The following is a 52,170-nucleotide window of genomic DNA, read 5'->3' as shown; positions in this document are numbered from 1 at the left end:
CCGATCTAGGGCGGACCAGGTGCGGCCGGTCATCGGGTCGTGGACGACGCCCACCACCGGGGCGTCGTCCACGCACAGGGCGATGCCGACGACGTAGACGGGCAGGCCGATGACCACGTTGTTGCTGCCGTCGAGCGGGTCGACCAGCCAGGTGCGGCCGCCGTCACCGTCGCCGTCGAGCGCACCGGACTCCTCGGCGAGGATCCGGTCGTGCGGGAAACGGTGGCGGATACGGCCGACCACGAGCTCTTCGGCCATGACGTCCAGGTCGGTGACGACGTCGCCGAGCCGGCCCTTGGGGCGGGCGGCGAAGCCGTCGGGGAAGCGGGACCGCAGGAACGTCCCGGCCTCCTCGGCGGCGGCGACCGCCGTACGGTGCTCGGAGGCGAAGCCGGGCTGATGGGCCGGGGGGTCAGCGTTCGGGCTCATGGATCCTCCTGAGGGCGGCCCGAGCGATCCGGGCGGTCTCGGTCGCGTCGCAGGTCCGGCGGACCATGCGGTGGCCCGGGGCCGACAAGGGGCCCAGGGACAGGTCCACCCGGCCGGGCAGGGTCCGGCCCAGTACCAGGGTGGCGGTGGGGCGCCCGTCCGGCACTCTGGTGGTGTGGAATTCACCCGCCGGAAGGGCGTAGAGCTGACCTCGGGAGCTGGTCTGTTCCGCGCCGGGCAGGCAGCGCACGAGCCGCTCGGTGGGCCGGATCCGGTCGACGCCGGAGGGGTCGCTGAGCACCTCGAACACACGGTGGGTGGCGTCCCCGGTCGTGCCGTCGCCGACGTCCATCAGCCGGTTTCCCAGTCGTCCGTACAGAACGGTGCTGGTCAAGTCCCAGCTGTGGCAGTGCACTTGGGGCACCGGATCGGTGGGCTCGGCCTCGAAGGCACCGAAGACGTGGACGCAGACCCCGTCGTCGCCGTCGCGCAGGATCGGCAGGCAGGCGAACCCCAGAGGATGGCGTACCGCGCGCAGGGCGTGGCGGCCCGAGACGATCCGGTCCAGTTCGGATGCGGCGTGCCGCATCAGCTCGGCGGTGGCTTGCCGCCGGGCGGCCCGTGCCAGGGCCGGGTAGTCCATCGTGTCCCCCTTGGCCGGAACACGGCGCTCACCTGCGGTAGGGGTTCTCCGCGCGCAGCGCCTTGTCGATGATGTCGCCGACGTCACGGTCGGTGAAGCTCGGCGCCAGGGGCAGGCCGAGCCGGTCGAGCAGACGCCGCACCTCGTCGACGGTCGGCTCGTCGCTCAGCGGGACGGCCTCCCGCAGGTCGAGCTTGACCGCCTGCTCCCTGTTCAGGTGCAGCTCGGTGACGTAGTAGTCGTACAGCGGCCGGTCCCGCTCCACGTACAGGCTGACCCGGCGCGGATCGTCCTGGGTGATGATCAGGCAGGTGTCGGAGAGGTCGAAGCGCAACGCCGGTGCCACCGAGGACAGATGGACGTCGATCTCCAGGGTGTCCAGGCGCTGGCGGTGCCAGACGGCGGCGACCACGGTGGCGTACGACTCCTTGCGGGTGCGCTCGGTGGTCCACTCGGCGAAGTCGCCCCCGTGGTCCTGGCCGAAGGTGCGCCGGAAACGCGCGTAGGCGGCGCACACCTGGTCATCGGCCGGGTTGACGATGTCGATCTTCATGCTGAGCGAACGGCGCTGCCGTTGCGCCTCCAGGACGCACTCCGGCAGGGTGACGGCGCGCAGATAGGTGCCGGTGCCGCCCCTGAACACCCAGCGGGTGGTGTTGCGCCGGGCCCGTTCGTGCGCCACTGCTACCTCCGCCCCGGCCAGGGTCCGCACCATCGCGAGGTCCTCGATGGCCCGGCTGGTCCCCTCGGTCGCCCGGTGGATGTCGGTGACCCTGCGTCTGCGCTCGGTCAGCGAGCCGAAGACCAGCGCGGCGAGGACCAGCAGGGTGGCCCCGGAGACGATGTTGGGGTCCATGTTCTGGTTGAGGACGTCCATGATGCCCACGACCAGGGCGACCACGATGGCGACGACGCCGTCCGCGTTCCTGACCGCCCAGGCGATCGTGTCCTCCAGCCGGTGCCCGGCCCCCTGCGGTGTCCTGCGCGTCACGTCCACCCTCCCCCGACGGTGGCTTCCATCGTAGGAGGAAGGACGCTCCGTCAGCCATGGTGCAATCGGCCTTCGGCGGACCGGGCGCCATGGGCCTCGGCGTCAGACGCCAGGAGCTTGCGCCGACGCGCCCGGCCCGGAGGGACGGGACGTGCCGGAGGGACGGGACGTGCCGGACCGCGTGAGGATGCGCCTCAGCCAGCGGGCACGGGCGTCCCGGGCGTCCCGGCTGAGAGCCGCTTGTGGCGCGAAGGTGTCGAAGCCGTGGAACGCCCCCGGCCACACGTGCAGTTCCGCCTGGCCACCGGCCTGCCAGACCGCCTGGGCGTAGGTCACGCCCTCGTCCCTGAGCGTCTCGGCCGACCCGACCTCGACGTAGGCCGGGGGCAGCCCGGACAGATCCGTGGCACGGGCCGGAGCCGCGTACGGCGACAGGTCCGCGGCGCCGCACCGGTCGCCCAGCAGCGCCTGCCACCCGGTCGCGTTGGAGGTCCGGTCCCAGGTGTCGAGTCCGGCCATCTGGTGTCCGGAGACGGTGTTGTTGCGGTCGTCGAGCATCGGGCACAGGAGCAGTTGTCCGATCGGGGTGGGCCCGCCCCGGTCACGGGTGAGCAGGGCGAGGGCCGCGGCGAGTCCACCGCCGGCGCTCTTGCCCCCGACGACGATCCGGTCCGCGTCGATCCCCAGCGCGGCCGCGTGCCCGGCCGCCCAGACGAATCCGGCGTAGCAGTCCTCCACCGGTCCGGGGTGGCGCGCCTGCGGTGCCAGCCGGTACTCGACCGAGACGACGGCCAGCTCCAGCGGGAGCGCCCATTCCCGCAGCAGCCGCGGAAGGACGGACCACGCGTTGCCCGTGATCATCCCGCCGCCGTGCATGTAGTAGAGCAGCGGCAGCGGCCCGGCGATCCGGGCGGGCCGTGCGCTCACGAGCGTGACGTCCGGAGCGCCCGGTGGTCCCGGCACGCGCAGCTCGGTCACCTCGAAACGGCCGCCGTCCGCAAGATCCCGGACCGTCGGCCTGGGCCGGGCGGCAGCATCCCGCTCCTGCCGGGCCGCAAGGTCCTCCGGGGTGAACGGCTCCCTCGCCGCGTCCCCCAAGTCCGCCAGCGCCGCGCCCAGTTCGGGGTCGAAGGGGGGCGCATCCCATTCTGTCCGCGCGAGATCCATACGGCGCAGTCAACCACCTGCCGACCTGGCCGACCCTGACGACCTGACGACTGCTCGCCGTCGGCGCACTGGCCTCGGTGGGCGCGGGGAACATGGGCGGCAGGGCACGTGGGCCGGGGCACGGGACGCGTGGTCGCCGAGAGCCTGGGCACGGGGCGCCTGTGCACATCGGCGGTTCGGGGCGAGAAGAATCCCGGCGCGGTGAGGGGCGGTGGCAGGCTGCGGAAAGGTGGCGGCATTTACCCGGCCACCCCGTGGGGTAGATGCCTCGTGTGAGTGAACAGCAGCGGGGGACTGCGGGGTTGGAGATAACCCGCGTGGCAGAGGTGATCGTGAGTGGCCCCGAGGGCACCCCGCGCCGGGGCTCCGGCTACCGCGTCGGCGAGCGGTTCGTCCTGACCGCCGCACACGTGGTGGAGCCACCCCTGACCACGCTTCGCGTCCGTTTCGAGGCCGACCGGCCCGGCGAGTGGACCAGCGGCGCCCGTGTGGTCCTTCGCTCCGCCCGCGCCGACCTCGCCCTGCTGGAGATGGCCGACCGCCCCTCCGCGGCCCCGCCCGTCCACCACACACCCCGTTACGCGGTGCTCCCGGAGACGGACGTCACCCTGCCTGTCACCGCTGTCGGCTTCCCCCGCTTCAAACTGCGCGAGGACGCCGGCCCCGGTCCGGTCGCGCAGGGCGTGCTCAGCCGGTACCGCGACTCCTGCCACATCGAGGGCACGGTGGCCGTCCTCTCCAACCGGCGGGAGGGAACCCTGGAGGTGGCCGTTGCGGCCCCGGCCGACGAGGCCGGACCGGAGCACTCGCCCTGGGAGGGCATGTCCGGCGCCGCCCTCTGGTCCGGCGGCGCGATCATCGGCCTGATCAGCGCCCACCACCGCTCCGACGGCCTCGGCCGGCTCGCGGCGGTGCGGGTGCAACGCTGGTACGACGTGCTCGTCCCGGGCGAGCTGGAACTGCTCCGGTCCTGTGCGGGCCTGCCCGCGCAACCCGTACCGGTCGGTTCCGCCTGCTCCCCCGACGGCACGGCCGTGCCGTCACCGCGCTCCCCGAGCCTCGCTTCGCTGCCGCACACCCTGTCCATGCGTGAACTCAAGGACCTGGTCGATGCGCTGACGGCCTTGCCGGCCCTGCGCCGACCGAACGGCCTCGACACGGTCCTGGAAGGCGTCGACCCCCGGGTGGCCGCCCATCGCCCCCGCGACGACCGGCTGCGGTACGAGGTGTACGGGGTACTGCGCACCTGCCTGCGCTATCCCGGCACCCTTGACAGGTTCATGGAAGCGCTCCGGGACTGGGAGGAGGACTCGGAGGAACTGCGCACAGTCGACCGCGCAGCGGCCGAACTCGCGGTGCGGCACAGCTGACTTGGATGGCAACTGGCCGGTACGCAGGGTTTCGGGCCACCTCCGCCTGGGCCATCATTAGAAAGAAACGACGGCGTGAACGATCATGCAGGGGAGGGGACTTGGCAGCCGTGGAGCGGGCGACGCCGGCCTTTGATTCCGGACTCATGGACCTCTCAGGAGTGACGCTTCAGGCGCTGCGCTCTCTGGACGGCCCCGCCTTGTGCGAGTCCCTCGAGCGGTTGCTGGAGGATGTCGACGATCCCCATGCCCTCACGGTGGCCGGCGTCAATACGCCGCACGGAGTCACTGAGAAGTAGGGCAGCAACCTGGTGCGGGGAGAATGCCGGTGCGCTCGGTGAGCAGCACACCTGACGATCGATCCGCGTTTCACAGTCTCTCGGCCGTCGGCCTCCACGGACTCCTCCGGGGGGACGGCGACGGTGCTGTCATCGACGAGCTGCTCGGCGCCGAGCGCAGTCGCCGACTGCTGCTTCTGCGGGCTCTCTACGACCGAAGCATCCGTGTCGCCTCCGGTTCCGGGGACTTCCCGGTGTCCCTCCGCGATGCCTGGGAGTCCCTTGAGCGTGCGCAGGTCGAGGCACCGGGGGTGGTCGAGGAAGTCCTGATGGCTCCGGGGACCGGAACATGGGTGTCCTCCGCTCTCCGACGCCTGCGGGGCACGCTGCACAGTGACATCCCGCTCTGGGTGACGCTGGGGCACCTGGCCTCCCTGGCCGCGGCCGGGGGCGCGGGCGCCCGCATCGAATTCTCCCTGAGGGTTCCGGCGTGCAAAGGGGCAGTGTCCCTGCCGGGACTGGGATGCGCGGCCCTTCCGGCACAGGAGCACTGGACGACCGCGCGGGTCGCCGGAGACCGGTGGAGCGTGCGGATCACCTGTGGCGGCGGCGAGGTCGTCGTGGGCCCCGACTGGGAGCAGCAGGCGCCGGACTGGCGGCCCACGCGCCGCATGACGCTGGGGCTGGGCGCCGCCGGCTCCGTGGCCCTTGAGGAGCATGACCCCTATCGCACCTTCTCGGGGCCCACCACGCCACGCGTCCTCCCGGAGGCCGAGGCGCGATCCTGGCAGTCCTCACTTGCCGAGGCGTGGACCGTACTGCTGCGCGACGCGCCGGCCCATACGGACGCGATGCGGCAAGGCCTGCTGTCCATTACGCCCATGCCAAGAGGGGAAAGGTTTCGGCCGTACAGCAGCTCGTCCGCGGAGGCCTTCGGAGGAATCAACGCCTCGCTGCCCGAGGAGAGTTCCGAGCTGGCCGCGACGCTGGTGCATGAGTTCCAGCACGTCAAACTCGGAGCGCTCACGCACCTGTCGCCCCTGGTGCGACGGGTCGGCAAGTCGCACGAGCAGCCGGAGCTGTTCCATGCGCCATGGCGGGACGACCCAAGGCCTCTGGAGGGGGTTTTACAGGGGATCTACGCCTTCTTGGGGGTGGCCCGGTTCTGGCGCGTCAACCGCCGTGCCGCCGACGCGGCGCAGGCGCCGTTGGCGCACTTCGAGTTCGCCCTGTGGAGACAGGCGGTGTGGTCGACGCTGGGCAGCGTCCGGGGCCATGAGCGGCTGACGCCCTTGGGGCACCGGCTCCTGGAGTCTTTGGTGCAGAGCTGTGCCGGATGGCTCGGCGACGACGTCCCCGACGCGGAGTTGCGGCTGGCCCGTGAAGCGGCGGCCAGTCACCGCGCACGGTGGCGCGAGCACCATCTGCGGCCGTCGCCGGACCTGGTGGACGAGGCGGTACGTGCGTGGAGGCGAGGAGAGGCGTGTCCACCGTTGGCCCACGCCGCGTCGTCGTTGGTACCGGACGGCGATGCCTGCTTCCTCGACACGACGGCGGTCCTGGCCAGGCACCGCCTCACCGACCCGGACGGCTCCTGGCAGGATCCCGCAGCCGTCGGCGACCGGGTGCAAGGCGCCGGTCCGGTCGACATCCTCCTTGCCCGTGGGGAGCGGACCGCTGCCCGACGGGAGTTAGCGGATCAGCTGCTGTACGGGTATCCCGAGGTGGGCTCGTGGGCGGCGCTGGGCCGGGCCCTGGCCGACAGTCCCGAGCACCGGACCGCGTGCCGCTTTCTGATGCGGTCACCCGAATGGGCCCGCGCCGTTCGGGAGACTCTCCACGAGGAGCACGGGCAGCGGCCGGATCCGGTGACCCTGGCCGCATGGCTGGGCCTCGCCACGAGCCGGCCGGGGCCGTTCGGCTGAGGGGCTGCCCGGACTTCACCGCGCAGCCCCTTCGGCCTCCGGGTCCTTGGCTTCACAGCGGCATGGGGTCGATGTCGCAGTTCAGGCGTGTGCTGTTCAGGAAGGCCACCGTCGCCGGGTGGGGCGTGGGCTCCTGCTCGCCGACACGCTGGGTGTCCAGTACACGGCGCATGCGCTCCTCGGTGTCGAGTCGCAGCGCCGCGGCCTCGCTCTCCAGCCCCAGGGACATCAGGTCCAACGACAGGTTCCCGGCGCAGGCCAAGGTGGTCGGGTGGTCGGGGCCGAAGGTCTGCTGGCACCGGGCCAAGGTGTCGCGCCCCTTGGACTTCGCCTCCTCGTGCTCCCCGAGCGCAGCCATGTCACTGGCCAGGTTCACCGCGGCCACCAGGGTGAAGGGGTGGTCGGCTCCGAGGCTGTCGGACAGCGCGACGAGCGCCGCGTCGTCCAGACGGCGGGCCTCCTCCGGCTTGCCGAGAAGCCGTTCGGACACCGCGAGACCGACGTCGGCGGACAGGGCGTACGGGTGCAGTGAGTGGAATACCTTGCGATAACCGGCGCAGGCCTGGGACCCGCGCGCCCGTGCCGCCTCCAGGTCGCCGTTCTGGCGCAGTGCGGTGGCGAGGGGCAGAGCGGTGGCCAGGGACTGGGGGTGGGTGTCCCCGTAGCGTCGGGTGAAGGCTTCGTGCGACTGAATGGCCAGTTCCAGCGCGCGGGGGTGAAGGCCCGCCTTCCGGCACGCGATGCCCAGCTCACGCTCGGTGCTGATGGTGGCCGGATTGTCGTTCCCGAAGACGTCCCGGAAGGCCTCCAACGCGGCTTCCTGGAGCCGGAGCGCACCGACGTAGTCCCCGGCCTCACGGACGTCGATGGCGATCGAGTTCTCCGTGATGAGACTGCGCTGGTCATCGCGTCCGAACAGACGCAGCTTCAGGTTCCAGGTCTTTCTGTCGAGTTCCAGGGCCTCCCGGAAGGCCCCGGTGAGGCGAAGACTGACGCCGAGGTTGTGGGCCATGTTGAGGCTGGCCGGGTCGTCGTCACCGAAGGCCCGGTGCGCCCTCTCGTAGACAACCCTGTCCAGCTCGGCACCGTCGAGGAAGCGGCCTTGGAAGCGGCGTACGGCGGCTTCCATCTGGAATGCGTTCAGGGCCTCCTCGTTGTCCGGCGAGGAGACACGCTCGTGGACACCCCTGATGTGCTCCACCAAGGTGGAGGCATCGCTGTACCGGCCGACCATCAAGTAGACGAAGACCAGCCAGCGGCCCATGACGAGCGTCTGCACGTCTTCCTCGCCGAAGACCTCCACCCAGGCGTTCCAGGCGGTCTCCGAGAAGTCCAGGGAGACGTCGTGGTCTCCCCAGTAGTACAGGTACTTGGCGATGTTCATCACCAGCTGGCGTACCCAGGGCTGGTCGGAGTTGACGGCGCCAGAGGCGATGACGTGCGTGTACAGCTCCGCGTACCGAGGCCAGCTCTCCGGGTCGGTGGGGGTCCGCGGATCGGCGGACGCCATCAGGGCGTGGGCGCCTTCGCGCATGCGGTTCTGCTCCTCCGGGCTCATTCGGTTGATCAGGACGTGCTGGACCAACCGGTGCATCTCAATGGAGTTCGTGCGATGGTCGATACGGGCGAGGGAGTACCGGTTGATCTCCCGTATCGCGCGCGCGAGCTTCATCGGATCGTTCAGAGCCGCATCCAGCTCGGGGAACGTGGCGTTGTATCCCGGGCCGGAGAGGATTTGCCTGGAGATCGGGTCGGGGGCGAAGTATGAGCACAGCTGCAAGAGCCGCAGGGCGGCGGGGCTCCGCGTTTCGAGATGGTCGAGGGAGACGTTCCACGCCGCGGCCACCGGCAGTTGGTAGTCCGGGGGCGGGGCCGTTTCGAGGAGTTCGTTCTGCTTGCTCTCGAAGAGGCGCAGGTACTCGGAGGCGGGCATACCGGTCTCCGCCCGCCAGGCTGCCGCCTGCACCAGGGCCAGCGGCAGGTCGCCGAGCGCCTCGGCCAGCGCCTCGGCCTCCTCGTCGGCGAGTTCGGGGCCCGATCCGCGCAGCAGCTGCTTGCTCTCCTCGCGGGTGAACACGTCCACTTCGAGGGAGCCGCCGACCAGCCCCCAGCGGCGGTTGCGGGACGTGACCAGAATCGTGCCCGTGCCGCCGGTCGGGAAGTACGGGCGCACCTGTTCGGGGCTGTCGGCGTTGTCGAAAATGAGCAGCCACCTGGAGTAGGGGCGTCCCTCGCGCAGCGCCTCCCGGACGGCCGGGCCGGCGATGTTGGCCTCGGACGTGGTCACCAGCCCCAGCCGTTTGGCCAGCTCCACCAGCGACTGACCGACCTGGCCCGGTCGCTCCGAGGGGATCCACCACACGATGTCGTACTCCGACTGGTGCCGGTAGGCGTACTCGATCGCCAGCTGTGTCTTGCCGACGCCGCCCATGCCGTGGATCGCCTCGGGCAGTACCGTCGTCGTGCCCTCGCGCAGCCGCTGTTCGAGCAGTTCGAGGAGCTCATTGCGGCCCGTGAAGTTCTGGTTGCGCGGCGGCAGGTTCCCCCAGACGCGTGGCTGTACGGTGCGCTCTCCCTCCACAGTGCGCTGGGGCGTGGTGGACATCGGCGGGGCTCCTTCGGTGGCTCCTGAAGCGGTGGACGGGGCTATGGCGGCTTCGGCAGGCGGGACCTTGGCAAGCGAGACGGCATACCGCTGATCGTGCCATTTCAACGCATTCTTCAACAATCGGGCGCGCTGAAGGTGTGACCCGGACAATGCGTCCAGCGCGATCAGCTCGATGCGCAGAAACGGCGCGCTCTTGTGGGTCACGCGCGGCTGTGCCGTCTTGCCCAGCGATTCGGTGGGGGGTGGCAGCAGGGACGCGGTCGAGGGGTCCGAGGCCAGCACCTCGCGGACGTCGCGCAGCGTGCGGAGGGTGGCGCTGCGGCGGCCCAGTGCGAGCAGTTGCTCGCGGGCGTCGGGGAGGAAGTCGTAGACCATCGCCCCGGGGGCGTCGAGGTGGACGCCGGTCGGCTGGACCAGGCCGCTCATGAAGAACTCGGAGGCGTGCACCGGCCCGGCGCCGGGAGTCGACCGGATCAGCCTGCGGACGATCGGCAGACTCAGCGGCGCCGCGGCCAGGCGGGTCCCCAGCCGGAAGGCCGTGGGGGACGCAGCCGCACGGAAATCGAAAACACGGTCGGCGGCGGACAGAGGGCTGTCGGAATCGTCGGACTCGGTCGCCCACGGAAAGTTCCGGGCCGCGTCCGGCCGTCCTTTCCAGGCGCTGGCCAGGGTCGCCGGCAGGTCCAGCCCGTGCGGCTCCGCCCCGTCCAGCATGTCGGACAGGGCACGCGCGCCGTGGTGCGTGAGGGAGAGGACGGGTACGGCGACCGGGGGGACTTCGTCGTCCGTGTCCGGGACCGGCTGTGCCGAGTCGCCCTGCTCCTCCCCCGGCGCGGCAGGGACCTCTCGTTCGTGCCAGTCCCAGTCGGCGTTGGCGGCCCAGGGGCCGTGGGCCCCGACCCGCACGTGCAGCACGTCGAGGCCGGTACGGAACCAGAGGTGCGGCGGGAGCGGGTTGAGTACGGCGACCGGCTGGAACCGGCCCCAGCACCTCAAGAGGGGTTGCACCGCACCGAGATGCCAGCCGGCCGCCAGGCCGTCCGTGACCACGAGGATGACGCGGCGCGTTCCGCCCGTCGGGGTCGCCGGCTCGGGCTCGGTGCGGACGGAGGCAGGGAACATCTCGTCCGTACCGAGCAGTGCCACGTGGTGCACCGCAGTGAAATTCCGGGCCAGGGCTCGGGAGAGGCTGTCGATCGCCTCGTCCCACACGCGCATGGTGACGTGGGAGTCGATGACGAGGACGGCTTCCCGGGGTAATGCCTCGCCCTCGAAACGCCAGTCGCTCCACAGGTGCGTCAGGTCGGCTCCTGACCCTGACCGGTCACGCCGAGCGTTGTCACTGGCCATGGTCACTCTCAAGGCATCGCTGGGGTCGCGGAAACGAGGACGGGAGGCCTTCGGCACCAGCCCTGGTTCCGGCTGTGAGCACCCCGTGGGAGGGCCAGCCTACCCACAGTACGGGCGGGTGCCCGTGCTCTCCGCTCGGCGCGCTTGACATCACAGAGGCCCTCCCTTCTGTCCCCCGTCCGCGGTCAACATCTCACCTGTCACCATGGGGCTCACTGCCCGAGCCGGTGGGGCCGGGCATGCGTTCCGGATCGTCCAGCAGCAGGGCCAGATGGCGTCCCACATGGCCGTGCCACTCGTCCGGTCCCAGTGCCAGCGCCTCGCTGCGCCATCGGCGGGTGCGTTCCAGGACTCCGGCCAGGCCACGTTCCTGGACTATGTCCGCGGCCGCCTCCCGGAAGGCAGGGCCGAGGTCACCCCTGTCCCACAGGACGGCCGGGATCCCGGCCCGCATGGCCGCGACGAACTCCCGGCGTGCGGCGGGCGATTCGGTGCCCGGCGGCTCGCTCAGCACGAGGCAGACGATCTGCTGGTCGTCCTTGAGTTCCCGTTCGAGATGGAAGGCGGGCTGGTTCGGCTCGCTCCAGTGCGAGCGGCTGTCCGCAGGCCTGTCCTTGAACTGCCGCCAGCGGTTGTTCCACGGCCGGTGCCAGGCTCCCTTGCGCAGGCGTTCGAAGCTTCGTACGACGACGGTGTAGTCCATGACCAAGGGGGTGGGCACGTCCGCGTCGCTCTCCTTGTGCCACCACTCCACGGGCTCTCCCAGGAGTGCCCAGGGGAGGATGAACTCGATCACGACGGGCTGGCGCAGGTCCCACCAGCGTTCCTCGGCCTGCTCGATGAGGCGGTCCACGGCGGCCTGAAGTTCGTCCCGGTGCAGCTTGAGCGTCTCGCCGGGGATGGGGTGCCAGCCGTCGGAGTCGGACTGCCGCCAGTGGGCCACCCAGAAGTGGTCCGGGTCCACGCCGTCCGGTTCGAACTGGATCAGCAGGTACGCCGGGTGTAACGAGGCCTCGCCGGGAGAGACGAACTCACCCTGTTGCCAGACGGCCATCTCCTCGGCGAGTCCCCGGAGCTGGGCCTGCTTGCGGTTCCAGCGGCGCAGGTGCTCCGCCTCCTCGGTGCGGCCCTCCTTCACCAGGTACTCGGAGACGAGGGAGAGGAACGCCATGGACGGGGGCAGTTCGTCCGCCGCCGTGTTGTTCCCGGCCAGGTGCAGGAAGACCGCCCAGCCCGTGTCGCACCACTCCTCCAGTTCCTGGGTGCGTGAGTGGCTGGCCCGGCGGGCGAGGGTGGTGAGGAGCGAGGTGGAACGGATCTCGCGGAGGACGGGCCGCAGGGGGTGCAGATCCGTGTCCTTGAAGAAGGCCGCGGCCTCCCACTCGTCCACCAGACGCCACAGTGCGAGCACGCCGACCGAGGCCTGTTCCGCGTAGCCCAGGCAGCGGGCCAGGGTCTGCAGTCCCTCGTCGGTCTCCGCACACGCCTTGACCACCCGCCGCGACCACAGGGTGAGCGGCTGGTCCTGGGGCGGGTCCACGGACAGGCGGAGTTCCGCGGACAGGTCCTGCACCAGCATGTCCGCACCGGCCTGCCGCCGCACTGTCTCCGTCGTGGCGAGCACACCGGACATCTCGGCCATGAGCTCGTTGCGAACGCGTGCGGCGCTGCGCCCCTCCACCTCGTGACCCCCTCCGGCCGTCATCGAGTTCGTCCGCAGTCCGGTTCGGACAGCGTACGTCTAGCCTTCCCGCTGCGTCATCGGCACGAACAAGGCGTAATCCTCAACGCTCCCCGTCCGCCTCGTCGCCCGCGATCAGAAAGCGGTGACGGGTGCCGTCGGGCGCCACCAGGGTGGGCTGGAGGGTGATGGTGATGCGATGGGTCCGGGAGTCGGTGAGGGACGCATCGCCGTTGGCCTCGACGACCCAGAACTTCACCTTGCCGCCGGCACCGCCGGTGCGGTCGACCGCGACGGTCGCCTCGATCTCCACCGAGCCGAGCTCGAAGCGGAGCGGACCGGTTCCCGTCTCGGCCATGGCGTCGTTGAGCTGTTCCTTCAACTCACGCACCATGGCGGCTAGTTCGATCAACAGTCCTCCCCCGGCTGCATCACAGGGTTGAGATGGTACCGAGGTTCGGGGGTGCGCCGGGCCACTCTGCGCACGTTCCTCCGCACGATCACCGGCCAATTGCCGACTGTGCCACCGACGTTGCCGTCACGGTCACGGCTGTCCGTATCCGGCCGGTCCGATGACACAACGTCAGTGACCGCCGGTGGTCCCCGGTCCGGTGCGGGGAGAGGGCGCTGAGGAAGGTGCGGCTGCGGCCCGGGGGCGTGGCGGAAGGGGTGGGAGTACGGGCCCTTGGCTCCTGGCTTGATGTGCTTGTCCGGGCGCAGGGTTGGGTCGGTGGCCCGGGGCTCGCCTTCGTGCACGCGGTGGCCACCGCCCACGGCGGCACCGCGCACGCCGGGAACACCGGCCACGGAACCGCCGTCACCCTGGACCTGCCCTGCTGACCGGCGCGTGGATCCCGCCCCGCACCGGCTCGGCCGCCGTCAGTAGTACTCCTCCCGTTTCCGCATGCGCCCGGTGGGCTCGATCTCGCCGTCGAGGAACGTGTACAGCTCCTCGGCCCCGTCGAGCAGCACGCCATAGGCGGGCGCAGTCGTATCGTCGGGCGGCTCCTTGATGCCGAGGATCCCTCCGAGCCTCCCCTCCTGACCCGGCATGCCGGAGGCGCGGAGCACGCGCACTTCCGCGTAGAACGGGAGAACGTCGGTCATGGCGGACCCTCCCTACAACCCCACGATCTTGTTCCAGCGCTTCGCGAACTCCACCCGCTCCGTCGACGTGATGTCCCGTGCGATCGCGAGCCGCCTGCGCATCGTGCTGTCGGGGAAGATCAGCGGGTTGTCGGCCAGGGCTGCCGTGTCCTTGTCCTTGGAGGCGGCGAGGACCTCCTTGGCCGCGGGAACCGGGCACACGTAGTTGACCCAGGCGGCGAGCTTCGCGGCGACCTCGGGGTCGTAGTAGTAGTCGATCAGGCGCTCGGCGTTGGACTTGTGGCGGGCCCGGTTGGGGATCATCAGGGAGTCCGACCACAGCTCTGCGCCCTCGTCGGGGACGAGGAAGCGGATGTCGGGGTTGTCCGCCTGGAGCTGGATGACGTCCCCGGAGTAGGCCTGGCAGGCGAGGACGTCGCCGCTGACCAGGTCCTTGGTGTAGTCGTTGCCGGTGAAGCGGCGGATCTGGCCGCGCTCGACCTCGCGTTCCACCTGGTCGCAGACCTTGTGGAAGTCGTCCGCCGTCCACTTCGTGATGTCGACGCCGTTGCCCTGCATCAGCAGCGCGAAGGCCTCGTCCAGGCCGGAGAGCAGGGTCACGCGGCCCTTGAGGTCGCCCGCCCACAGGTCATGGACATGGCGTATCTCGCGGCCCAGCTTGCGGCGGTTGTAGGCGATCCCGGTGATGCCCGACTGCCACGGCATCGTGAACAGGCGGCCCGGGTCGAAGCCGGGCGAGCGGAGCAGCGGGTCCAGGTATTTCGCCACGTTCGGCTGGCGGGCCCGGTCCATCCGCTGCACCCAGCCGAGCCGCACGAACCGCGCGCACATCCAGTCGCTGTTGACGATCAGGTCGCGGCCGGTCGACTGGTGGTTCATCAGCGCAGGGCTGATCTTGCCGAAGAACTCGTCGTTGTCGTTGATCTCCTCGCTGTAGTCGACGGAGATCCCGGTGCGCTTCTCGAAGGCGTCGAGGGTGGGCCGCTTGTTCGGGTTCTTGTCATCGGTGTCGATGTACAGCGGCCAGTTCGCCCAGGTCAGCTTCCGGTCGGCGGAGGACTCGTCGGGTACGGCACGGTCACCGGGCTTGACGTAGGCGGCGGGCACCCCGCAGCCGGCCAGCGCGCCGAGCGCGGCGGTGCCGCCGAGGGCGCGCAGCAGGGAACGGCGGGAGACGGGACGCGGAAGCGAGGATGTCTGGGGCACCAGGGCAGGATGCCTCCATGCCCCCCGCACGGACAATCGACGCTGCGTCGAGCCCGCCGGGTGGGACCCGACACCTTGTCGATCAGCCCGGCGGGGCAAAGAAACGCGGCCCCGGACGGGGAGGTGAACCCGTCCGGGGCCGCGCCCGCAGCCGAAAACGGCGCCGAAGCGGAGCGCTTACGCGTCCAGCGACGTCATCACGTGCTTGATCCGCGTGTAGTCCTCGAACCCGTACGCCGACAGGTCCTTGCCGTAGCCGGACTTCTTGAAGCCGCCGTGGGGCATCTCGGCGACCAGCGGGATGTGGGTGTTGATCCACACGCAGCCGAAGTCGAGCTTCTTGGACATGCGCATCGCTCGACCGTGGTCCTTGGTCCACACCGAGGAGGCGAGGGCGTACTCGACGCCGTTGGCCCACTCGACGGCCTGGTCCTCGTCCGAGAAGGACTGGACGGTGATGACCGGGCCGAAGACCTCGTTCTGGACGATCTCGTCGTCCTGCTTGAGGCCGGAGACGACGGTCGGGGCGTAGAAGTAGCCCTTGTCGCCGACCTGGTGGCCGCCGGCCTCGACCTTGGCGTGGGCCGGCAGGCGGTCGATGAAGCCGGAGACCTGCTTGAGCTGGTTCGGGTTGTTGAGCGGGCCGAAGAGCACGTCCTCGTCGTCCGGCTGCCCGGTCCTGGTCTCGGCGGCGGCCTTGGCCAGCGCGGAGACGAACTCGTCGTGGATGGACTCCTGGACGAGGACCCGGGTCGCGGCCGTGCAGTCCTGGCCTGCGTTGAAGAAGCCCGCCACGGAGATGTCCTCGACGGCCTTGGCGATGTCGGTGTCCTCGAAGACGACGACCGGGGCCTTGCCGCCCAGCTCCAGGTGGACCCGCTTGAGGTCCTTGGAGGCGGACTCGGCGACGGACATGCCGGCGCGTACGGAGCCGGTGATGGAGGCCATCGCCGGGGTGTCGTGCTCGACCATCGCGCGGCCTGTGTCGCGGTCGCCGCAGATGACGTTGAAGACGCCCTTGGGCAGGATCGAGCCGATGATGTCGGCGATCAGGACGGTGGAGGCGGGGGTCGTGTCCGAGGGCTTGAGGACGACCGTGTTGCCCGCCGCGATCGCCGGGGCGAACTTCCACACGGCCATCATCATCGGGTAGTTCCAGGGGGCGACCTGGGCGCAGACCCCGACCGGCTCACGGCGGATGATCGAGGTCATCCCGTCCATGTACTCGCCGGCGCTGCGTCCCTCCAGCAGCCGGGCCGCACCCGCGAAGAAGCGGATCTGGTCGACCATCGGCGGGATCTCCTCGGAGCGGGTCAGCCCGGTCGGCTTGCCCGTGTTCTCCACCTCTGCCGCGATCAGTTCCTCGGCGCGCTCCTCGAACGCGTCCGCGATCTTCAGGAGGGCCTTCTGCCGCTCGGCGGGGGTCGTGTCGCGCCAGGCCGGGAAGGCCGTGGCGGCGGCCGCCATCGCGGCGTCCACGTCCGCCTGCCCGGACAGCGGAGCGGTGGCGTACGCCTCGCCCGTCGCGGGGTTGACCACCTCGGTGGTCCGTCCGTCGGCGGCGTCCCGGAACTCACCGTCGATGTAGTTGCGCAGACGACGCAGCTCGGTGCTCACTGCCGGCCTCCTGGTCTGTTCGAACTGTCCAATCACTGAGACACCTACCCTAGTCGCCGCATCCACGTTTTCAACACCCCCACCGCCGCCACTTCTGCGAAATCCGCAAGTCTCAGACCCTAAGACAACGAATTTCATCGATACGGCCTTGCGAAACTGTCGAGACGTCGTGCACAGTGAGGTCGTGGCCAGTCGAAGCGCAGACCAGAGGGACTCGTCCCGCGAGTCCAGGAACGGCACTCCCCAGCTGGATGCCGTCTCCCTCGCCATCATTCAGCAGCTCCAGGAGGACGGCCGCCGGCCGTACGCCGCGATCGGCAAGGCCGTCGGCCTCTCCGAAGCTGCCGTGCGCCAGCGCGTCCAGAAGCTGCTGGACCAGGGCGTGATGCAGATCGTCGCCGTCACGGACCCGCTCACCGTGGGCTTCCGCCGGCAGGCGATGGTCGGGGTCAATATCGCGGGCGATGTCGAGTCCATCGCGGAGGCGCTGACCGCCATGTCGGAAGTCGAGTACGTGGTGATGACCGCGGGCTCGTTCGACATCCTCGCCGAGATCGTCTGCGAGGACGACGACCACCTGCTGGACGTCATCAACAAACGCATCCGGGCCCTGCCCGGCGTGCGCTCCACCGAAAGCTTCGTCTATCTGAAGCTGAAGAAGCAGACCTACATGTGGGGAACCCGATAACCGTGACCGAGAAGGACCTCAGCCGCACCGCGTACGACCACCTGTGGATGCACTTCACCCGCATGTCCTCGTACGAGAACTCCCCCGTCCCGACCATCGTCCGGGGCGAGGGCACCTACATCTACGACGACAAGGGCAAGCGCTACCTCGACGGTCTCGCGGGTCTGTTCGTGGTCCAGGCCGGTCACGGCCGCACGGAACTCGCCGAGACCGCCTTCAAGCAGGCCCAGGAGCTGGCCTTCTTCCCGGTGTGGTCCTACGCCCACCCCAAGGCCGTCGAGCTGGCCGAGCGTATCGCCGACTACGCCCCGGGCGACCTGAACAAGGTCTTCTTCACCACGGGCGGCGGCGAGGCGGTCGAGACCGCCTGGAAGCTCGCCAAGCAGTACTTCAAGCTGCAGGGCAAGCCGACCAAGTACAAGGTCATCTCGCGTGCGGTCGCCTACCACGGCACCCCGCAGGGCGCCCTGTCCATCACCGGCCTGCCGGGCCTGAAGGCCCCCTTCGAGCCGCTGGTGCCGGGCGCGCACAAGGTCCCGAACACCAACATCTACCGCGCCCCGCTCTTCGGCGACGACCCGGAGGCCTTCGGCCGCTGGGCCGCCGACCAGATCGAGCAGGAGATCCTCTTCGAGGGCCCGGACACCGTCGCCGCGGTCTTCCTGGAGCCCGTGCAGAACGCCGGCGGCTGCTTCCCGCCCCCGCCCGGCTACTTCCAGCGCGTGCGCGAGATCTGCGACAAGTACGACGTGCTGCTCGTGTCGGACGAGGTCATCTGTGCCTTCGGCCGCCTGGGCACGATGTTCGCCTGCGACAAGTTCGGCTACGTCCCGGACATGATCACCTGCGCCAAGGGCATGACCTCGGGCTACTCCCCGATCGGCGCCTGCATCGTCTCCGACAGGATCGCCGAGCCGTTCTACAAGGGCGACAACACCTTCCTGCACGGCTACACCTTCGGCGGCCACCCGGTGTCGGCGGCCGTGGGTCTCGCCAACCTCGACCTGTTCGAGCGCGAGAACCTCAACCAGCACGTGCTCGACAACGAGGGCGCGTTCCTCTCCACGCTGCAGAAGCTGCACGACCTGCCGATCGTCGGCGACGTCCGCGGCAACGGCTTCTTCTACGGCATCGAGCTGGTGAAGGACAAGAACACCAAGGAGTCCTTCAACGACGAGGAGACCGAGCGCGTCCTGTACGGCTTCCTCTCCAAGGCGCTCTTCGAGAACGGCCTGTACTGCCGTGCCGACGACCGCGGTGACCCGGTCGTCCAGCTCGCCCCGCCGCTGATCTCCAACCAGGAGACCTTCGACGAGATCGAGCAGATCCTGCGCGCGACGCTGACGGAGGCGTGGACGAAGCTCTGAGCCTCGCGGCTTCGAGCCCCCCGACTCCGACCAGATGATCAACACACGGCCCCGGGTCGTCCGTTCGAGTGAGAACGGCGGCCCGGGGCCGTGTGCTGTCCCGGCTCTCCGCCCCGGCTGCCTAGCGTTCCAGTGACCGATCGGCCGTCCGTTCGTTCCCCCGGACGGGGGATCAGGCACGGGAAAACGGATCAGAACGAGGTGTACGCCGATGGAGGCCCCGCCGGACAACGACGTGCTCTGGGCGCGCTCGCTGCACTTCAGGCACCAGGACGGCTCGCCCGGTCTCGCCGGGGTCTCGCTCAACGTGCGCGAGGGCGAGATCGTCGCCGTCGGCGGCCCGCGCGGCAGCGGCAAGACAACGCTGCTGCGCTGCCTGTCCGGCCAGGCCGGGGTGGAGCGCGGCGAGGTCTGGTTCAACAGCACGCCGGTGCACACCATGGGACCCATGGCCCGTGAGCGGCTGCGGCTCGACCGGTTCGGCTGGATCGACCCGGCCCCCGTGCTCGTCCCGGAGCTGAACGCCTGGGAGAACGCCGCCCTCCCTCTGATGCTGCGCGGCACCAGCCGCCGCCGGGCCAAGGTGGCCGCCCTGGAGTGGCTGGAGCGCCTCGACGTCGGCGACCGCGCCCGCAAACGCCCCCACGAGCTGCGGCAGGCCGAACGCCAGCGCGTCGCCTGCGCCCGTGCACTCGCCTCCGGTCCCACGGTCCTGTTCGCGGACGAGCCGACCGCACCGCTGCACCGCGCGGATCAGACTCCGGTGCTGCGCACGCTGATCACGGCGGCCCGCTCGCACGGCATCACCGTCATCCTGGCCACGCACGACGCCGGGACCGCGGCCTTCGCCGACCGCACGGTCTCCCTGCTGGACGGGCGGTGCGTGAGGACCCTGCGGCTGCCGGACACCCCGGAGGCGGAAGGCCGGGCCGCCGCGTGCTCGCTCTACGTCTGACCCACGCGGCCCGGCCCGCCGTCCAGCTGCGCCGCCTCCTGGTGGCCGCCGCCTCGGCCGGCACCGGCTTCCTCCTCCTGTCCTGCCTCGGCTATGCGATGGGCCACCCCGGGACACCGGGCTCCGCCCTGCTGCGCCTGGCCTGGTGCGTGGTCCCGCTGGCCGCCACGGCGTACTTCGCGCTCGCGGTGGCCCGCACGGACCCCGGCACCCGGCCGCGCCCCGGCCTGTCGGCGGTCGGCCTCGGCCCGGCCCGTCTGATGGCGGTCTCGGCGCTGACCACGGCCCTGTCCTGCACCGTGGGCGCGCTGCTGGCGCTGCTGTTCTTCCTGCACCTGCGCGGCGATCTGACGGGCATGCCCTTCGACGGCGCGGCGGCCGGTTTCCTGGCCGCCGACCAGCCCCTCCCCCTCCCTGCGGCCCTGACCCTGCTGCTCCAGGTCCCGGCGGTCGCATCGACGACGGTGGCCCTGGCCCTGCGCCCGAGGGAGACCCGCCCGCCCGCCCGACGATCCCCTCGCGCCCTCGGCCGCTTCGGCGCGCGGTGGGGCAGCGGTACCGGGGACAGCGGCCCGCAGGGCCGTGGGAGCAGCCCGCAGGGCCGTGGGAGCAGCCCGCAGGGCCGTGGGAGCGGCCCGGCGGAGGGCAGCAGTGCTCGGCCGGAGGCCGGAGCGGCCGGGGACGGCGCGCACTCCAGCGGTGGCCCCGCGCCCGCCCCGGGTGCCGGGACCGACCCCGAGCCCGCGACCCCGGACTCCGGCTGGACCGACGCCCTCACCGGCAGCCGGCCGAGCCGCGCGGTGGCCGGCCTGCCCTGGGGTGTGGCCACCCTCGCCGCGGGTCTCGCCGTACAGACCTATGCGGGCCGGTCCGCTCCGGTCCCGGCCCTCACCGCTCTGCCCGTCGACGCCGGCGCGGTGCTGGCCGGCTGGATCATCACCGCCGTGGGTCTCGTGATCGTCTCCCCCGGCCTCACCGACCTGTGCGGACGGCTGCTGCAGTCGCACCGCCCCGGGGCGCTCCGGCTCCTGGCCGGCCGGGTCCTGATGGCGGAGGCGACCCGGATCGGGCGGCCCCTCGGCGTGGTCTGCGCGGTGGCGTCCACCGCCTACGCCATGGCCGTCCTGCACGACCGTCCCGCCGCCGCCTTCGGCCCCCTCACCGCCCTGGCCTCGCTCGTGGTCACCGGCTGCACGGTGGCGACGCTGCTGACGGCGGCCGTCGAGGCCCGGCAGAGCCGCGCCGACACCACCGCCGCCCTGCTGCGTCTCGGCGCTCCCGCCGCGATGCTGCGCAGTGCCGCGGCCCTGCGCGCGGCCGCCCTGCTGGCCCTGTTCGGCCCGTTCACCCTGGTGATCGCCGGCCTGGCGGCGCTGCCGAACGCCGGCTGAGGCGTCGTACGAGCACCGTGGGAAAAAGTTCTCCGGCGGCCGATGAGTTCCGCTGCGGCCCGGCGTCTACCCCACCGAACGGCAGCAAGCGCACGGACCCGAGGGAGAGACCCCATGTACCAGCAGATGATCTTCGTGAACCTGGTAACCAACGATGTCGCCGCCACGAAGGAGTTCTTCACGGAGCTGGGCTACGCCATCAACCCGCAGTTCAGCAGCGACGAGTGCGTCTGTGTCGAGATCAGCGACACGATCGTCGCGATGCTCCTGACCCGGCAGCACTATTCCCGGTTCACCGGGAAGGAGATCGTGGACTCGGCCAAGTCCAGCGAGGTGCTGCTGTGTCTGAGCGCCGAGAGCCGCGAGAAGGTGGACGAGCTGGTGGACAAGGCGATCGCGGCCGGCGGCACCGCCCACGGCGAGCCCCAGGACCACGGGTTCATGTACGGCCGCGCCTTCGACGACCTCGACGGCCACACCTGGGAGGTCATGTGGATGGACCCGGCGGCGGTCCAGGGCTGACCCTCACGAACCGAACGTCCGTGCCTGGCAGGGGCGGGTGCATCCGGCACCTGCCCGGCCCGGCCCGCTCATTCGGTTCCGCGTCCAGGCCGTCGATCTGACGGCCCGTACGGACACCGTACGGATCCCCTTCTCGTCGTCTCTCGCCGTCTCTCGCCGTCGGCACAACGGGCGCCACTTTCCCGGCTGCCCGAGGCGGCCGCGTGAACGAGGCCCACCAAAGACGTGAGTTGTCCGCCCTGCCGGTGCTGCGGTCGCTCGCCCGGGACCGGGCGATGGAGTCCCGTATCGCCCTCGTTGACCGGATCGAGCAGGCTGTTCCGCTGTTGAAACGTCTCTGCAGTTAATAAGCAGGCAAAGGCAACGGCCGCCGCAGGCATATGCATTGACACTTCTTATGGAGCGCTTATAAACCTGTGAGTCTCTTGGGGGCGCTGGGACCTCACCTCACACGTCGTCCCTCCCTCCCTCAACCCCCCGCAGTTATGCACTCTGTAAAGGACAAACGTGTCCATAACTCGCCGTAGCACACGCCGCTCCGTGCGCATCCTGGGTGTTGCCTCCGCCTCCGCCGCACTGGCTCTCGGTGTCGCCGGCCAGGCCCTCGCCTGCAACATCAGTGAGTTCTCCGCCGAGGCCACGTGCACCGGTGACAAGGGCTCCGTCGTCGTCACCGACAAGGACGCCTCCGGCACCCCTGCCATCATCACCGTGTTCCTGAAGAGCGCCGCCGGCGTCGAGACGCAGGTCGGCAAGCCGCAGAACATCAAGGGCACCGCCAAGGGCGCCACGGTCACCTTCTCCGAGGACTGGAAGCCCAACGCGACCTACCGCGTCCACGTCAAGGCCGGCCACCTCGTCGACGAAGACGTCAAGCCCGCCCTCGTGACCCCCGCCACGGCGTGCAAGAAGGAGGAGTCCTCGACTCCGACTCCGCCGGCCACCCCGTCGCCGAAGCCGTCGAAGCCCACTGCGACCCCGACCCCGTCGGCCTCCGAGAGCAGCTCCGCCCCGGCGAGCGCGCCGAGCAACGCCCCCTCCCCGGCGGCCGGCGACTCGAACCTCGCCGAGACCGGTGCGAACTCCAACACCGGCCTGATCGCCGGTGCCGCGGGCGCCCTGGTCGTCGTCGGCGGCGGCGCCGTCTACTTCGGCATGCGCCGCCGTGGGGCGAAGAACGGCAGCTGACGCCCCCTTCGCACCCCGCTCGTACCACGCCGCGGCCCGTCCCCGAATCCCCCGGGGACGGGCCGCGGTCGTGTTCAGCCGAAGGTCGTCCGCTCCAGCCAGAACTCCAGCACCTCGCGCTCGCCCAGCACCTCCAGGCCGGGGGCGTCCAGCGGCAGCCGCCGGTAGAAGGCGAGCAGCAACGGGGTGAGCGGGCCGCGCAGGGCGACGGTGGCCTTCTCGTGGCCGCGGCGCCAGCCGACGCCCTCCTCGCCCAGCTCGACGAGCCATTCGGCGTTCAGTGCCGGGTCGGTGTCGGTGGCGTGCAGATGGATGCTGCGGCCGGGCCCGCGCAGTTCCTCGGCCGCCGGGTGCGCCGCGTTCTGCTGCACCCACTCCACGAGCTGGAGCCACTCGTCCAGCGCGTCGGCGGCGATGTCGGGGGCGACCTCGTAGGGCTGCGAGGCCGTGAGCGCGGCGTCGGCACGGTGCACGGTGATCTCGTGTGTCATGCGCCGGGCCCAGAAGCCGGAGTTGGCGATCCCGGCCCACGCCCACACCGAGGTGTCGGGCCCGGCCTCGCGCAGCGCCTCTACGACCCGCTCGCCGGTCTCCGCCAGCCACTTGTCCAGGACCGCCGCGTCGCCCCGCTGCTCGGGTCCCGCGGCGAGGGGGATCTGCTCCTGCGGGATGTTCTCCTGAGCCCGGTTGCGGACCAGGGCGTCCACCCAGCGCAGGGCGCCGCCCATATGACGCACGAGGTCCTCCAGCGACCAGTCCGGGCAGGTCGGTACGGTGGCGGACAGGTCCGTGCCGGACGTCACCACTGCCCTCAACTGCCCCACTTGGTGGGCGATTTCATCGCAGTACCGGTCATGTGCGAGCAAAGTCATGCCCCTCACCCTAGGGGCACGGTGATCAACCGAGCACGTCGATTTCCGTCACGTCGAACTCGACGCCCACGTCGGCCCCGGTCTCCGGCGCGTCCCGGAGCGCACAGGCCGCCTCCAGGAGCGGGCCACCGTCCCGGGGCCTCAGACGGACGGCCACATGGGTGCCCTTGAAGGTGCGGGCGGCCACCGTGCACGGCAGACCCTCGTCGGCCGCCACGAGCCGTACTCCGGCGGGCCGGACGAGCAGCGGGTAGTTGCCCTGGGGCGAGCCCTCGGGCACCGGCAGCTTGCCCCACGGGGTGTTCGCGACCGCGTCCGCGACGGTCGCCGGGACCACGTTGTCGAAACCCAGGAAACGGGCCACGAACTCGTCGGCGGGCCGCTGCCAGACCTCCAGGGGCGTGCCGGACTGAGCGATCCGCCCGTCGCGCATCACCACGACCCGGTCGGCCAGCGCGAAGGCCTCGCCCTGGTCATGGGTCACCGCGAGCACGGTCGTACCCAGCCGGCCGAACAGCTCGCGCAGTTCGACCACCAGCCGCTCCCGCAGCGAGCGGTCGAGTTGGCCGAGCGGTTCGTCGAGCATGAGCAGTCGGGGCCGGGGCGCCAGCGCCCGGGCGAGGGCCACCCGCTGCTGCTCACCGCCGGACAGCGCGGCCACGGCCCGCCGGGCGGCCCCCGGCAGGCCGACCAGCTCAAGCAACTGCCCGATCTCGGCGTCCCGTTCACGCTTGGGCACCCCGTGCATCCGCAGTCCGAAGGCCACGTTCCCGCCGACGTCCCGCTGCGGGAAGAGCTGATGGTCCTGGAACATCAGCCCGACGCCCCGCCGGTGCGCGGGCACGCCCGCCTGGTCGCGGCCGTCGAGCAGCACCCGCCCCGCGTCCAGGGGCTGCAGCCCGGCCACCGCCCTGAGCAGCGTGGACTTCCCGCTGCCGCTGGGTCCGAGCACACACACCACCTCGTGCTCGGCGACGTCCAGGCCGACCGCGTCGAGCACCGGCCGCCCCCCGAAGCGCACGGTCGCGGCCTGAAGGCTCAGCAGCATCAGAACTCCCCCGTCCGATCGGTGCGCAGCCGCTCCAGGACGAGCAGGGAGGCCGCGCACACCACCATCAGAATCGTGGACAGAGCCATCGCCTGCCCGTAGTTGAGGTCCCCGGGCCGGCTCAGCAGGCGGGCCACGGCGACCGGGAGCGTCGGGTTGTCGGGGCGCGCGATGAACACGGTCGCCCCGAACTCGCCGAGGGACACGGCGAACGCGAACCCTGCTGCGATCAGCAGCGCCCGCCGCACCAGCGGCAGGTCGATCTCCCGCCACACCCGCCAGGGCGAGGCCCCGAGCACGGCCGCCGCCTCCCTGAGCCGTCCGTCCACCGCCCGCAGCACGGGCAGCATGGTCCGTACGACGAAGGGGGCGCCGACCAGCGCCTGCGCGAGCGGGACGAGGATCCAGGACTGACGCAGGTCCAGCGGGGGCTTGTCCAGCGCGATCAGAAAGCCGAAGCCGACCGTCACGGCGGAGACGCCGAGGGGCAGCATCAGCAGCGCGTCGAAGCCGCGCACCAGCCGGCCCGCGTCCCGGCGGGCCAGTGCGGCGGCGGCGAGACCTCCGATCAGCACGGCGATGGCGGTGGCGGCGAAGGCGTACTCCAGGGAGGTCCACACGGCGTGCAGCGGTGCCACGAGGAACGTGCCGCCGTCCGCGTTCGTCAGCGCCCGGTAGTAGCCGAGACCGGGCGCGTCGAGGGAGCGCCGTACGAGCACGGCGAGCGGCAGGACCAGGAGCAGGGCGATGGTGACGAGGACCGAGGCGAGCAGCACCCACTGCCCGGCCCCGCGCGGCCGGCGGGCCGTGACCGAGGCGTCCACCAGGCGCAGGGCGGTCTCCCGCCGCCGTACCGTCCAGGCGTGCACGGCGAGGATCGCGCCCACCGCGACGAACTGGACGAGGGTGAGCACGGCGGCCGTGGACAGGTCGAACACCTCGGAGGTCTGCCGGTAGATCTCCACTTCGAGGGTGGAGAAGGTGGGCCCGCCGAGGATCTGCACCACACCGAAGGAGGTGAAGGTGAACAGGAACACCATCAGTGCGGCGGCGGCCACGGCGGGCGCGAGGGCCGGCAGGGTGATCTTCCGCCAGGCCCGCAGGGACGATGCACCGAGCATCCGGGCGGCCTGTTCCTGCCGGGGGTCGAGCTGGGCCCACAGTCCGCCGACCGTGCGCACGACGACGGCGTAGTTGAAGAAGACGTGCGCCAGCAGGATCGCCCACACCGTGGTGTCCAGCCGCACGCCCCACAGCTCGTCCAGCAGTCCGCCACGCCCGACCAGCGCCAGGAAGGCGGTGCCGACGACGACGGTCGGCAGTACGAACGGGACCGTGACGACGGCCCGCAGCACCTGCTTGCCGGGGAAGTCGAGGCGGGCGAAGACATAGGCGGCGGGCAGGGCGAGCAACAGCGTGAAGGCGGTGGAGGCGAGCGCCTGCCAGGTGGTGAACCACAGCACGTGCCGGATGTCCGGCTGGGTGACGACGTCCGTCATCCGCCCGAACTGCCAGACACCGTCCACCTTGAGCCCGCGCGCGACGATCGCGGCGACGGGCCAGGCGAAGAACACGGCGAAGAACGCGACGGGCAGGGCCATGAGCCCGAGCCGCGCCGCGCTCCCGCGCCGCCTCCTGGCCGCCGCCTCGTCCGCTGCGCCGGCCGCCGCCTCGTCCGCTGGCTCGGCCCCTACTTCAGTACGAGCGACGTCCACGACTTGACCCACTGGTCACGGTTGGCGGCGATCTTGGCGGGGGCGAGGGTCTCGGGGTTCTTGGCGGCCGGCCCGTACTTGGTGAAGTCGGCGGGCACCGCGGCGCCCTTCACCACCGGGTACACGAACATGTTCAGCGGCATGTCCTGCTGGAACTCCTTGGAGAGCAGGAAGTCGATGAACGCCTTGCCGCCCTTGGTGTTCTTCGCGTTGCTCAGCAGCCCGGCGAACTCGATCTGCCGGAAGCAAGTGCCGGTCGCGACGCCGGTCGGGGCGGTGCTGGGCCGCTTCTTGGCGTAGATCACCTCGGCGGGCGGGGAGGAGGCGTACGACACCACGAGCGGCCGGTCGCCACCAGCCTTCTTGCCCTCGGACGAACCGGAGAACTCCTGGTAGTAGGCCTGCTCCCAGCCGTCGACGACCTTGACGCCGTTGGCCTCGAGCTTCTTCCAGTAGCCCTGCCAGCCTCCCCCGCTCTCGGTCCCGTACTGCGCGGCGCTGCCGAGCAGGAAGCCGAGACCGGGCGAGGAGGTGGCCGCGTTCTCGGTGACGAGGAGGTTCTTGTACTCGGGCTTGGCGAGGTCGGCGAAGGTCTGCGGCGGGGTCAGCTTGTGCTCGCTGAAGTAGGCCTTGTCGTAGTTGACGCAGATGTCGCCGTAGTCGACGGGCGTGACCCGGTGCTTGTCCCGGTCGAGCTGGTAGGCGGCACCGGCGGTCGCGAGGCCCTTCGCCGTGTACGGCTGGAAGAGACCGTTGTCCAGGGCCCGGGACAGCAGGGTGTTGTCGACGCCGAAGAAGACGTCGCCCTGCGGGTTGTCCTTGGTCAGGATCGCCTTGTTGACGGCCTGGCCGGCGTCGCCGCCCATCAGGACCCGCACCTTGTACCCGGACTGCTTCTCGAAGTCCTTGAGCACGCTCTTGGAGACCTTCCACGAGTCGTGGCTGACGAGCGTCACGGTCTTGGAGTCCGTGGCGCTCTTGGTGTCCGTCGATCCGCACGCGGACAAGGTGAGAAGGCCGAGGCCGACCGCCGCGGCCACGAGGGTCTTGGTGTGCACGTGAATGTCCTCCTGGGGGTTGGCCAGGAAGAACGCGGCCCCGCCCGGTCCTTCGGGAAGGATCCGGGCAGGGCGCAACAGCATGAGTGGAGACCGAACTTCCTACCCAGAATGACCTGGGCGAGGTTCAGAGGGTCTGCGGCCCGATTGCCGCACTCTCAGCGCTGTGGCGCTCCCCTGTCGGAATATGAAGATGTGGTTGACGTGGCCAGATTACCGCTCGGTGGCCGCCAGCTGACCGCACGCCCCGTCGATCTCCTGGCCCCGGGTGTCCCGGACGGTGACCGGCACGCCATGGGCGGCGATCGCCTCCACGAACGCCTTCTCGTCCTCGGGGCGCGAGGCGGTCCACTTCGACCCCGGCGTCGGGTTCAGCGGAATGAGGTTGACGTGCACGGGCTTGCCCCTGAGCAGCCGCCCGAGCCGGTCACCGCGCCAGGCCTGGTCGTTGATGTCCCGGATCAGGGCGTACTCGATGGACAGGCGGCGCCCGGACTTCTCGACGTACTCGAACCCGGCGTCCAGCACCTCGCGCACCTTCCACCGCGTGTTCACGGGGACGAGGGTGTCGCGCAGCTCGTCGTCGGGGGCGTGCAGGGAGATCGCCAGCCGGCACTTGAAGCCCTCGTCGGCGAACCGGTGGATGGCAGGCACCAGTCCGACGGTCGACACGGTGATGCCGCGCTGGGACAGCCCGAGGCCGTCCGGTGCGGGATCGGTGAGCGCGCGGATGGCCCCCACCACGCGCTTGTAGTTGGCGAGCGGCTCGCCCATCCCCATGAAGACGATGTTGGACAGCCGCGCCGGCCCACCGGGGACGTCGCCGTCACGCAGCGCCCGCATCCCGTCCACGATCTGATGGACGATCTCCGCGGTCGACAGATTACGGTCGAGCCCCGCCTGCCCCGTCGCGCAGAACGGGCAGTTCATCCCGCACCCGGCCTGTGAGCTGATGCACATGGTCACCCGGTCCGGGTAGCGCATCAGCACGGACTCGACGAGCGTGCCGTCGAACAGCCGCCACAGCGTCTTGCGCGTCGTGCCCTGGTCGGTCGACAGATGCCGGACGACGGACATCAGCTCCGGGAACAGCGCCTCGCGCAGCCTGTCCCGCGAGCCGGCCGGGATGTCGGTCCACTGCTCGGGGTCGTGCGCGTACCGCGCGAAGTAGTGCTGCGAGAGCTGCTTGGCACGGAACGGCTTCTCGCCGATCTCGGCCACCGCTTCCTTGCGCTCGGCAGGCGTGAGGTCGGCAAGGTGCCGCGGCGGCTTCTTGGCTCCGCGCGGGGCGACGAAAGTGAGTTCTCCGGGCTTAGGCATGGCTGTATCAGTGTCGCAGATCCAATTGGGTGACCTGCGGGAGTCGCTCGCTACGACTGTCGTTAGTAGGCGTCACCGGTCGCTGCTGAGCGGCTTCGGACGGCCCAGAGACGGCCCAGGGGCGATCACTCGTCGGCTGCCAGCCACTCGTCGAGCCGGACTCTGACCTGGCGGTTGTGCGCGTGCCAGAAGACCTCACCGCTGACGAAGGTCCCGAGGGCCGGGAGGTCCATCCCCTGCGGCATGGACGTGATCTCCGCCAGCGCTATGGCGTTCGGCACGCCATCTATATGTATGAAGATCCCGAAGGGCTGGCGACCGATGACCTCGCCGGTGATCCGGCTTCCTACGGGCAGCGTCGCGACGGTTGCCGGCCAGCTTTCCAGCACCGCGTCCGCGGCCGGCGCTTTACGGCCCGTGGGCCACGCATACTCATCCATCGCTAGATTCTGACGCCTCGGTCACCGGGGACTCAGAGGATGCGGGCACACCTCCAGCGGACTGGCCCCGCAGCTCTCCGTCACCCCCGCGACGAGCTGCCGCGGGCCGTCGCCGTCCGTGGGTGTTGCCATCAGCCGTGCCGACATTGGCGTCGGCGCCTCCTGGTGGCGGACCACCTCTTGAGGAGTTCTCTCTGCTGACCGACGAGCCGGACGTTCTGGGCCGAGCCTCGGCGTGTAGCGCGCGCAGGCGCCTCTCGGGATACGGCGGCGTGCACCCATGTTGCCGTCAACAGGTGCCGTCAAGTGCTGCTCGGTCTTACGCGAAAACGTGTAACGACGCCCTCTGCTGATCGGGGACGACGCATTCGCCACCTATCCCCTACGCGGTAGGTGTAGCCCGGGAAGACTGCTCAGCAGCGCTCGGCTCATCGACAGGTGCAGCGGAGTCTTTGCCCACGGTTTCATTGCGAGTACTGCGCAACGCCATGTACGTCGTCACGACACCTCCGACAACGGCTGCTGCCGTACTGAGCGGAGTAGCAAGGGCTGGGGCACTCCATACCGCGAGAACAACCAAGAGTCTTGCACAAGGCCCCGCGCCTCTACCTCCTCATAGATTCCGCGTGCTGCCCGACCATGTTTTCCATGCATCAGCCGCAGATAGAATAAGGAGAGACTTGCTTAATTACCCACCCACGCCAAAGCAAATGATGAGAGGGTGAAAGTCCGCCAAGCTCTCTGAATGGCCGCCGTACTGAGTGGCGCACTACATCGAGCCGCGTCGCAAGCTCGGCACGTACGACAGCCGCCACGTGTCAAACAGCGGGAGATCCGCCCGTGGTCCCTGGACGATAACGTTCCTGGAAGCCGCCCACCGGGACCCGCTGTACGCCGTGTTCGTGCTAGCCGTGGCCATGGGCCTGCGGCGCGGTGAGCTGGTGGGGCTGCGCTGGTCCGATGTGGATCTGGACAACCGCGTCCTGCACGTCCGCCAACAGACGCAGCGGCGCCGGGGCACCTTGTACGACGATGCCCCTAAGAGCCGTCGCAGCCGCGTGGTGCCGATACCGGCGCTGTGCATCGCGCCGCTGCGCTGGCACCGGCTGCGGCAGCGGGAGGCGTTCGCGCGCACGGGCGTCGCATGGTCGGAGAAGGGCTACGTCTCCGCCACGCGGAACGGTCGGCTGGTGGAGCCGCGCAACGTCTACCGGTCGTTCACGAGGGTCGCAGCCGATGCCGGGCTGCGGGTGGTCCGGTTGCACGATGCCCGTCACGGCTGCGCGACGCTGCTGACGGCGGCCGGCGTTGCGCCGCGAGTCATCATGGAGATCCTCGGGCACGGTCAGATCAGCATCACGATGGACGTGTACACGCACGTCGTGCACGACACCCAGCGGGAGGCGATCAGGCACATGGACCGGCTGCTCAAACGCCGTCTTCCGGGCGCCTGAGAGGCGACTGCCGTCAAATGGTGCCGTCAAAACGCCCCGGACCATGATCGGTCCGGGGCGTTTTGCCTGGTGCCCCGGCAGGATTCGAACCTGCGACACCCGCTTCAGGAGCGAGGTTGGGCGGTCACGGGCGTGACCTGCCGGTTCCCAGCCTTGGCCAGAGTCTGCCGAACTCGCCCCTACAAACCCCGGCTCCCCGTGAGCCCCCGTCCGTTCTGGCACGTGAGTGGCACGGGCCGGGACCGCGTGGTACCTCGCTGCTGTACTGCGACGGTCCAGGGGTGCCGACCGAGTGGTCCATGAGCCAACGTTGGGCCCCAGCTCGGTCAGGAGCCGACGAACAGACTGATCGTCAGATATCCAAGTGCCCCTGCCTTAATCCTTTGCCGCGTCCGAGCCGAAGCAACTACGTTCTCCGGGCCGCCTATCACCCAGGCCGATGGAGACACCTTGACCATGCGCATCACCCCGCTGACCGATCCCGACGCCGGACTGTCCTCCCGCCGACTGGCGTGGCTGGCCTCCGGCGCCGACGGAGTGCCCGTCGGGTCGGCGTTCCTGCGCCTCTTCACCAGGACCGGACAGGAGCATCTCGCCGAACTGGAGCTGCGGGTCCACCCGGCCGAGCGGCGGAAGGGAACCGGCTCGCGCCTCCTGGAGGCGGCCGTGGCCGCCGCGCGAGAGGACGGCCGGCGCTGCGTCATCACTCAGGCCGAGGCGGGCTCTCCCGGTGACGGGTTCCTGCCGGCCCGGGGCTTCCACAGGGTCCTGACCCTGGTCTTCACCCGGCTCCCGCTGGCCGAGCCGGACATCACGGCTCTCACCGGGATCATCGAGGAGCCGCATCCCGGCTACCGGCTGACCTCCTGGGAGGGCACGGTTCCCGACGACCTCGCCGAGACCTATGTCGAGTCGCGTCACGCCATGGACGACATGCCGATGGGCAGCACCGACTTCGGCACCGTGACCTGGGACCTGGAGCGGGTCAGGGCCGCCGCCGCGGACGTCGAGAAGCGGGGCGACCTGCTGCACACCGTCGCCGCCGTCGACGAGTCGGACGGCTCGATCGCCGGGTTCACCGAACTGGTGGTCCCCGGCGACGGCAAGGGCGACGGCCAGCACTACGGCACCGGCGTCCTGCCCCGGCACCGCGGCCATGACCTCGGCCGCTGGATGAAGGCCGCCTCCATCCGGCACGCCCTCGAACGGCACCCGGATCTGGGCGGCCTGCTGACCGACACCGCCGACAACAACCCGCACATGATGCGCATCAACGACGCGCTCGGCTATGCGCCGACCCACACGACGTTCGAGTACCAGCTCGACCTCTGAGGTCTGGTCTACTGATCGGCCCTTCCGCTGACCAGCGGGACAGAAGAAGCCCACGGCTCTGACCAGTTCAGATGCCGTGGGCTTCTGTCATTGTTGGTCGGCGTTGGTTGACCTCGGACGGCCCAGGGACGGCCCCGGACTGCGCGGCCCTGGAAGACGCCGACCACCTCGATGCGAACTATGGGCGGGGCGGTTGGTGAGGTTCGTTGGGCCCGCCAGGAAGGGGGCCAGGGTCAGCGACGGCCAGCACCGGTCAGCCCGGTTGCTGTACTCCGCTGCTGTACAGCACGCCCGGCGCAAAGCATGGTCACCAGCTCCGTGACGTCAAGGACTGCCCTGACGACATCGGCGGCCACGGTCCAAGTGATCACTCGCCAGGGAAGCCGGCCTAGAGCTGCCGGCCGAAGCTGAACTTGAGCGTGGCTACGCGTTCGAAGCCGTGCTCCTCATGGGAGACGCGGAAACCATCTCGGCAGCCAGATCGCTGCAGCGGCACGCCTGGGTACTCGAACAGTTCATGAGACGGAACCGAGACGGACGCAGGAGAGGTGGAACTGGCCTCCCACCTGGTCGGTGGCGGAAGCGGGCCCCAAAACCGTTGAGGTGCAGGAAGAGGTCCATGGTCGCTGCGTCGAGCGGAACGAGGACCAGGTCGAGATCCTCGACCGCCCTAGATTCTGAGTCGGTTCTGCGAGACATTCAGGCGGGTGGCCGAAGCGACGGTGGGGGTCTCGTGCTGGGTGATGGCTCAAATGAACCGATGATCACTGTCTACGTGCGGCAGGCACTCAGTGGCGACGTGGAAGTCTCCCTCGAACCTCTAAAGGGGGTAGCTCCTACGCGGATCCCGCTTCCAAGCAACCCTGTCTTCCTCGATCAGCTCCGTGCGCGTGTCGATGGGGCCATTCGCGCAGTGACGGGGGTGTCGGACATTGGGTCTGCCCGGAAGGAACTCAAGCGGCTCGCTCATGAGCTTCTGGGGAAGAGGAGAACGGCCCGGGCGGCTGCCCAGGCGGAGCAATGGCGTGACACGCCTTCGACGACAGAGCCCGTCTCGCCTCATCACAACGCTAGCGTTCGTACGCTTTCGGGCGGACTTCCGGGTCTAGGCAAACGACACTGAGGACAGCGGAGTTTCAATGACCGAGTCAAGGCGACCGGCGCCGGCCGATAGCCTGGACGGCGCCCGTACTCGGCCAAGGCTTTGCGGTCTGCCCTCATCCTCATCAGGTCGATCATGCGGGACCGTCGACGTAGACCAGCCCTCCCAGGGCCTGGTATTGCCGTGCGCCCAGGTTCAGCCGTGACCGCTGCTGTTCGTGCCTGTTGGTGTCAGCCGCCATTGTCCCCCTTGACAACCTGGGGGAGGCAGAGGTCAGGGGCGGTTCAGACCCCACGTCTGCAGGGCGTAGGGCCGCCCCTTCTCCTCACCCGTGATCAGCGGCACGTCGAGCAGCCTGAAGCCCGCCTTGGTGGCTACGGCGACGCTGGCGGCGTTCTCGGCCTCCAGCTCCAAGACCACCTGCCCCGCGCCCAGCTGCTCGAAGGCGTACGCGGCCATCACCCGCACCGCCCGCGCCGCCAGCCCCTGGCCGCGGTGCGCCGGGCCGATCGCGTAGCCGAGTTCCGTACTCTCGGGAGCACGCCGCAGCATCACCTCGCCGAGCGGTGCGCCGCCGTCGACGGTGATGGCGAGCAGGATGGTCGAGCCCTCCGCCCGCAGCTGCCGGTCTCGGCTCAGCCGTGCGCGGGCGGCCGCTTCGTCGAAGGGGGAGACGATCGGTGTCCAGTACGCGATATCGGGGTGGTCGAACAGCGCCGGCATCGCGGCCAGGTCCGCCTCCGTCCAGTTGCGGAGGACGAGCCCCTCCCCCGAGAGCTCGATCCGCTCGGGAAAGGACGACGTGGTGCTGCTCATGGTGGGGGACCTCCCTGGCCTGTTCAGGACGAGGCAGGATAACCGGGGCAGACAAAGGCTCACCCGAATTTTCCGGGGACTCTCGCACCTCGGCCGTGGTGGTGCGCTCGGCTTTTCACCAGCCCCCACCCCCACCTACCCCAGCTCCCATCCCGTCCGCCGTCGACCCACACTCCGTGGAGCAGGCGTGGTCCCTGGCGTCCAGGTGGAGCGCGCCACTGTACGAAGGACCTGGACACCAGGGGCCGCGTCTGCTCGGCTCTGCCTGGGTCGACGGTGGGCGGGATGGGAGCACCCCGCGCACGCCCCTACGGACCCGCAGTCGAAAACGGCGCCTCCTCCATCCCGGTGCCGGCCGATCCCCCGCCGGAGGCACTGCTCTGACCGTGGCCTTGCCCGTCCAGGTCTCGACTCAGGGTCGTAGCTCGCTGCGGCCCCAGGGCCGGCCCCGGCGCCGAAGGCGCAGAGGGGCCGAGCCCAAGGGGCCGGCCCGCGCCGTGCGCGGGCCCTTGACATCCAGGAGTGGAAGCCCGCAGTGGCGGTGGCTGGCGTCATCCCGGACGCCGGGGGCAGATGGCGAGTGCGACCCGGCTCGCGAGCACGGAATGCACGCGCTAAGGCACTTCTATGCGTCCGTTCTGCTGGACGGTGGAGAGAGTATCAAGGCCGTCAGCCAGTATCTGGGTCACACTGATCCGGCAATGAAACTGCGAGCGTACGCGCACCTTACGCCGTCGAGTCAGGAGCGTATACGAAAGGCCATCGACAAAGCTCTCGGGGCTAGTTGGTTCCATCTGCTAGTGCAGTGCTACCACCGTCGGCATCCAGGTCGGCGAGAGAAAGGACGGCGGTGGCTAGCGCATTCAGCGCCACTTCGGGATTAGCTTGAATCTCCGGGAAACGCGTAAGGGCGTGCATTTCAAGTTGGTTTAGAGTGCGCACAAAAACGACGGGCGCACCGTTGAAATGGTACTTAACCACTAGGAGAGAACCAATCCTAATGCACGCGCGATTGACTTCTTCGAGACTCGTGAGCAGACCCGAAACAGCCTCGGACTCCTTGACGTTCACTTCGGCTTGACGGAGGTCGAGCTGCGCCAGCTCAAGACCACGCTCCACCTTCATGAGTCGGATCTTCAGCTCATCCAGCCCCACTTGCGCCACCGCACGCGACCGCCGGAAGATCGATCCGCGACGAACCTCCGGCTCTCCCACTTCTTTATAGCCGAGGACTTCAACCACCTGCAGTGCACTTTGAACTATCTGCTCAATCGCACTTTCATCTTCAGAGCCGATATAGATATCTACAGCTACTTCGCCCGCGGCCACTCCGGATTCATCCGAAGCCGCCTGACTATCGATAGCCAGGAGTCCTGGGGGGCTACCTTCCACGAAGGCGAGGAAGCCGGAACGGCGGAAGGGAACGAACCGTGCCGCCTGATAGGGGGAGACCTCTTCCTGAGCCCCGAGAACGTCCACGTGGTTTGCCAGGAAGCGCCGTTCGATCTGGTCAGCGTATGAGTTCAACTGGCGCAGCATCTCAAGGAGGTCCTGCCGCATGCCCTTCCGCACCCAAGGGCGCAACTTCACGTAGCCCAGGACCCTCCGGTTCCTCATCTGCAGGGCGGTCGCAAGACCGTCCGCCGACCACACAATATTGTTCGCCAAGTCATACAGGGAATTCGCTCGTTGATCTGCACGCTCGAAATCCCGTTCGATCCGGTCTCTGTGCAAGTCCAGTTGACGCAAAATCTCAAGGAGGGAGTAGCCCATGTCCTCCTGCGCCGCAGGCGGCAGTTTCACGTTCTTCTCTTCGAGAGAAACCGCAAGGCGCTGCACTGAGATCATGACGCGGTGCGCCAACTCACGCAAAGAATCCACCCGTTGAGCTTACGGACAATCAGGCTTGATCACGCGTGAATCCACCATCTCATTGGCAGACAGGTTCTCCGACAGGCAGGTTCTGAGGGTTGATCGACGGCCCGGAGACGGCCCAGCAACCGGCGCGAGCCACCTACTGGCGGCAAAACCGCAGGTAAGCGGGCCGTTCTCATCCAAGTGACGCCAGTTCTCCGGGCTTAGGCATGGCCCTGCCAGGGTCGCAGATCGAATCCTGTGACCTGGGGGCTCGTTCGCCCACCTGGTCGTCGCTGTCGACTCCGGTCGTCCCAAGTCCCCCACGGACGGCCCGGAGACCGCCCGGCCTGATGACGCCCGCCGAGGCATCAGTGCAGGTAGACCCCTCGCTCAAGGGCACACCCACGCCGACGGAGACGTCACCCGAGCCATGGCGCCCAGCGCCACACAGCAATCTCACATCGAAGACCCGGGCGACAAGCCTCAATCGCCTGCTGCCTGGTGAGCCGGGTCACGCGCGGTCGTCGGCGCCGCGTCAGCCGACCAGGAGTACGAGCTTCCCGCGCACGTGACCGTCCTCGCCGACGCGGTGCGCGTGCGCGATCTCGGTGAGCGGGAAGGTCTGCGCGACCGGGAGCGAGAACCTTCCGGCCTCGATCAGCCCTCCGATGTCGGCGAGCGCATGGACCGCGCGTCCGCCGTCCCCGCGGCTGAACATCACGCCGTGCTCCTGCGCGCCGGCGAAGTCGCTGATCGTCACGACGTGGTCCGGCCCGCCCGCGAGCTCGATGAGCTCGGGCAGCACGCCGCTCCCGGCGACATCCAGCGCCACGTCGACGCCGTCGGGCGCGAGCGCGCGAACCCGCTCGACGAGGCCCGCGCCGTAGGCGACGGGCTCGGCCTCCAGTGAGCGGAGGTACGCGTGGTTCGCCGGACCGGCGGTGCCGATCACGCGCGCGCCGCGCACCACGGCGAGCTGAACCGCCGCGCTGCCCACGCTTCCGGAGGCCCCGTTGACGAGCAGCGTGCTGCCGCCCCCGACGCCGAGCTGGTCGAGCGCGCGCGTGGCCGTCTCGATGGCGGCCGGCAGCGCGGCAGCGCCGGGGAAGTCGATCGACGGCGGGATCGGCGCAAAGTAGGACAGCACCGCCAGCTCGGCCTGGGCCGCCCCCTCGAGAGAGAAGCCGAACACACGATCGCCGACGGCTACGTCCGCAACGCCCTCGCCGACCTCGTCGACGACGCCCGCCGCCTCGTGGCCCAGGGTCTGCGGGAGCTCCTCGTCCATCAGGCCCCTGCGCTTCTTCCAGTCGCTCGGGTTGACGCCGGCCGCGCGCACCGCGATCCGGACCTGTCCGGGACCCGGATGCGGATCGGGGAGATCCACGATCTCGAGGACCTCCGGGCCCCCGAACCGGTGGAAACGCACTGCCTTCATCATTCGCTCCGATCTCGCCCCCAGGGTGTCGCGCGTGCTGCGCGCTCGACAGCGAACGCTGCTCTTCCCGTTCCGACACCGTACGTAAACGGACGACGTTCTTCTTGACAACTCATTTGACGACCGGGCGACCACGCCGACTGAGATGACCTGCACGTGCGGTCGACCGGCGGGGAGAGCCCGAGCAGCGGCCGGTCCGAGGTGCGGACGGCCCGGAGACGGCCGGGCAACCCGGCACGGACTCGCATGATCCACGGCGGTGCCCGCCCGGGCCGGCCGCACTCTCCTGACACCTTTCTGTCGCTGCCGGCGGTCTCCGCGAGGCTCTTCAGCGGTAGCGTCGCCTGATCGACAGGGCGCGGCCGGGCGGCGCCCCCGTCACGGACCCCCCGCGAGGCCGCCGCCCGATGGTGACAGAAGAGCGTGAGGCATCGATGACGCACTCTGCCGGCCCGCCCTCGCCCGGTCGTCGGCACCCGGACCCGCGGCACCGGCTGCGGCCCCGGAGTTCGCGGTTTCTCGTCCTCGGCATGTGCTCGGCCGTCGGCGGGCTCGGCGGCGGGGTGCGCTCCGTGTGGGACGGCACCGGGGTCTGGACGGTCCTCGGCTCCTTCGGCCTGGGCATTCTCGGTGTGCTCATGGCCGTGAACTACTTCGTCGCCCACGAGGACCGGCGAGGCCGCCGCTGAACCCCTGGGGACTCCGGGGCGAGCGACGCGCGCCGGGTGTCGGAAACCCGCTTGGCCGCGCTCTGCGGGCTCCCTACGCTGTGCCCATGCCTCCCGCGAAGACCTCGTACGTCTGCCTGTCCTGCCGGGTCTCGTACAAGCTGCGGTACGACCCGCGGCGGGAGCGGACCTGTCCGCGCTGCGTGGGCGCGCTGATGTACGCGGGTTCCGCCTTCGCCGCGCCCCCGAGGCGGGACCGGGCCGCCTGGCGGACTCTCACGGTGCTGCTCAACGCGGGACTGGGATTCCACATGGGCTGCAGCGACGGCCCCGGCTACCGGCCGCGCTCCCGGCGTGAGGTGCGCGAGCGGCTGACGTACGCCCGCCGTACCGGGGAGCCGCCCGCGACTGCCCTGCGCCGGGCCGACCTGCCGTGACGGGCCTGGACGCCCTCACCCGAGCCGTTCCCCCGCCGGCCGATCCGGTCGACGCCCGCGGGGACTGGGCAGAGGCGGAGGAGCGGCTCGGGGTGCAACTGCCCGCGGACTACAGGCTGCTGGCCGAGACGTACGGCTGGGGCGAGTTCTGCGACTACCTGTATCTGCGCACGCCGTTCGGCACGAGTCCGTACAACGCCCTGGAGCGGTACGACGGCCTGCTGGTCTGGGGCGCCACGACGGACGCCGACCGACTGTGCTGGCGTACCGACGGGGACCCCGAGCAGTGGCCGGTGGTGGTCGTGGGCCGGGGCGCCGGGCGGGAGGAGTTCGCGCCCGGCACGGCCGGGTTCATCGAGGAGTGGGTGTCGGGCCGGCTGCGCACCACGGTTCTGGCCGGCATGGAGGCGGATCTGGCGCCCTGGTTCAACGCGTTCCGGCACCGGCTGCACCGCTGCCTGCGGCTCTCGGAGGGCTCACGGCCGTACGCCGAGCGGCTGCGGATCCTGCGGGACGTACTGGCCCCGACGGCGGACCGGGGCTCGTGGCAGTCCGACGGCGGCGAGCAGGGCCAGGACCACTTCGCGACCGGCGAGACGGACTGGCACCTCACCTACGACCGTTCTCACCCGCACCAGATCCGCGTCTCCTTCCTGCCCGAGGACCGCACCCAGGTCCGCGACCGCCTCTTCGCGGCCGTCCGGCTCATGGGCTGCACACTCCTGGAGATCACCACCGCCGACGGCCTGCCCCTGGCGGACTGGGACGCCGGCGACACCTAGGGCCTCTCATTCGGATCTTGCCGGTGTCGCGGGGTCCGGCACGCACTCCCCCACTGCCTCAATGCGTGGGGGCACCCCCAGCGGCGTTGTCGTCACTCGCCGACGGAGTGCTCGGCCACTCCCCGGGGAGTGGGTGTACGACGACGGGCCCCGCCCTACTCAGGACGAGGCCCAAAAGCCCTGGTCGGGCGGCCCTCACGCAGAGCCGACGAAGACCACCATCAGCAGCCACACCACCGGAGCGGTCGGCAGGAGGGAGTCCAGGCGGTCCATGATGCCGCCGTGACCAGGAAGCAGGGTGCCCATGTCCTTGATGCCCAGATCGCGCTTGATCATGGACTCGCCGAGGTCGCCGAGGGTGGCGCTGGCCGCGACCGCAAGACCCAGCAGCAGCCCCTGCCACCAGCTACCGCCGTCGATCAGGAACTGCATGCACAGCGCGCCCGCGACCATGGCGAACAGCACCGCGCCGAGCAGTCCCTCGCGGGTCTTGCCGGGGCTGATGCGCGGGGCGAGCTTGTGCTTGCCGAAGCGCCAGCCGACGGCATAGGCGCCCGTGTCGCTGACGACCGTCAGGAGCAGGAAGGTGAGGACGCGCCACGGGCCGTCGTCGGCGGTGAGCATGAGCGCGACGAACGTGGCCAGGAAGGGCACGTAGAACGCCGCGAAGACGCCCGCCGTGACGTCCTTGAGGTAGCCCTCGGGCGGCTCGGTCATCCGCCAGACCAGGACCGCGAGCGCGGTCAGGGCCATGGCGACCCAAGCACCCTCGACTCCGCGCACGTACCCCGCGACCACCATCGCCGCACCGCCGACCGCGAGCGGCACGAGCGGCGCCTTGATGCCCTTGCGCTCCTGAAGCCTGCTGGTCAGCTCCCAAAGGCCCACGACCACGGCGACGGCGACGACACCGACGAACACGGCCTTGTAGACGAACAGGGACGCGACGATCACCACACCGAGCCCGACGCCGACCCCTATGGCCGCGCTCAGGTCACGGCCCGCGCTCTTCTTCTGCGGCGCTGGCGCCGGCTGCGGGGCGTCGGGCATGGGCTCCGGATTCTGCGAGAGATTCTGCGCGGGACTCTGGCGGTGGTTCTGGGGGCGGCTGTGGTTCTGGATGCGGCCGTGGTGCTGGATGTGGCCGTGGTGCTGGATGTGGCCGTGGTGCTGGATGTGGCCGTGGTGCTGGATGTGGTTCTGCGGGTGACTCTGGGTGGGGCTCGGCGCCGGATTCGGCGTCGGATGCAGCGTTTCGTCCCGGAGCAAGGGACCGCTCAGCCGAGCGGCCCCCCGGTCGTCGTCCTGGTCTCCGCCGTACGCGGGTCCGTCGGGCACGATGGGCATGGGGCGAGTCTGCTGCGCCTCAGGCGCATCGTACGCGGGACCCGCCGGGGCAGCCCCCTGGACTGGCCCACGCTCAGTGGGCCCCCAGTACCCGGACTGTGGCGGCGCCCCCCAGGAAGAGTCGCTCATCAGACTTCGAGCAGCTCCGCTTCCTTGTGCTTGAGCAGCTCGTCCACCTGGGCGACGTACTTCGCGGTGGTGTCGTCGAGCTCCTTCTCCGCACGACGGCCCTCGTCCTCGCCGACCTCGCCGTCCTTGATCAGCTTGTCGATGGCGTCCTTGGCCTTGCGGCGCACGGAGCGGATGGACACCCGGGCGTCCTCGGCCTTGCCCTTGGCGACCTTGATGTAGTCGCGGCGACGCTCCTCGGTGAGCTCGGGGAACACCACTCGGATGATGTTGCCGTCGTTGCTCGGGTTGACGCCCAGGTCGGAGTCGCGGATCGCCTGCTCGATGTTGCGCAGTGCGGTCTTGTCGAACGGCGTCACGACCGCCATACGCGGTTCCGGCACGGAGAACGAGGCCAGCTGGTTGATCGGCGTCGGCGCACCGTAGTAGTCGGCCACGATCTTGTTGAACATCGCCGGGTGCGCACGGCCGGTGCGGATCGCGGCGAAGTCCTCCTTGGCGACCACGACGGCCTTCTCCATCTTCTCCTCGGCCTCGAGGAGGGTCTCTTCGATCACCACTTGCTCCTGCGTGTCTTGAGTAAGGCCCGGCTGCGGTTCCTTGGTGGGGCGGCGGCCGGCTGCGTCGCGTCTTCTTCCTGCACGGTTCCCGACCGGCAGGACATTGTCCATCCCCCGGCCAGGGTGCGTCCCGTCCGTCCCCCGGACAGGTGTCGTACCCGGGGCGACAGGGGTGTGCCGGTCAGGCCCGGCTGCCCTGGTCACCCACCAGCGTGCCGATCTTCTCACCCTTGACGGCCCGCGCGATATTGCCCTCCGCGAGCAGCTCGAACACGAGGATCGGCAGCTTGTTGTCGCGGCACAGCGTGATGGCGGTGGCGTCGGCGACCTTGAGGTCGCGGGTGATGACCTCGCTGTAGCCGAGGGCGTCGAACTTGACGGCGTCGGGGTTGGTCTTGGGGTCGGAGTCGTAGACCCCGTCCACGCCGTTCTTGCCCATGAGCAGCGCCTCGGCGTCGATCTCCAGGGCGCGCTGGGCGGCGGTGGTGTCGGTGGAGAAGTACGGCATGCCCATACCGGCGCCGAAGATGACCACGCGGCCCTTCTCCAGGTGGCGCACGGCGCGCAGCGGGATGTAGGGCTCGGCGACCTGGCCCATGGTGATGGCCGTCTGCACCCGGCTGTCGATGCCCTCCTTCTCCAGGAAGTCCTGGAGGGCGAGGCAGTTCATCACGGTGCCGAGCATGCCCATGTAGTCCGAGCGGGCGCGGTCCATGCCGCGCTGCTGCAGTTCGGCGCCGCGGAAGAAGTTGCCGCCGCCGATGACGACCGCGATCTCGGCGCCGTCCCGGACGACGGCCGCGATCTCGCGGGCGATCTTGTGCACCACGTCCGGGTCCACGCCCAGGCCCCCGCCACCGGAGAAGGCCTCTCCGGACAGCTTCAGCAGAAACCGGCCGCGTACTTTGCCGTCGTCGCTCTTCTGGGCCTTGGTGGTCATGGAGATCCCGCCTCTTTCACGTGTTGCACATACGAAGAAGGCCATTGCCGATGGGGTCGCTTTTCGCTCCCATGCGCGGCAATGGCCTCCTCGTCAGATCTGCTGCCGTCCGCCACATGCCTGGGTGTGGCGGTGTGCGCGGACGACTGCTGTCGACCCTACCGATATTTCTCCGAGGGTCGCGCGTCGATCGCGGTACGGACTCAGATGCCGACCTTGATGCGCGTGAAGCGCTTCAGGGTGACACCGGCCTCGTCCAGCACCTTCTGGACCGACTTCTTGTTGTCCAGCGCGTACGGCTGGCCGAGCAGCGTGGCGTCCTTGAAGAAGCCGTTGAGACGCCCCTCGACGATCTTGGCGATCGCGGCCTCGGGCTTGCCCTCGGCGCGGGTGGTCTCCTCGGCGACACGGCGCTCGGACTCGACGACCTCGGCCGGCACGTCCTCCTTGGAGAGGTACTTCGGCGCGAAGGCGGCGATGTGCTGGGCGATGCCCTTGGCGACGTCCGCGTTCGGCTTGTCCAGCTCGACGAGGACACCGATCTGCGGGGGCAGGTCGGGCATGGTGCGGTGCATGTAGGCGAGCACGAAGCCGTCGGCGAACTGCGCGAAGCGGTCCAGGACGATCTTCTCGCCGAGGTTGGCGTTGGCCTCGTCCACGTACGCCTGGACGGTCTTGCCGGCCTCGATCTCGGAGGCGAGCAGGGCCTCCAGGTCGGCCGGGGAGGTCTTGGCGACGTGCTCGGCGATCGCCTTGGCGGCGGCCTGGAACTTCTCGCCCTTGGCGACGAAGTCCGTCTCGCACTTCAGCTCGACGATGACGCCGGAGGAGTTGTCGTCGGCGATGATGGAGACCACGGCGCCGTTCTCGGCGGAGCGGCCCTCGCGCTTGGCGACGCCCTTCTGGCCCTTGATACGCAGCGCCTCGACGGCCTTCTCGACGTTGCCCTCGGCCTCGTCCAGCGCCTTCTTGCAGTCCATCATGCCGGCGCCGGTCAGCTCACGGAGCTTCTTGACGTCGGCGGCGGTGTAGTTCGCCATGAGTCTGTGAGTCTTTCTCGAAGTCTTGGGGAGATCGGAGATCTGCACGGTCCGTGATCCACATGTAGCCGTGGATCGCGGACACTGTGCCGACCTACGGGTGAACAGCGGGGGCGGACTTCATGTCGCCGCCCCCGCCGTCAACGCTGACGTCAGGCCTGCTCGCCCTCGGCAGCCTTCTCGCCCTCGGCCGGAGCGGCCTCGGCGGCAGGGGCCTCGGCGGCAGTGGCCTCGGCGGCCGGAGCAGCCTCGGCGGCAGGGGCGGCCTCGGCGGCCGGAGCCTCGTCCTTCTTCTCGCCCTCGAGCAGGTCGCGCTCCCACTCGGCGAGCGGCTCGCCCGCGGCCTTCTCGCCCTTGTCACCGGTGGCGACGCGAGAGCGGGAGATGAGGCCCTCGGCGACGGCGTCGGCGATCACGCGGGTGAGCAGGGTGACGGAACGGATCGCGTCGTCGTTGCCCGGGATCTTGTAGTCGACCTCGTCGGGGTCGCAGTTGGTGTCGAGGATCGCGACGACCGGAATGTTGAGCTTCCGGGCCTCACCAACGGCGATGTGCTCCTTCTTGGTGTCCACGATCCAGACGGCGCTGGGCACCTTCTGCATCTCGCGGATACCGCCGAGGGTCTTCTCCAGCTTGGCCTTCTCGCGGGAGAGGACCAGCAGCTCCTTCTTGGTCAGACCGGAGGACGCGACGTCCTCGAAGTCGATCTGCTCAAGCTCCTTGAGGCGCTGCAGACGCTTGTAGACGGTCGAGAAGTTGGTGAGCATGCCGCCCAGCCAGCGCTGGTTGACGTAGGGCATGCCGACGCGGGTGGCCTGCTCGGCGATGGCCTCCTGCGCCTGCTTCTTCGTGCCGACGAACATGACCGTGCCGCCGTGGGCGACGGTCTCCTTGACGAACTCGTAGGCGCGGTCGATGTACGACAGCGACTGGAGCAGGTCGATGATGTAGATGCCGTTGCGCTCGGTGAAGATGAAGCGCTTCATCTTCGGGTTCCAGCGACGGGTCTGGTGACCGAAGTGGACGCCGCTCTCCAGCAGCTCCCGCATCGTGACGACGGCCATGGCCGTATCTCCTTGAAACTCTCGGTTGTGCCGCGTCCGCCGGACGGCGGCCGCGCCTGACGCCCGCGATGCGCCGTGCCGCGAAGGACCGAGGGGCGCTGATACGAACCGTCTCCGGATCTCGTATCGGGGCGTGCGAAGTCGACCCGGTGACCCGGATCGCCAGAAGAAGTGTACGGGACCGGCGGGGCACCGGGTGACGCCGCTCTCCACAACCGGGGAGTAGTCCACAGATCCCGGCCATGATCGGAGGCGCTGCGGGAGGGTTCTCGCATGCGACGAGTGAGGCGATGCGTGGCCCTGGCGGCGGCTTGGCTGCCGGTCTCGGCAGTGACGGTACTGGCCCCTCTGGCCTGGGCGGACACCCCTGCCCCGGCGCCTCCGCCACGTCCCGCGGACCGGGTTCCGGCCATCGGCCGCGCCTGGCCGGTGGGCCTGCGGCCGGTGGTGCTACGGGGCTGGGAGCCCCCGGCGACGGTGTACGGCCCCGGGCACCGCGGGGTGGACCTGGGCGCGTCCCCCGGTGCTCCGGTGCGCGCGGTTGCGGCCGGCCGGGTGACCTTCGCGGGCCGGGTGGCGGGCCGGGGCGTGGTCTCGGTCGGGCTGACGGGGACGGATCTGCGGACGACGTACGAGCCGGTGAGCCCTTCGGTGAGGAAGGGGGATGCCGTGGGGCCGGGCGAGGTGCTGGGCACGGTCGAGGCCACGGGGACGCACTGCCCCGCCACGTGCGTGCACTGGGGCCTGCGCAGGGGTGAGACCTATCTGAACCCGCTGGCCCTGCTGCCGCCGGGGCTGCTGCGGACGGGGCCGTCGCGACTGCTGCCGGTCCTGGGGGTACCGGTCCCCACATAACCACGCCAGGCGACTGGCCCACCTTGCTGCGGGCAGTCGTGGCCCCTATCCACCAAGCTGCCGGCAGTCACTGGCCAACCAAGCTGCCGGCAGTCACTGGCCAGCTGCCGGCAGCCACCGCACTACCAACCTGCGGGCAGCCACCGGCCTACCAAGCCGCGGGCAGCCACCGGCCTCAAGCTGCGGGCAGTCGTGCCGCTGGGGCGGCACGGGTGGGCGCAACGGCACCCCGCCGGCGCAGACAAGCGCCCCTTGCCCACCCCCGCACCAGCAACAGCACCAGCACCAGCACCAGCACCAGCACAGACACCAGCACAGACACCGATATCGGCACCGGCACCGGCACCGGCACCGCTCAGCCCTTCACACCCCGCAGCGCCATGGTCACAGCAGCATCCGTGATCGCCCCAGGATCCTCCGCCGCCCCCAGCTCGATCCTCCGTACGGCCGCGTCCACGACCCCCTGCAACAGCATCGCCGCCAGCCGAGGCTCCCCGTGCCCCATCTCCCCCAGCGCCTCGACGACCATCGCCACCAGCCCGCCGTGCGCGGCCCGGATCTTCTCCCGTGCCCCCGCATCCAGCTCACTCGCCGAGATCGCGACCACGGCCCGGTGCCGCCGGTCCCCGACCAGCGCCAGCTGGTGCCTCACATACGCCTCGACCTTGTCCTCGGCCGACGGCGCCCGCTCCATCGCCGCCGCGACCTCCGCCGCCCACACGGGGAAGTCGACCTCGCACAGCTCCTCGACCACGGCGGCCCGCGAGCGGAAGTACTCGTACACGGACGACCGCGCCAGCCCCGTACGCTCGGCGAGCGCGGGAAAGGTCAGCGCTTCCGTCCCACCCTCGGACAACAGGGACCGAGCCGCGTCCAGCAGGGCGGCTCGCTGCATCGACCGGTGCTCGGCCACGGAGGCCGCTCGAATCCTTGGCACGTCAACCACTTTACGGACGCACCCCCGCGAACGGGAGCGACTCAACGTCCGAAGCTCGCCAGCTTGGCGCGGAGCTGCAGCACCGACTTGGTGTGGATCTGGCTGACCCGGCTCTCGGTGACCCCGAGCACATTGCCGATCTCGGCGAGGGTGAGCCCTTCGTAGTAGTAGAGCGTGACGACGGTCTTCTCGCGCTCGGGCAGCGTGTTGATCGCCCTGGCCAGGAACCGCCGCAGCTCCCGGTCCTCGGCCACCTCCACCGGATTGTCGGCGGCGGTGTCCTCCAGCGTGTCCATGAGGCTGAGCCGGTCCCCGCCCTCGCCACCGACGTGCAGCAGCTCCTCCAGGGCGACCACGTTGGCCAGCGACAACTGGCTGAACACGGCGTGCAGTTCGTCGACCTCCATGCCCAGCTCGACAGCGACCTCCCCTTCCGTCGGTGTGCGCCGCAGCCGCGCCTCCAGCGTGGCGTAGGCCCGCTCCACGTTCCGCGCCTTCTGCCGCACGGACCGGGGGATCCAGTCCAGGGCCCGCAGCTCGTCGATCATCGCGCCGCGGATCCGGGTGATCGCGTACGTCTCGAACTTGATCTCCCGGTCGATGTCGAACTTCTCGATCGCGTCGATCAGCCCGAACACCCCCGAGGAGACGAAGTCGGCCTGCTCCACATTGGGCGGCAGCCCGACGCTGACCCGGCCCGCCACGTATTTGACCAGCGGCGAGTAGTGCAGGATCAGCTGCTCCCGCAGCCGGTCGTCCCCCGTCGCCTTGTACGACCGCCACAGTTCGTCGAGCGTCGAGGGAGCGGGCGGCCGCACGCTGCCACCGTCGCGGGCGGCTGGGGGGATCGCCGCCCGGTCGGACCCGGAGGTGTGCTGGGGCATTCGTCGCCTTGTGCCGTTCTGCCGTGAAGTGCTGTGAAGTGCCGTGAAGTGCTGTGCGGTGAGGCAAGTGAGATGGGGTGGCGGGTCGTGGGGTGAAGTGGGCCACCTGGGTGAGCTGTCCGGTCTGATGTCGAGATGGCGCGGTCTGCGCCGGGGCTTTCGTGAGCGTAGCGTGACTGAGGTGTCGCGGTGCGCGAACAGCGAGGCACCACCCGTGCGCGGGCCTGTTTCGCGGTCCGCACCACCACGCCCCAGGCCTCGCCGTGCGTGACCGGCCGAGAGTGCCAACTCCGGGAAACCCCAAGGTCGTAGGGGCTTCCCCCGGACGGCCGAACACGCTCGGTCAGCACGGACTGCGACCTCCGCGGACGGAGATCAACGCCTGGCGTGTCAACTTCCAGCCGTCGCCGTGTCGTTCCACGTAACCAAGTGCTCGGAGTTCGTACAGTCTCGCGATCGCCTCGTCCGGCGTGGTGCGGGCGCCGCGCGCGATCTCCTCCGCGGGGGCCGCGCGGTTGCCGGGCAGAGCGGCGAGAACGGCCCGGGCCGCGGGTTCCAGGAGATCGCGCGGGAGGACGGGGCCCCGTCGGGGCGGGGCCAGCTCACCCATGTCGCCCACGAGTTCGACGACTTCCGCGGCGTCGGTGACGAGGGTGGCCTCACCGCGCAGCAGTTCGTGCACGCCTGCCGACAGTGAGCTGGTGACGGGCCCGGGTACCCCCATGGTGAACCTGCCGAGGCGCTGGGCGGCCCGCGCGGTGACCAGCGAGCCGCTGCGGCAGGCGGCCTCCACGACGGCGGTACCCCGGGTGAGCGCGGCGATCACCCGGTTGCGGAGGATGAAGCGGCTCGGGGTGGGGTGATCGCCCGGCGGCAACTCGCCCACGACCAGCCCCTGTTCGGCGATCCTGTTGATCAGTGCGGTGTGGCCTCGTGGGTAGGGACGGTCGACGCCGCAGGCCAGAACGGCAACGGTGGCTCCGCCGGCGGCGAGGGCGCCGCGATGGGCGGCCCCGTCGATCCCGTACGCACCGCCCGACACGACCACCCATCCGCGCTCGGCGAGCCCCGAGGCGAGGGAGGCCGCCGTGTGTGCGCCGTACTCGGTGCATGCGCGGGCTCCGACGACGGCCACGGACCGGAGCGCCCACATCCGCAGGCTGGGCACTCCGCGCACCCACAGCCCCGTGGGCCGTCCGTCCCCCAGATCGTCGAGCTGCCCCGGCCACTCGGCACTCCCCGGACACACGAACCGCATCCCGGCGGCCCGCGCGACCTCCAGATCCCGCTCCGGTTCGGCACGCCCGGCCCGGGCCACCAGCCCTGCCCACCGCGTCCCGCTGACGCCCGGCAGCGGCTCCCCGCCCCTCTGCAACCGCCGCACCACCTCCCCGCACCCGAACTCCCGCAACCACCGCCCCCCGGCCTCGTCCCCCGGCTCCAGGACCCGGGCCAGAAAGACGCGCCCGACCAACTCCTCGTCCCGGTCGTCTCCTCCGGCCGCACCGGGGACGGGGACACCGCCGCTGCCGTCCGTCATGCCCCACCCGCTCCCCGGACGGCTCCACCCCGGGCTCCGGCGAGCGGCCGTCCGCCCTCCACCGGAGCCACCGAGCGCCCGCGCCCGTCGCGGCGCCGACCGCCCTCCGGCACATGCTCCGCCCCGGTGCTCACACGGAGCCGGACACCGGTCCGGCCGCGGCCGCACCACACGTGCCCTCCCCTGCGGGGCGACGCCCGGCCGGGCCCCGGTGACGGCGCTGCCCCCGTCATCGGCCGATCCCTTCCAGGACCGCGCCGCGTCGGATGCCGGTGCGAAGTTCCAGGGCCCAGTTCACGTCGTTCGCCGAGGGGCGGTCCCGGCCGCCCAGGTCGGCGAGCGTCCAGGCGACCCGGAGCACGCGGTCGAGTCCACGAGCCGTGAGCAGGCCCCGGTCCAAGTCGTCCTCGGCCTTGGCGAGGGCCCCGGGCTGCACCTGCCAGCGGGTACGCAGTTCATGGCCGGGCACCTCGCTGTTCGTCCGCCAGGGCAGCCCCTCGTAGCGCCGGGCGGCGCGCTCCCGGGCGAGCCTGACCCGGTCGGCCACGACGGCCGACGTCTCGGCGCCGGTGTGCAACCGGAGCAGCTCCGCCCTGGCGACCGGCGCCACGGTCACCCGCAGGTCCACCCGGTCCATCAGGGGCCCGGACAACCGGGCGCGGTACCGCTTGATCGAGGACGGCCGGCACTCGCAGATGTCGTCGCCCCTCCCGTGCCGCCCGCACGGGCACGGATTCGCGGCCAGAACCATGAGGAACCGGGCCGGCATCCGCAGCATGCCGGCGGCCCGGGCGATCACCACGTGCCCCGACTCCAACGGCTGGCGCAGGGCGTCCAGGACGCTGCTGTGGAACTCGGCGGCCTCGTCCAGGAACAGGACCCCGTGATGTGCCAGGGATACCGCTCCGGGCCGCGGCAGCCCGTTCCCGCCGCCGACCAGCGAGGCCATCGTCGCCGAGTGGTGCGGGGCGCAGTAGGCGGGTTTGTCGACCAGCGGATGGCCCGGGGGCAGCATTCCCGCCACCGAGTGCACTGCCGTGACCTCCAGCGACTCCTCCCGGTTCAGTGCGGGCAGGAGCCCGGGCAGCCGTTCGGCCAGCATCGTCTTGCCGGCTCCGGGCGGCCCCTTGAAGAAGACGTGGTGCCGGCCGGCCGCGGCCACCTCCAGCGCCGCCCGAGCCATGTGCTGGCCCGCCACATCGGCGAGGTCCGGTGCATGGGCCCCGCCGACCGCGCCGGTGCCGAGCCCCGTCCCGGGGAGGGCCAGGCCTGCGAGGAAGGGGTCGGGGCGGATCTCTCCCGGCACGGGTTCCTCGTCGGGTACCGGCTCCTCGGCGAGTACGGCGATCAGCTGCCGCAGGCTGCGCACGCCCAGGACCGAGACGCCCGGCACGAGTGACGCCTCCGGCACCGCGCACTCCGGTACGACCACCTGCTCGTACCCCGCGTCGGCCGCGGCGAGGACCGCGGGCAGGATCCCCCTCACCGGCCGAACCCGCCCGTCCAGGCCCAGCTCGCCGATCATCACGATGTCCGCGAGCACCCGCGGGTCGATCCGCTCGGCCGCGCCGAGGACCGCGGCGGCCACGGCCAGGTCGAAGCCGCTGCCGCTCTTGGGCACGGACGCGGGGCTGAGGCCCACCGTGAGCTTCTTGGACGGCCAGACGGCGCCCGAGTTCACCACCGCCGCCCGGACCCGGTCGCGGCTTTCCGTCAGGCTCTTGTCCGGCAGACCCACCAGGGTGAAGGCCGCCACTCCGGGTTCCAGGTCGGCCTGGACCTCGACGACCACTCCCTCGACGCCGACCAGGGCCACCGAGCACGTACGGGCGAATCCCATCTCAGGCCACCCCCCGCGCGTGCTCGACGGCCGGGGCGCCTCGCCGGGGCAGGAGGACGCCGACCAAGTCGATGCGGACGCCTCCCGGCGGGGCTCCTCCGCGGGTCTGGATCCAGCGTTCGGCGAGGCGCAGCAGGCGCCCGGCCTTCTCTGCCGTGACAGCGGCCATCGGGTGCTGGAACGCACCGCCGCGGCGGGTCTTCACCTCGCAGACGACCAGCGTGTTCCCGTCCCGGGCCACGATGTCGATCTCACCGGAGCGTCCGCAGCGCCAGTTGCGCTCCAGGATCGTCATACCGGCCTCGGTCAGCCGCCGAGCGGCCAGATCCTCGCCGTACCTGCCCAGTCCACTGCGTGCCTTGCTCATGTCGGCACCACCTCCGGCGCCAACCGTCACGCATCACGCGAGAGGAAGTGGATCTTGGTGGACTACTCGGTGGTTGTGGAGAACTCCGTCACCCGAAAGGGGAAGCCGCACGGGAAGGCCGCGGGGAGGCCTCAGCGCACCGGCCCGGTCATCAGCCGCCCGGAAGCTCCAGGTCGCTCTTGTTCAGCTCCTCAATGTTCACGTCCTTGAACGTGAGTACGCGCACCTGTTTCACGAAGCGCGCCGGCCGGTACATGTCCCAGACCCAGGCATCCGCCATGGACACCTCGAAGAACACCTCGCCCTGGACCGAGTGCACCTGCATCTCGTAGTCGTTGGTGAGATAGAAACGCCGCTCGGTCTCGATCACATATTTGAACAGACCGACGACGTCTCGGTACTCCCGGTAGAGCTTCAGCTCCATCTCGGTCTCGTACTTTTCGAGGTCCTCGGCGCTCATGGCATGTTCCCCTTCAGCCGTGCGATCCCACCATTGTGCGCCAGTCCGACGAGCCCTCAGACGATTTCCGTGTCCAGAGTCACGGGCCTGGCAGGGGGACCTTCGTCGAGCAGTGTGCGCAGAAGCTCGGCGAGTCTGGTCGGATACACCGTCTCATGCGCCCGGGTCAGTTCCTGACACGTCCACCAGCGTGCTCCGGCGACGCTGCGCCGCTCCAGTTCGGTCAGTCCCTGCGCCGCGGTGGCCGTCTGGGCCGTACGGGCCAGGTAGTACCACTCGTCCTGGTCCCAGCGGCGGCCCGCGAACGGGAAGGAGCAGCGGCGACGCCACAGCACGGGACCGAGTCGGACGTCGGTGATGCCGGTCTCCTCGGCGAGCTCCCTGAGCGCGGCCTCCTCACGCGTCTCCGTGCCCTCCAGACCGCCACCGGGGGTGAACCACCAGTCGTCGGCCGGGTCCTCGGGCTCGTGGCCGTGCAGCAGCAGGATGCGGTCCTCGGGGTCGAGCAGGACCACCCGGGCCACCTTGCGCAGACCGCCCTCGTAGGTGTCCTCGCCCGTCCGCGTGCTCTCAGCGGGCACCGGCGGGCTCCGGGCTGGTTCGGGTACGGGAGCGGCCCAGCCGCTTCGCGATCGGGCCGTACGCGCCGCCGGCGAGGACCAGGACGCCGCCGGCGCCGATCAGCAGCTCGATGGTGCGAAGCGGGCCCGGCTGGGAGAGGGGGCCCAGGGTCTCGAAGCCGGTGGGGCGCTTGAGCATGCCCTTCATGGGCCAGACGACGGCGTCGACACGGGCGGAGACGGCGCCCCGGGACACCGTGCCCTTGGCGGCATCGGTGATATGGGCGGTGGAGTCCAGGGAGCCCTGGCGCTCGTCGCCGAGGAGGAAGAGCCGTCCCTTGGGGACGGTCACGGTCGGGAAGTTCTGGATCTCGGCGAGGCTGCCCGCGGGCAGGTACGGCTCCTCGATCTGCTTGCCGTTGACGGTCAGCTTGCCGTTCGTGCAGCAGGAGACGGTGTCGCCGCCGACCGCGACGACCCGCTTGACCACGTTGGCGTTGGTGACCCAGTTCTTGTCGCGGAAGACGACCACGTCACCGCGCCGGACCTCGCCGCCGTCGACGCGCTGGGCCAGCACCCGGTCGCCCACGTCGATCGTCGGGGTCATCGAGCTGGTGGGCACGGTGTACGGCCGGTAGACCAGCGCTCCCCAGACGAATCCGCCGAGGAACAGCACCAGGCCCAGCGCCACGGCCAGCCCGGACAACCGCTGCCCGGTCCGGCTGCCGCCGGCCTGTGCCGTGCCTGTGCCCGCGCCGTGCGGGGCCGTACGGGTCGTGCTCTCGCCGCTCATGGACCCGCACCCTACCCGGCGGTACCGGGCAG

Annotated in this window: 47 protein-coding genes, 1 pseudogene and 1 riboswitch; of the genes and pseudogenes, 16 read left to right on the top strand and 32 right to left on the bottom strand. The window is 70.2% G+C overall.

The genetic code is table 11. The features are described from left to right. From AB0H32_RS03560 to AB0H32_RS03545, 4 genes are all read right to left on the bottom strand, one after another. Window positions 1-429, bottom strand: a 429-nt coding sequence (locus tag AB0H32_RS03560; RefSeq protein ID WP_361113547.1) for an inositol monophosphatase family protein, incomplete at its 3' end; no start/stop codon positions are given. Further along, window positions 413-1,072 (bottom strand): hypothetical protein, encoded by a 660-nt coding sequence (locus AB0H32_RS03555; RefSeq protein ID WP_361113544.1) that lies wholly within the window; start codon window positions 1,070-1,072, stop codon window positions 413-415. The genes AB0H32_RS03560 and AB0H32_RS03555, both read right to left, overlap by 17 nt. A gap of 28 nt (window positions 1,073-1,100) precedes the next feature. Continuing rightward, window positions 1,101-2,063 (bottom strand): hypothetical protein, encoded by a 963-nt coding sequence (locus tag AB0H32_RS03550; protein WP_361113542.1) that lies wholly within the window; start codon window positions 2,061-2,063, stop codon window positions 1,101-1,103. Between the two features lie 102 nt (window positions 2,064-2,165). Beyond that, window positions 2,166-3,230, bottom strand: coding sequence for an alpha/beta hydrolase (locus AB0H32_RS03545; RefSeq protein ID WP_361113539.1), 1,065 nt, complete (start codon window positions 3,228-3,230; stop codon window positions 2,166-2,168). A 317-nt stretch (window positions 3,231-3,547) separates the two neighbouring features. Between AB0H32_RS03545 and AB0H32_RS03540 the strand changes: the two genes are divergently transcribed. From AB0H32_RS03540 to AB0H32_RS03530, 3 genes are all read left to right on the top strand, one after another. Then, entirely contained in the window at window positions 3,548-4,600 is a 1,053-nt protein-coding gene (locus AB0H32_RS03540) for a trypsin-like peptidase domain-containing protein (protein ID WP_361113536.1), read from the top strand. A 101-nt stretch (window positions 4,601-4,701) separates the two neighbouring features. Continuing rightward, window positions 4,702-4,899, top strand: a complete 198-nt coding sequence (locus AB0H32_RS03535; protein WP_361113533.1) for a hypothetical protein — start codon at window positions 4,702-4,704, stop codon at window positions 4,897-4,899. A 38-nt stretch (window positions 4,900-4,937) separates the two neighbouring features. Beyond that, window positions 4,938-6,803 carry an HEXXH motif domain-containing protein gene (locus AB0H32_RS03530; protein WP_361113530.1) on the top strand — a complete coding sequence of 622 codons (1,866 nt, stop codon included), beginning with the start codon at window positions 4,938-4,940 and terminating at the stop codon, window positions 6,801-6,803. A gap of 52 nt (window positions 6,804-6,855) precedes the next feature. Here AB0H32_RS03530 and fxsT read toward each other — a convergent pair whose 3' ends face one another. From fxsT to AB0H32_RS03500, 6 genes are all read right to left on the bottom strand, one after another. Next, complete coding sequence (gene fxsT / locus AB0H32_RS03525) at window positions 6,856-10,761, bottom strand: FxSxx-COOH system tetratricopeptide repeat protein (protein ID WP_361113527.1); 3,906 nt, start codon at window positions 10,759-10,761, stop codon at window positions 6,856-6,858. Between the two features lie 193 nt (window positions 10,762-10,954). Next, a complete protein-coding gene (locus tag AB0H32_RS03520; protein ID WP_361113524.1) occupies window positions 10,955-12,403 on the bottom strand; it encodes a hypothetical protein in 1,449 nt (482 codons plus the stop codon). Window positions 12,404-12,545: 142 nt separating this feature from the next. Further along, entirely contained in the window at window positions 12,546-12,854 is a 309-nt protein-coding gene (locus AB0H32_RS03515) for a trypco2 family protein (protein WP_361113521.1), read from the bottom strand. 467 nt (window positions 12,855-13,321) lie between these two features. Then, complete coding sequence (locus AB0H32_RS03510; protein WP_361113519.1) at window positions 13,322-13,549, bottom strand: hypothetical protein; 228 nt, start codon at window positions 13,547-13,549, stop codon at window positions 13,322-13,324. Between the two features lie 12 nt (window positions 13,550-13,561). After that, window positions 13,562-14,755: an extracellular solute-binding protein gene (locus AB0H32_RS03505; RefSeq protein ID WP_361113516.1), complete on the bottom strand. Its 1,194-nt coding sequence runs from the start codon at window positions 14,753-14,755 to the stop codon at window positions 13,562-13,564. A gap of 177 nt (window positions 14,756-14,932) precedes the next feature. Continuing rightward, entirely contained in the window at window positions 14,933-16,372 is a 1,440-nt protein-coding gene (locus AB0H32_RS03500) for a gamma-aminobutyraldehyde dehydrogenase (RefSeq protein ID WP_361113513.1), read from the bottom strand. Between the two features lie 169 nt (window positions 16,373-16,541). Here AB0H32_RS03500 and AB0H32_RS03495 point away from each other — a divergent pair, with 169 nt between their 5' ends. The 6 genes from AB0H32_RS03495 to AB0H32_RS03470 all read left to right on the top strand — a co-directional run bounded on the left by AB0H32_RS03495 (window position 16,542) and on the right by AB0H32_RS03470 (window position 22,483). Beyond that, the gene (locus tag AB0H32_RS03495; protein WP_361113510.1) at window positions 16,542-17,060 is read left to right on the top strand and encodes an Lrp/AsnC family transcriptional regulator; all 519 of its coding nucleotides are present in this window, start codon (window positions 16,542-16,544) and stop codon (window positions 17,058-17,060) included. Then, window positions 17,045-18,427 carry an aspartate aminotransferase family protein gene (locus tag AB0H32_RS03490; RefSeq protein ID WP_361113507.1) on the top strand — a complete coding sequence of 461 codons (1,383 nt, stop codon included), beginning with the start codon at window positions 17,045-17,047 and terminating at the stop codon, window positions 18,425-18,427. Before AB0H32_RS03495 ends, AB0H32_RS03490 begins: the two co-directional genes overlap by 16 nt. 211 nt (window positions 18,428-18,638) lie before the next feature. Further along, window positions 18,639-19,382, top strand: a complete 744-nt coding sequence (locus tag AB0H32_RS03485; protein ID WP_361113504.1) for an ATP-binding cassette domain-containing protein — start codon at window positions 18,639-18,641, stop codon at window positions 19,380-19,382. Continuing rightward, window positions 19,364-20,773, top strand: coding sequence for a hypothetical protein (locus AB0H32_RS03480; RefSeq protein ID WP_361113501.1), 1,410 nt, complete (start codon window positions 19,364-19,366; stop codon window positions 20,771-20,773). Before AB0H32_RS03485 ends, AB0H32_RS03480 begins: the two co-directional genes overlap by 19 nt. Window positions 20,774-20,887: 114 nt before the next feature. Then, entirely contained in the window at window positions 20,888-21,295 is a 408-nt protein-coding gene (locus AB0H32_RS03475; protein ID WP_361113498.1) for a VOC family protein, read from the top strand. Window positions 21,296-21,835: 540 nt separating this feature from the next. Further along, entirely contained in the window at window positions 21,836-22,483 is a 648-nt protein-coding gene (locus AB0H32_RS03470) for an LAETG motif-containing sortase-dependent surface protein (RefSeq protein ID WP_361113495.1), read from the top strand. Window positions 22,484-22,557: 74 nt separating this feature from the next. Here the strand turns inward: AB0H32_RS03470 and AB0H32_RS03465 are convergent, their stop codons facing one another. From AB0H32_RS03465 to AB0H32_RS03440, 6 genes are all read right to left on the bottom strand, one after another. Beyond that, entirely contained in the window at window positions 22,558-23,355 is a 798-nt protein-coding gene (locus AB0H32_RS03465; protein ID WP_361113492.1) for a maleylpyruvate isomerase family mycothiol-dependent enzyme, read from the bottom strand. A gap of 25 nt (window positions 23,356-23,380) precedes the next feature. Beyond that, window positions 23,381-24,403 carry an ABC transporter ATP-binding protein gene (locus tag AB0H32_RS03460; RefSeq protein ID WP_361113489.1) on the bottom strand — a complete coding sequence of 341 codons (1,023 nt, stop codon included), beginning with the start codon at window positions 24,401-24,403 and terminating at the stop codon, window positions 23,381-23,383. After that, window positions 24,403-26,004 carry an iron ABC transporter permease gene (locus AB0H32_RS03455; protein WP_361113486.1) on the bottom strand — a complete coding sequence of 534 codons (1,602 nt, stop codon included), beginning with the start codon at window positions 26,002-26,004 and terminating at the stop codon, window positions 24,403-24,405. Before AB0H32_RS03455 ends, AB0H32_RS03460 begins: the two co-directional genes overlap by 1 nt. Before the next feature lie 89 nt (window positions 26,005-26,093). Next, on the bottom strand, window positions 26,094-27,176 hold the full coding sequence (locus AB0H32_RS03450; protein WP_361113570.1) for a thiamine ABC transporter substrate-binding protein: 1,083 nt from the start codon (window positions 27,174-27,176) through the stop codon (window positions 26,094-26,096). Window positions 27,177-27,257: 81 nt separating this feature from the next. Then, a riboswitch (TPP riboswitch) is annotated at window positions 27,258-27,365 on the bottom strand. A 24-nt stretch (window positions 27,366-27,389) separates the two neighbouring features. Next, the gene (rlmN, locus tag AB0H32_RS03445; RefSeq protein WP_361113483.1) at window positions 27,390-28,496 is read right to left on the bottom strand and encodes a 23S rRNA (adenine(2503)-C(2))-methyltransferase RlmN; all 1,107 of its coding nucleotides are present in this window, start codon (window positions 28,494-28,496) and stop codon (window positions 27,390-27,392) included. Between the two features lie 125 nt (window positions 28,497-28,621). After that, window positions 28,622-28,936 carry a hypothetical protein gene (locus AB0H32_RS03440; protein WP_361113480.1) on the bottom strand — a complete coding sequence of 105 codons (315 nt, stop codon included), beginning with the start codon at window positions 28,934-28,936 and terminating at the stop codon, window positions 28,622-28,624. A gap of 815 nt (window positions 28,937-29,751) precedes the next feature. Here AB0H32_RS03440 and AB0H32_RS03435 point away from each other — a divergent pair. Together AB0H32_RS03435 and AB0H32_RS03430 are read left to right on the top strand one after the other, a co-directional pair. Then, on the top strand, window positions 29,752-30,390 hold the full coding sequence (locus AB0H32_RS03435) for a site-specific integrase (RefSeq protein ID WP_361113477.1): 639 nt from the start codon (window positions 29,752-29,754) through the stop codon (window positions 30,388-30,390). A gap of 450 nt (window positions 30,391-30,840) precedes the next feature. Then, the gene (locus AB0H32_RS03430; RefSeq protein ID WP_361113474.1) at window positions 30,841-31,722 is read left to right on the top strand and encodes a GNAT family N-acetyltransferase; all 882 of its coding nucleotides are present in this window, start codon (window positions 30,841-30,843) and stop codon (window positions 31,720-31,722) included. Between the two features lie 1,375 nt (window positions 31,723-33,097). Here AB0H32_RS03430 and AB0H32_RS03425 read toward each other — a convergent pair. Beyond that, window positions 33,098-33,640 (bottom strand): GNAT family N-acetyltransferase, encoded by a 543-nt coding sequence (locus AB0H32_RS03425; RefSeq protein WP_361113471.1) that lies wholly within the window; start codon window positions 33,638-33,640, stop codon window positions 33,098-33,100. 508 nt (window positions 33,641-34,148) lie between these two features. Between AB0H32_RS03425 and AB0H32_RS03420 the strand changes: the two are divergent. Beyond that, a pseudogene (locus AB0H32_RS03420) lies at window positions 34,149-34,524 on the top strand (tyrosine-type recombinase/integrase); the annotation flags it as partial. Here the strand turns inward: AB0H32_RS03420 and AB0H32_RS03415 are convergent. Together AB0H32_RS03415 and AB0H32_RS03410 are read right to left on the bottom strand one after the other, a co-directional pair. Then, entirely contained in the window at window positions 34,421-35,521 is a 1,101-nt protein-coding gene (locus AB0H32_RS03415) for a hypothetical protein (RefSeq protein ID WP_361113469.1), read from the bottom strand. The pseudogene AB0H32_RS03420 and the gene AB0H32_RS03415 sit on opposite strands and share 104 nt — an antisense overlap. Window positions 35,522-36,032: 511 nt before the next feature. Beyond that, a complete protein-coding gene (locus AB0H32_RS03410) occupies window positions 36,033-36,935 on the bottom strand; it encodes an NADP-dependent oxidoreductase (RefSeq protein ID WP_361113467.1) in 903 nt (300 codons plus the stop codon). A gap of 434 nt (window positions 36,936-37,369) precedes the next feature. Here AB0H32_RS03410 and AB0H32_RS03405 point away from each other — a divergent pair, with 434 nt between their 5' ends. The 3 genes from AB0H32_RS03405 to AB0H32_RS03395 all read left to right on the top strand — a co-directional run bounded on the left by AB0H32_RS03405 (window position 37,370) and on the right by AB0H32_RS03395 (window position 38,822). Continuing rightward, window positions 37,370-37,624, top strand: coding sequence for a hypothetical protein (locus AB0H32_RS03405; protein ID WP_361113465.1), 255 nt, complete (start codon window positions 37,370-37,372; stop codon window positions 37,622-37,624). 86 nt (window positions 37,625-37,710) lie between these two features. Beyond that, a complete protein-coding gene (locus tag AB0H32_RS03400; RefSeq protein WP_361113462.1) occupies window positions 37,711-38,040 on the top strand; it encodes a deoxyxylulose-5-phosphate synthase in 330 nt (109 codons plus the stop codon). After that, window positions 38,037-38,822: an SMI1/KNR4 family protein gene (locus AB0H32_RS03395; protein ID WP_361113459.1), complete on the top strand. Its 786-nt coding sequence runs from the start codon at window positions 38,037-38,039 to the stop codon at window positions 38,820-38,822. Before AB0H32_RS03400 ends, AB0H32_RS03395 begins: the two co-directional genes overlap by 4 nt. A gap of 195 nt (window positions 38,823-39,017) precedes the next feature. Here the strand turns inward: AB0H32_RS03395 and AB0H32_RS03390 are convergent, their stop codons facing one another. The 5 genes from AB0H32_RS03390 to rpsB form a co-directional block, all read right to left on the bottom strand. Next, window positions 39,018-40,298, bottom strand: a complete 1,281-nt coding sequence (locus AB0H32_RS03390; RefSeq protein ID WP_361113456.1) for a phosphatidate cytidylyltransferase — start codon at window positions 40,296-40,298, stop codon at window positions 39,018-39,020. Further along, window positions 40,298-40,855, bottom strand: coding sequence for a ribosome recycling factor (frr, locus tag AB0H32_RS03385; protein ID WP_069783545.1), 558 nt, complete (start codon window positions 40,853-40,855; stop codon window positions 40,298-40,300). The genes AB0H32_RS03390 and frr overlap by 1 nt, the downstream gene beginning before the upstream one ends. Before the next feature lie 184 nt (window positions 40,856-41,039). Then, window positions 41,040-41,798, bottom strand: a complete 759-nt coding sequence (pyrH, locus tag AB0H32_RS03380) for a UMP kinase (protein WP_361113452.1) — start codon at window positions 41,796-41,798, stop codon at window positions 41,040-41,042. Window positions 41,799-42,001: 203 nt separating this feature from the next. Beyond that, window positions 42,002-42,838 (bottom strand): translation elongation factor Ts, encoded by an 837-nt coding sequence (gene tsf / locus AB0H32_RS03375; protein ID WP_361113449.1) that lies wholly within the window; start codon window positions 42,836-42,838, stop codon window positions 42,002-42,004. A gap of 152 nt (window positions 42,839-42,990) precedes the next feature. After that, window positions 42,991-43,902: a 30S ribosomal protein S2 gene (gene rpsB / locus AB0H32_RS03370; RefSeq protein WP_361113446.1), complete on the bottom strand. Its 912-nt coding sequence runs from the start codon at window positions 43,900-43,902 to the stop codon at window positions 42,991-42,993. Window positions 43,903-44,175: 273 nt separating this feature from the next. Here rpsB and AB0H32_RS03365 point away from each other — a divergent pair, with 273 nt between their 5' ends. Then, the gene (locus AB0H32_RS03365; protein ID WP_361113443.1) at window positions 44,176-44,757 is read left to right on the top strand and encodes a M23 family metallopeptidase; all 582 of its coding nucleotides are present in this window, start codon (window positions 44,176-44,178) and stop codon (window positions 44,755-44,757) included. A gap of 355 nt (window positions 44,758-45,112) precedes the next feature. On the opposite strand, the gene AB0H32_RS03360 is transcribed toward AB0H32_RS03365, so the two are convergent. From AB0H32_RS03360 to lepB, 8 genes are all read right to left on the bottom strand, one after another. Beyond that, window positions 45,113-45,670, bottom strand: coding sequence for a helix-turn-helix domain-containing protein (locus AB0H32_RS03360; protein WP_361113567.1), 558 nt, complete (start codon window positions 45,668-45,670; stop codon window positions 45,113-45,115). A gap of 65 nt (window positions 45,671-45,735) precedes the next feature. After that, window positions 45,736-46,578 (bottom strand): RNA polymerase sigma factor WhiG, encoded by an 843-nt coding sequence (gene whiG, locus AB0H32_RS03355; protein ID WP_201839334.1) that lies wholly within the window; start codon window positions 46,576-46,578, stop codon window positions 45,736-45,738. A gap of 343 nt (window positions 46,579-46,921) precedes the next feature. Beyond that, the gene (gene dprA, locus AB0H32_RS03350; protein WP_361113440.1) at window positions 46,922-48,118 is read right to left on the bottom strand and encodes a DNA-processing protein DprA; all 1,197 of its coding nucleotides are present in this window, start codon (window positions 48,116-48,118) and stop codon (window positions 46,922-46,924) included. A 229-nt stretch (window positions 48,119-48,347) separates the two neighbouring features. Further along, window positions 48,348-49,958: a YifB family Mg chelatase-like AAA ATPase gene (locus tag AB0H32_RS03345; RefSeq protein WP_361113437.1), complete on the bottom strand. Its 1,611-nt coding sequence runs from the start codon at window positions 49,956-49,958 to the stop codon at window positions 48,348-48,350. A gap of 1 nt (window position 49,959) precedes the next feature. Beyond that, the gene (locus AB0H32_RS03340; protein WP_361113434.1) at window positions 49,960-50,325 is read right to left on the bottom strand and encodes a YraN family protein; all 366 of its coding nucleotides are present in this window, start codon (window positions 50,323-50,325) and stop codon (window positions 49,960-49,962) included. A 151-nt stretch (window positions 50,326-50,476) separates the two neighbouring features. Continuing rightward, window positions 50,477-50,785, bottom strand: coding sequence for a DUF2469 domain-containing protein (locus AB0H32_RS03335; protein ID WP_003965949.1), 309 nt, complete (start codon window positions 50,783-50,785; stop codon window positions 50,477-50,479). A gap of 56 nt (window positions 50,786-50,841) precedes the next feature. Beyond that, window positions 50,842-51,366: an NUDIX hydrolase gene (locus tag AB0H32_RS03330; RefSeq protein ID WP_361113431.1), complete on the bottom strand. Its 525-nt coding sequence runs from the start codon at window positions 51,364-51,366 to the stop codon at window positions 50,842-50,844. Then, on the bottom strand, window positions 51,356-52,138 hold the full coding sequence (lepB, locus tag AB0H32_RS03325) for a signal peptidase I (RefSeq protein ID WP_361113428.1): 783 nt from the start codon (window positions 52,136-52,138) through the stop codon (window positions 51,356-51,358). Before lepB ends, AB0H32_RS03330 begins: the two co-directional genes overlap by 11 nt. Between the last annotated feature and the right edge of the window lie 32 nt (window positions 52,139-52,170).

Source organism: Streptomyces sp. NPDC020362, from assembly GCF_040642095.1.
In the GTDB taxonomy this organism is placed as follows: Bacteria; Actinomycetota; Actinomycetes; order Streptomycetales; family Streptomycetaceae; genus Streptomyces.
This window is presented reverse-complemented; position numbering and strand designations above follow the sequence as displayed.

What these genes read in the sequence shown, in the direction of transcription:
- AB0H32_RS03555 (WP_361113544.1), bottom strand. Translation starts at nt 1,072, where the DNA reads ATGGACTACCCGGCCCTGGCACGGGCCGCCCGGCGGCAAGCCACCGCC.
- AB0H32_RS03545 (WP_361113539.1), bottom strand. Translation starts at nt 3,230, where the DNA reads ATGGATCTCGCGCGGACAGAATGGGATGCGCCCCCCTTCGACCCCGAA.
- fxsT (WP_361113527.1), bottom strand. Translation starts at nt 10,761, where the DNA reads ATGGCCAGTGACAACGCTCGGCGTGACCGGTCAGGGTCAGGAGCCGAC.
- AB0H32_RS03520 (WP_361113524.1), bottom strand. Translation starts at nt 12,403, where the DNA reads ATGGCCGAGATGTCCGGTGTGCTCGCCACGACGGAGACAGTGCGGCGG.
- AB0H32_RS03510 (WP_361113519.1), bottom strand. Translation starts at nt 13,549, where the DNA reads ATGACCGACGTTCTCCCGTTCTACGCGGAAGTGCGCGTGCTCCGCGCC.
- AB0H32_RS03485 (WP_361113504.1), top strand. Translation starts at nt 18,639, where the DNA reads ATGGAGGCCCCGCCGGACAACGACGTGCTCTGGGCGCGCTCGCTGCAC.
- AB0H32_RS03475 (WP_361113498.1), top strand. Translation starts at nt 20,888, where the DNA reads ATGTACCAGCAGATGATCTTCGTGAACCTGGTAACCAACGATGTCGCC.
- AB0H32_RS03465 (WP_361113492.1), bottom strand. Translation starts at nt 23,355, where the DNA reads ATGACTTTGCTCGCACATGACCGGTACTGCGATGAAATCGCCCACCAA.
- AB0H32_RS03460 (WP_361113489.1), bottom strand. Translation starts at nt 24,403, where the DNA reads ATGCTGCTGAGCCTTCAGGCCGCGACCGTGCGCTTCGGGGGGCGGCCG.
- AB0H32_RS03455 (WP_361113486.1), bottom strand. Translation starts at nt 26,004, where the DNA reads ATGGCCCTGCCCGTCGCGTTCTTCGCCGTGTTCTTCGCCTGGCCCGTC.
- rlmN (WP_361113483.1), bottom strand. Translation starts at nt 28,496, where the DNA reads ATGCCTAAGCCCGGAGAACTCACTTTCGTCGCCCCGCGCGGAGCCAAG.
- AB0H32_RS03440 (WP_361113480.1), bottom strand. Translation starts at nt 28,936, where the DNA reads ATGGATGAGTATGCGTGGCCCACGGGCCGTAAAGCGCCGGCCGCGGAC.
- AB0H32_RS03425 (WP_361113471.1), bottom strand. Translation starts at nt 33,640, where the DNA reads ATGAGCAGCACCACGTCGTCCTTTCCCGAGCGGATCGAGCTCTCGGGG.
- AB0H32_RS03410 (WP_361113467.1), bottom strand. Translation starts at nt 36,935, where the DNA reads ATGAAGGCAGTGCGTTTCCACCGGTTCGGGGGCCCGGAGGTCCTCGAG.
- AB0H32_RS03405 (WP_361113465.1), top strand. Translation starts at nt 37,370, where the DNA reads ATGACGCACTCTGCCGGCCCGCCCTCGCCCGGTCGTCGGCACCCGGAC.
- AB0H32_RS03400 (WP_361113462.1), top strand. Translation starts at nt 37,711, where the DNA reads ATGCCTCCCGCGAAGACCTCGTACGTCTGCCTGTCCTGCCGGGTCTCG.
- AB0H32_RS03390 (WP_361113456.1), bottom strand. Translation starts at nt 40,298, where the DNA reads ATGAGCGACTCTTCCTGGGGGGCGCCGCCACAGTCCGGGTACTGGGGG.
- pyrH (WP_361113452.1), bottom strand. Translation starts at nt 41,798, where the DNA reads ATGACCACCAAGGCCCAGAAGAGCGACGACGGCAAAGTACGCGGCCGG.
- tsf (WP_361113449.1), bottom strand. Translation starts at nt 42,838, where the DNA reads ATGGCGAACTACACCGCCGCCGACGTCAAGAAGCTCCGTGAGCTGACC.
- rpsB (WP_361113446.1), bottom strand. Translation starts at nt 43,902, where the DNA reads ATGGCCGTCGTCACGATGCGGGAGCTGCTGGAGAGCGGCGTCCACTTC.
- AB0H32_RS03365 (WP_361113443.1), top strand. Translation starts at nt 44,176, where the DNA reads ATGCGACGAGTGAGGCGATGCGTGGCCCTGGCGGCGGCTTGGCTGCCG.
- whiG (WP_201839334.1), bottom strand. Translation starts at nt 46,578, where the DNA reads ATGCCCCAGCACACCTCCGGGTCCGACCGGGCGGCGATCCCCCCAGCC.
- dprA (WP_361113440.1), bottom strand. Translation starts at nt 48,118, where the DNA reads ATGACGGACGGCAGCGGCGGTGTCCCCGTCCCCGGTGCGGCCGGAGGA.
- AB0H32_RS03345 (WP_361113437.1), bottom strand. Translation starts at nt 49,958, where the DNA reads ATGGGATTCGCCCGTACGTGCTCGGTGGCCCTGGTCGGCGTCGAGGGA.
- AB0H32_RS03340 (WP_361113434.1), bottom strand. Translation starts at nt 50,325, where the DNA reads ATGAGCAAGGCACGCAGTGGACTGGGCAGGTACGGCGAGGATCTGGCC.
- AB0H32_RS03335 (WP_003965949.1), bottom strand. Translation starts at nt 50,785, where the DNA reads ATGAGCGCCGAGGACCTCGAAAAGTACGAGACCGAGATGGAGCTGAAG.
- lepB (WP_361113428.1), bottom strand. Translation starts at nt 52,138, where the DNA reads ATGAGCGGCGAGAGCACGACCCGTACGGCCCCGCACGGCGCGGGCACA.